Consider the following 48,101-nt stretch of genomic DNA (forward strand, 5'->3'; position numbering starts at 1 on the left):
GCGCGTCGTGCGTCTCGAGCGCAACTACCGCTCCACCGCTCCCGTGCTCGCCGTCGCGAACGACCTCATGCGGGGTCGGGCCGGTGCCCTCGAGCTGAAGGCCGCGAGCGACGACGAGACGCCGACCCCGACGGTCCGCGCCTTCGACGACGACGAAGACGAGGCCGCCGCCGTGGCCCGCTCGATCCGCGACTCGCTCTCGCGCGGCGTCGATCCGCACGACATCGCCGTGCTGTACCGCTCGCACGCCCAGTCGGCGGCGCTGCTCTCTGCTCTGGCGAAGGTGGGCGTCGCCGCGTCGGTGCTGGGCGGGCGCAAGTTCTTCGACCTGCCCGAGGTGCGTCAGGCGCTCATGGCTCTGCGGGCGGCGTCCGTGGCGCCGCTCGAGACGGGCTTCCTTCCGACGGTGCGCGATGTGCTGCGCAGCGTCGGGCTCACCGACGACCCGCCCGAGGCGGGCGGTGCCCTGCGCGAGGCGTGGGAGGCGCGGGCGGCTCTGCTGCGGCTGGCCGAGGAGGCCCCCGCGGGCACGGATCTGCGCGCTTTCACCGACGACCTGCAGGCGCGCGCCCGCGATCAGCACGAGCCGACCACCCGCACGGTGACGCTGGCGACGCTGCACGCGGCGAAGGGTCTGGAGTGGGATCACGTGTACCTCGTGGGAGTCAGCGAAGGGCTCCTGCCGATCTCGTACGCGAAGACGTTCGAGGCGGTCGACGAGGAGCGACGCCTCGCGTACGTGGGCGTCACGCGGGCCGCGCGAACGTTGTCGGTGAGCTGGGCGCGGGGCCGAGGTCGGGGTGAGCGGTCTCCGTCGCGATTCCTTCGGGAGATCGGCAGTGGCAGTCTGCGCTCGGCTGATGCAGCGTCCAGGCCCGCCGGAACGAGTCGCCGCGCAAGTGCAACGACCTCGTCGTCCGCCCGATCGGAGCGGTGAGCAAGAACCGCGCCGCCCGACCGGCCTCGGCGGCGAGGGCCACGTCGACCTCGGGTCGGGGTCTGCCGATCAGCTGGGCGGCCACCGTGGCCCAGTCCGGGTCGTGGCGGCGCTGATCGGCGTCGAGGCAGGCCAGGCATGCGGTTCGTCCCGGCGCCACGACGGGGCCGATGCGGGCGCCTGACCCGTCGAGGACGAGGGGCACGTGGGTCACGTCGTCGCGGACGAGCGGCCCCGCCCGTCGCGGGTCGACCCGGTGAGCGGCCAGCAGAACGACCTGCGTTCCGGGGGCGACGTCTTCGGTCGCCGGTCCTGCCCAGGGAACGACCCGCGTGCGGGCGGGCAATGCCGCCAGCACGGCGCGAGTCGCCCGCGCCGGCAGATCGTCGTCGACGTGAAGGGCGAGGGGTGGATGCCGCGTCCTCCGCGCCAACGCCGGCGCGACCGCCGCGAGGAAGGCGTCGGCCTCGCCGTCCCCGGCCCCGTGCACGCGGGCGAGGCCTCGCACAGCGGCCGAGTTCGTCCCCTCGGCCAGGGCCGCGACGACGACGTCGACCCACGAGCCGGTGAACGGCGAGACGGCCACCGCGGGGGCACCGAATTGGACGCTCCCGTCGGCGCGCCAGAGCGGGGGAGCGGCGGAATCGAGTCGGATCATCGCCCGATCATCGCGTCGCTCGAGATCCCGGATGCCGTTGTCCCCAGGGCGAAAACGGCGAAACGCCCGTGGGGAGGAACGTCGTCCTCCCCACGGGCGTCAGCTCGAAGCCGGCTCGGCGCTCACAACAGCGCCCGGCCCGCGTCACAACGGGTCCGCCGCGTACAACGGCCATCCGCGCCCCGGGCCCGCGTCACACCGGGCGCTGGTCTCCCGGAGCCGCTCCATCGTCATCGCCGCGGTCGCGTCCGGCGTCACCCGCCGCGTCGCCCGCGCTCCCGGCATCCGGTCTCCCGGCATCCGGGCCCGCAGTGCCGGGCGTCCCGGCATCCGGGCTCTCGCTCTCGGCGTCGCGTCGTCCGCCGTCGGCTTCCTCGGCGAGCAGCTGCGCGAGCGCGTCGTCCATCGCGTCGGAGGGGGCCGCTTCTCCGCGCGAGGCGGCCGTCAGGCGCGCGATGAGTGCCGCGGGGTCGTCGATGTCCTCCGACGACGGCATGAGGTCGGGGTAGTCCCACAGCCCGTCGCGACCGTCGACGCCGACCGCGTCGGTGACGGCGCGCCACATGGCCGCGGCCTCGCGCATGCGGCGGGGGCGCAGCTCGAGGCCGACCAGGGCGCCGAGCGCCTGCTCGGCGGGCCCGCCCACCGCGCGGCGGCGGCGCACGGCCTCGGCGATGCGTCCGGCCGAGGGCAGCCGCGAGGTGGCGTCCTCGGTGACGACGTCGACCCAGCCTTCGATCGTGGCGAGCAGGTTCTCGAGGCGCGTGAGCGCCGCGGTCTGCTCTTCGGAGCGCTCGGGCAGCAGCGCGCCGCTCTCGAGGGCGCCGCGCAGTTCTTCGGGCTGCGTCGGGTCGAAGCGCGAGGCGAGGTCTTCGAGGGCGGCGGTGTCGACGTGGATGCCGCGGGCGAAGTCGCGCACCTGCGAGATGACGTGCAGGCGCAGCCACCGGGCGTGACGGAACAGGCGCGCGTGAGCGAGTTCGCGGGTCGCGAGGTAGAGGGCCAGCTGATCCTCGGGGATCTCGAGGTCGCGACCGAAGTCGGCGAAGTTCTGAGGCAGGATCGCGGCGTCACCGTCGGGCATGACGGGGATGCCGACGTCTCCGCCACCGACGACCTCTGTCGACAGGCGGCCGACGACCTGGCCGAGTTGGGTGGCGAAGAGCGACCCGCCGACGGTGCGCATGAGGCGACCGGCTCCGGCGATCATCTCCTGCATGTCGTCGGGGGCCTGCTGTCCGAGGGCCGCGGTGAGCGCGTCGGCGATGCTGGTCGCGACGGGCTCGGCGAGCTCCTGCCAGACGGGCAGGGTCGCGCTCACCCAGGCGCCGCGGGTGACGGCGCGCGGGGGACGGGGGAGGTCGCTGATCGAGGTGGCCTCTCCCAGCCACAGCGCCGCGAGGGTGAACGCCTGGTCGATGTCGGTGCGCTGACCGGTGGTCACGCCCAGGCCGTCCTGGTTGGCGATGTGCAGGGCCTGGCGCTCGGCCAGGCTCCAGTCGACGCCGTCGTTGGTGCCGGCGAAGGCGCCCTGCAGCTGCGCCATGACCGCCTGCAGCATCGCGGGATCGATCTGCATGCCCGACAGCCGCGAGAGCTGTTCGGGGTCGATCCCGCTGACATCGCCTGACATGAGACGGCGCATGAGTTCTTGGAACTCGTCCTCGGGGCTCCGGTCGCCGCCGGGGTTGTCGTCTGCCACTTCAGCCGCCTTTCAGCCAGGTCTGGGGGAACGAGTCCTACGCTAGTCGCACGCTTCCCCGCATCTGTCGGCCCGGCCTCTCGCCGCTTACGCCGCGCGCGAACGACCCGGCAAAGGATTGAGACCGTGACCCTGTTCGATGAGAACGTCTCCGTCGTGCCCGCCCCTCGACAGCGGTGGAGGCGCGGCACCGTCGTCGGCGTCTGGTCGCTCACGATCGCCGTCATCGTGCTGTTCGTGATGACGTTCCTGCCCTCGGCGTACGTCATCCAGCAGCCCGGCCCCGTCTACAACACGCTCGGGACCACCGCGTCGGCCGACGGTCAGCAGGTGCCCCTGATCACCGTGCCCGACGAGAAGGACTCCACCAGTACCGGTCAGCTCGACCTGCTGACCGTCCAGGTGAGCGGCAACCGCGAGCACACTCCGTCGTGGATCGAGTTGGCCTCGGCCTGGTTCGACAGCTCGCGCGCCGTCGTCCCGATCGACCGCATCTTCCCCGCGGGGCAGAGCACCGAGCAGCGCAACACCGAGAACGCCGCCCTCATGACCGACTCGCAGCTCGAGGCGAGCGCCGCGGCCCTCCGGCAGCTCGGGTACGACGTCCCGCAGGAGATCGCCGTCGGCACGATCGACGACTCCGGGGCCGCGAAGGGCCTGCTGCAGCAGAACGACGTCATCACCTCCGTCGACGGGGCGGCGGTTTCGAACATCGACGACGTTCGCGCCGCCGTGCAGAAGGCCGCCGGAGCCCCGGTCACCGTCGGGTACGAGCGCGATGGCACGGCATCCACCGTCCAGGTCACGCCCCGGCAGACCGATGTGAACGGTCAGACGCAGTACCTGTTGGGCGTCGGACTGATGATGACGTTCGACCTCCCCGTCGACGTGAAGATCCAGCTGAACGATGTGGGCGGCCCGAGCGCCGGCATGATGTTCGCGCTCGGCATCATCGACAAGATGTCGACCGGCGACCTGACCGGTGGCCAGCACATCGCCGGCACCGGCACGATCGACGCCGACGGCAATGTGGGCCCGATCGGCGGCATCCGTCAGAAGCTCTACGGAGCTCGGGATGCCGGGGCCACCTGGTTCCTCGCCCCTGAGGCGAACTGCAACGAGGTCGTGGGGCACGTGCCCGACGGCATCCGGGTGTTCTCGACGTCGACGCTGAAGCAGTCGCTCGCCGTGCTCGAGACCATCCGCGACGGGGGCGATCTCGACGCCCTGCCGACGTGTACTTCGTGATCGTCCTTTCACGGCGAACCCCAGGCGGGGCGCGCCTAGGATGGACGGGTGACCACGACCTCGGCGCCGAATCAGGCCACGCCTCCTAACCGCTCTCGACGGATCATCTCGATCACTCTGGCGGTGATCGCAGCGCTCGTCGTGGCGTTCTTCGTCTTCGCGAACTTGTACTCCGACTGGCTGTGGTTCTCGCAGCTGGGCTTCACCACCGTGCTGACCACCCAGTGGATCGGCCGCAGCGTGATGTTCGTCGTCGGTTTCGTCGCGATGGCGTTGCCCGTGTGGGGCGTCATCCAGCTCGCCTACCGGCTGCGGCCGGTGTACGCGCGTCTGAGCTCGCAGCTCGACCGCTATCAAGAGGTCGTCGAGCCGCTCCGCCGCCTGGCGATGTGGGGCATCCCGATCTTCTTCGGCTTCTTCGCGGGCTTCGCCGCTTCCGCCCAGTGGGAGACCACGTGGCTGTGGTTCAACGGCGTCTCCACCTCCACCACCGACCCCCAGTTCGGTCTCGACACCGGTTTCTACCTGTTCGGGATGCCGTTCTACGCCGCCGCCCTCGGCTTCGCGTCCGCGGTGGTGCTGGTGTGCCTCCTGCTCACGGGCGTGGTCTCGTACCTGTACGGCTCGGTGCGCGTCGGCCAGCGCGAGCTGCGCATCTCGAAGGCCGCGCGCATCCAGCTCGCGATCCTCGCCGGCCTCTACCTGCTGCTGCAGGGTGCGAGCCTCTGGCTCGACCGTTTCCGCACGCTCGTCGAGCCGTCGGAGCGCATCACCGGTCCTGGCTACGTCGGCACGAACGCCGTCATCCCCGGCCAGACGATCCTCGCGATCGCGGCCGTCATCGTGGCCCTCGCGTTCTTCGTCACGGCGTTCCTCGGTCGCTGGCGCTACCCGCTGATCGGTACCGCGCTGCTGGTCGTCTCGGCGATCGTCGTCGGCGCCGCCATCCCGTGGGCGGTGACCACGTTCCAGGTGCGTCCGAACGAGCTCGCTCTCGAGAGCCAGTACTACCAGCGCAACCTCGACGGGACGAAGGCCGCGTACGGTCTCGACAACATCGAGAAAGAGAACTTCCAGGCCACCACGACGGCCCAGGCGGGTCAGCTGCGCAACGACGCTGAGTCCACCGCGCAGCTGCGCATCATGGACCCCGCGATCATCGGCCCGACCGTGCGCCAGCTCGAGCAGTACCGCGCGTACTACCAGTTCAACACTCCGCTCGACGTCGACCGCTACACGATCAACGGCCAGACGCAGGACACCGTGGTGTCGCTGCGCGAGCTGAACATCGGTCAGCTCGGCGACGCGGCCTCGTGGCAGAACACGACCCTCGTCTACACGCACGGCTACGGCATGGTCGCGGCGGCCGGTAACGAGCGCACCGCCGACGGCGACCCGGTCTTCCTCGAGCAGGCCATCCCCGGCACCGGCTTCCTGACCGACCTCAACTACGAGCCGCGGGTCTACTTCGGCGAGCAGTCGCCCCCGTACTCGATCGTCGGCGGCCCCGAGGGCGGCGAGAATATCGAGCTCGACTACCCGCTCGGCGCCGACGGCGGCAACGAGACGCGCACGACCTTCGCCGGTAACGGCGGCCCCAGCGTCGGCAACGTCTTCAACCGCCTCATCTACGCGCTGAAGTTCCAGTCGGAGCAGATCCTGTTCTCGGACTACGTCAACTCCGACTCGCAGATCCTCTACGACCGCAACCCCAAGCAGCGCGTGCAGAAGCTCGCGCCGTACCTGACGCTCGACAGCGACCCGTACCCCACGGTCGTCGACGGGCGCATCAAGTGGGTCATCGACGGCTACACCACGAGCGCGAACTACCCGTACTCCTCGGGCGTCTCGCTCTCGCGGGCGATCGCCGACTCGAACAACCCGGCTCCGACCTACGCGTTGGATGACATCAACTACATCCGCAACTCGGTCAAGGCCACGGTCGACGCCTACGACGGTTCGGTGAGCCTGTACGCGTGGGACGACCAGGACCCGCTGCTCAAGGCGTGGCAGAACATCTACCCCACGACCGTCAAGCCGTGGACCGACATGTCGGCCGACCTCATGAGCCACGTGCGCTACCCGACCGACCTGATGAAGGTCCAGCGCTCGATGCTCGGCGTGTACCACGTCGACGACGCGCGTTCGTTCTTCCAGCAGGACAACCGCTGGACGACCCCGAACGACCCGCAGGACCCCGCGACCTTCCAGCCGCCGTACTACCTGACGATGAAGATGCCGAACCAGGACGACCCGTCGTACTCGATGTTCACGAGCTTCATCCCGGCGTCTCAGGGCGGGCAGGCGAGAAACGTGCTCACGGGCTATCTCGCCGTCGACTCCAATGCGGGTAATCAGCAGGGGACGAAACGCGACGACTACGGCAAGCTCCGAATGCTCGTGATCGATTCGTCGACCACGGTGCCCGGACCCGGCCAGGTGCAGAACACGTTCGACTCCGATACGAACGTCTCGTCGCAGATCAACATTTTGAAACAGGGGCAGTCGCAGGTGCTCAACGGCAACCTGCTGACCCTCCCGGTCGGTGGCGGTCTGTTGTACGTGCAGCCGGTGTTCGTGCAGTCGTCGGGTGATACGAAGCTCCCGCAGCTGAGACGCGTGCTGGTCGCCTTCGGCAACAAGATCGCGTTCGAGAACACGCTCAGCGAGGCGCTCGACACGTTGTTCGGCGGTGATTCCGGCGCGAATACGGGCGACGAGACCGTCACCCCGACCGACCAGAACAGCGGTTCGGGCGGATCCTCGGGCACCCCGGCTCCGACGGGCGACTACGCGGCTGCCCTGCAAGAGGCGCGCGACGCGCTCACGGCACGTCAGGCGGCGCTCACGAGCGGCGACCTCGCGGGCTTCGCGACGCAGGACGCCCGCCTCACCGCGGCCGTCCAGCGCCTGCTCGACCTCGAGTCGCAGGGCCAGGGCGGCACGGCCAGCACCACGCCGACCCCGGCTCCCTCGGCCACGCCCGCGGGCTGATCGATCCCTCGGCGCCGGCGTCCCGCTTCCCGCGGGGCGCCGGCGTCGTCGTTCCCGCCGCCGCCGCCTACGGCGCGTTCCCGCACCGCGCTCACGTGCGCGCCGCGCGCCCCCTGGATGCGCGAGACTGCATCGCGCTGATAAACCCGCGTCAGGCTGACGCCCTCTCGTCAGGAAGTTGCCGTCTCGCCGGCCCGAGCGCCCCCGCCGCGCTCGCGCGCCGCAGCGCCCCACGCCGCAACGCTCGCGCGCCGGAGCGCCGCACGCGCTCACGCGCTGAGGAACCACCACCAGATCAGCAACATCGTGGTGCCGAAGCCGGCGATCTGGTTCAGCCACAGGAAGCGGTTCCAGCCGGCGGTGGCGCGGTCGCTCTCGGCATCGGTGACGTTCCGGTACGGCCAGCACACGACGAGGTAGGGCACCACGAGCGCGGCGGCCAGGGGCCCGGGCCAGGCGGTGAACAGCATGGCCACCCCGGCGAGGGCGTAGGCGACGAGGGCGAAGCGCACGGTCCATCGGGCTCCGCGGGCGGTCGCGATCGACGAGATGTCGGCGGCGCGGTCGGCTTCGACGTCCTGCACTGCACCGAAGGCGTGCGAGGCGATGCCCCAGAGCGCGAACGCGATCAGCACGAACACGAGTTGCGGCGTCCACACGGCGCCCGCGAGTACGAGCCCGTACACGGCGGGCGAGAAGAAGTGGATGCTGCTCGTCATCGAGTCGGCGAACGGGCGCTCCTTGAGCCGCAGCGGCGGCGCGGAGTAGAACACGACGAAGAACAGGCTGAGCGCGAGCACGAGCCACGACAGCGGCGACCCGATGATGACGAGGTACACGACAAACGGCAGGCACGACAGCGCCGAGGCCCACAGTGTGATGGGGTGCATGCGCTTGGCGAGCACGGCGCCGTGTGTGCCGCCCTTGCGGGGGTTGCGCAGGTCGGACTCGTAGTCGAACACGTCGTTCACGCCGTACATCGCGAGGTTGTAGGGAACGAGGAAGAACAGGATGCCGATGATCAGCGTCGCATCGATCGTCCGCGTGGTCAGCAGGTAGGCGGCGGCGAACGGGAAGGCGGTGTTGATCCAACTGACCGGTCGCGACGACACGAAGAGCTCCCGCAGCACGCGGCCGGGGGTGAGGGCGGCGGGGGCGGTCATGCGGTGTCCTTCGAGGGCAGGGGAGCGAAGAGGGTGAACAGCGCCGGCACGAGGAACGCCGCGCACAGGGGGTAGGCGAAGTCTTCGAGGGGGGCGAGCCCGAGTTTCAGGCCGCTGAGGTGCTCTTGAGGATACGAGAACAGGTCGACGGCGATCATGAGGTTGTCGAACACGAGCGTCAGGCCCACCAGCACGAGTGCCGTCAGAGCGGAGGATGCCATCCGCTGACGGAACCGCGGCCGCCGGAGCGTGGCGAGGGTGACGAGGAGGGTGACGACGACGAACGGCAGCACGATGAGCGGGTAGGTCACGCGGACCGCCTCTCGACCGCCGGGGTGTCCGTGCGGCGAGTCCGTGCGGCGGCGCGCCGCTCGAACACGGCGAACATCACGACCGCGAGGTAGCTCAGGAACAGCAGGAAGAAGAGCTCTTCGAGCGGCAGGTGCGGGGCGAGCATCACCCCGACGAACAGCGGGCTCTCACCCTTGACGAAAACGCCCGTGGCGATGCCGACGAGGTCCCACGCGAGGAAGAACACCGTCCCGCCCAGCACCGCCATCGTGGTGCGGAGAGGAGCGACCCGCAGCGCGAGCGAGTACTTCCCATCGATCAGCATCATGCCGATCAGCGAGAAGAGGATCGCGCCCAGGTAGATCCCCGGCACCTCAGACCGCCGCGCGCGCGGGTTCCGCCAGGGGACCGGCGGTGGTGTCGCCCGTCAGGCGCTTGACCACGAGCTCGGCCGAGATGAGGCACATGGGCAGGCCGATGCCCGGCAGCACCGAGGTGCCGGCGTAGTAGAGGTTGTCGACCTTGCGCGAGCGGTTCTTGGGGCGGAAGATCGCGCTCTGGTTGAGCGTGTGCGCGAGTCCGAGCGAGTTGCCGTGCCAGGCGTGCAGGTCTTCTTTGAAGTCCTCGGGCGCGATGGTCTTGCGCACGACGATCCGCTCGGCGAGATCCGGGATGCCGGTCCATTCGCCGATCTGCGCGATGACGCGATCCGCGGCCTTCTCGATGCGCTCGTCGCCGGCGCCCGAGACGCCTCCGCGGCCGCTGTCGGGGTCGGCGGGCACGGGGACGAGGACGAACAGGTTCTCGTGTCCCTCTGGCGCGACGGAGTCGTCTGAGGCGCTGGGGCGGCAGATGTAGATCGACGCGGGGTCGGGGATCTTCTTGTTCTCGCCGAAGATCGCGTCGAAGTTGGTGTGCCAGTCGTCGGTGAACAGCAGCGTGTGGTGGGTGAGCTGCGGCAGCTCGCCCGTGACGCCGAGCAGAAGCAGCAGGGCGCCGGGGCTCGGCACCTTGTCCTTCCACCACTTCTCGGGGTACTGGCGGTCCTTCTCTTCGAGCAGCTCGTTCTCGGTGTGGTGCAGGTCGGCGCCCGAGACCACGGCATCCGCTGCGAAGATCCGGCCGTCGGCGAGGCGCACGCCGCGCGCGGTGCCCGACTCGGTGATGATCGCCTCGACGGGTGCCGAGGTCTCGATCGTGACGCCGCGCTCGCGCGCGAGCTTCTCAATCGCGGTGATGATCTCGGTCATGCCGCCCTTGGGGTAGAGCACGCCGTCGCCCAGGTCGAGGTGGCTCATCAGGTGGTACAGGCTCGGCACCTCGAAGGGCGATCCGCCGAGGAACACCGCGGGGTAGGCGAGGATCTGCTGCAGCCGCGAGTTGGTGAAGTCGGTGGTGACGCGCTTCCACAGGGTGCGCGTGAGCAGGGGGATGAGGGTGGGCAGGCGCTTCACCAGCGCGGGGTCGCGCAGGCCCTTGGTCGACGAGTACGGGTCGTAGAGGAACTTCGACGTCGACAGCTCGTAGGCGTCTTTCGCGGAGTCGAGGTACGCGTCGATGTTGTCGCCCGAGCCGGGCTCGTGCTTCTCGAACAGCGCGCGAACGGCCTCGCGACCCGACACGATGTCGATCGGCTCGCCCTTTCCGGGAGGGCCGTAGACGCGGTACGCCGGGTCGAGGCGCACGAGGTCGAGCTGTTCGGCGGCGCTCGTGCCGAGCAGGCGGAAGAAGTGGTCGAACACCTCGGGCATGAGGTACCAGCTGGGGCCGGTGTCGAAGCGGAAGCCGTCTTTCTCCCACGAGCCCGCGCGGCCACCGAGGGCGTCACGCGCCTCGAAGAGGTGGACGTCGTGTCCGCGGTCGGCGAGCAGTGCTGCGGTACCGAGACCGGCGATCCCGCCTCCGACGACGACGATGCGCTGGGCGCTCATGAGCGTGAACCTTTCGGGGGGCGGCCCAGTAGGGCGCGGGCGGCGAGGGTGGCTTTGACACCGTCGGGAACGCGGACGCGCGGGGCGCCGGCGGGGGAGGAGCGGAGGCGGCGAGAGAGTTCCGCGAACAGGTCATGCGCCGTGGTGACGGCGGCGCGGCAGTCGGGTGGCAGGTGGGGGATGACGGATGCCGCGGCGGCGAGGTCGGCGTCGATGCGATCGAGAACGGCCACTCGGCGTTCGTCGTCGGCCGCGCCGTCGAGGTAGTCGCGGCCGAGGCGGTCGGCGTCGTCGGCGAGGTCGCGGAGGAAGTTCACGTCTTGGAACGCCGCGCCCAAGCGCCGTGCGCCGTCGACGAGGTCGGCGGCGGGTCGGGCGGGTGCCGACATCCCGGCGTTGAGGAACACCTGCAGGCACATGAGCCCGACGACCTCGGCCGAGCCGTAGACGTAGGCGTCGTGCGAGAGGTCGTCGTGCTCGGCGGTGTCGAGGTCGGTGCGCATCGACGCGAAGAACGGGGCGATGAGTTCTTCGGTGATGCCGCACTCGCGCGCTGTCCGGGCGAACGCGTGGACGACGAGGTTGGCGCTGAAGCCGGTGGTGATGGCATCCCGAACCTCGTTCTCGAGGCCGTCGAGCACCGCGCGTTCCCGCTCGGGACTGAGCCCCGCGTCGTGGGCGGGTCCGTCGACGATCTCGTCGGCCACCCGCACGAGGGCGTAGATGTTGCGCACGTGCGGGCGCGGGCGGGGCCCGAGCAGGCGCGCGGCGATGCCGAACGAGGTGGAGTAGCGATTGATCACCGCGGCGGCGGCGTCGTCCGCGGTCTGGGAGTACAGCTCGAGGCCCGTGGGCGCATGACTCACGGAATGCGCTCCTGCACGGCTTTCACGAGGTCGCGCAGCATGTCTTGGCACGCGGCCGGCACCGTCGAGGAGTCGACGATGATGAGGGCCTCTTCGAGCGTGTCGAGGATGAGGCATTCGAGTTCGGCGCGGGCGCCCGACTCGGAGAGGGCCTCTTGGGCGGCGCGCACCGCAATCGGACCGGTGTGGGCCTGGGCGAGCGCTTCGCTGACCTCGGGCCACTTCGGTGTCTTGCGGGCGAGCGAGATGAGGTGCGTCTTCTTCGCCTCGCGCAGGTCGCAGCCCTCTTCTTTGCCCGATACCGCCGACGAACCGAAGGCGCCGATGAGGTCGTCGACCAGCTGGTACGCGAGTCCCAGACGCTGGCCGAACCGCTCGAGCGCGTAGATCGAGGGGCTCGGGGCTCCCGCGATGAGGGCTCCGGCCTGCAGCGGTGCCGAGAACGAGTACGCGGCGGTCTTGTCGCGCGTGGTGCGCAGCACCGCCTCGGAGTCGACCTCGCCCGACGAGACGGCGTGCTCCACGTCCGAGAGCTCGCCCATCGCCGAGATGAGAACGGCGTCGTCGAGCATCTCGAGCAGCGGCTGGCGCATGCGGTCGGGGAGTTGTGCGAGGGCGATCATGCGTCCGGCCTCGTGCAGCAGCAGGTCACCGGCGAGGATCGCGGCCGCGTCTCCGAGCAGGGCCGAGCCGTCGGCATCCGCCCCCTTCATCAGACCCCGCTGGCGGAACTCTCCGCCGATGTTGGGCACGCCGCGGCGTTCGGTGTCGTGATCGATCACGTCGTCGTGGATGACGAACGCCGTGTGCAGCAGTTCGAAGGCCGCGGCGACCTGGTACACGCCGATGCGGTGTTCGTCGTCGCCGTAGAGCGTCTCGAAGGCCGAGACGACGAGCAGGGGACGGAAGCGCTTTCCGCCTTCGGTTGCCCGACGGATGGCGGATGCCAGGTACCGGGCGCCGTCGCCCAAGGTGGTGGCGCGCCGCTGAAGGCGCGAGAGCGCCCCGTCGATCTCGCGGTCGATGCCCTGACGGGCGACGGGGGTGGATTCGAGACTGATCATGAGGCGCGCCTCACGGTGTGAGGCGTCTGGAAGAGGTGCAGTTGCTGCGCCTGCAGGACGAGCCAGGGGCTGAACGCCCACGGCGTCGACTCGAGAGACGCGGCGAGTTCGAGCGGGTCGACCCAGCGGTACTCGGCGACCTCGTCGGGGTTGGGCTCGGGGTCGACGTCGGCGCGGGCGATGTACACGGGGCAGATCTCGTGTTCGACGATGCCGCTGGCGTCGACGGCGCGGTAGCGGAAGTTCGGGAGGGCCAGCTCGAGGTCGCGGATGACCAGGCCGACCTCGTGCTCGGCGCGGCGGTGCACCGCCGCGAGCGAGGCTTCGGAGGGGCCGGGGTGGCCGCAGAACGAGTTCGTCCAGACGCCGGGCCACGTCTTCTTGTGAAGGGCGCGGCGCGTGACGAGCACTTCGTCCGCGGAGTTGACCACGTGGCACGAGAACGCCAGGTGCAGAGGTGTCTCGGTGTCGTGCACGGTAGCCTTGGGCGCCGTGCCGATCTCGTTGCCGAAGTCGTCCAGGAGGACGACATATTCGGTCTCGCTCATCGTGCCTCCCGTTTGCTAGTTTAGCTAGCGATGTAGGCTTGACTATACCGACGCCGAAAGGGGGTGTCCACCGTGACGAAAGCCGTGTCGGCCTCTGGTACAAGGCCCGCCGTGACCCACACTTTACGCGCCGTCCAGACCCTCAGCGACGCCCTCGACCGCATGCACTCGGGCATGAAGGGCGAGATGGACATGAACGCCAGTGACCTCGCGACGCTGCGCATGCTCACCATCCGCGAGTACCGCGGTCAGATGGTCAGCCCGCACGATGTGGCGAGCCACCTGCGCATCTCGACCGCGTCGACCACCAAGCTCATCGACCGCCTCGTCGCCTCTGGCCATCTCGAGCGTCTGCCGCACCCCTCGGACGGGCGGGCCCGCGTGGTCGTGCTGACCGACAAGTCGCGCCGCGAGTTCTTCCAGCACTTCGGCGTGCACCTGGGCGCCATGCGCGATGTCGCCGAACGCTTCGACGACGGCGAACTCGACACCATCGTGGCGTTCATGGACTCGCTCACCGAGTCCATCACCACCGAAGACTGACCGGCGAAGCAGTAAGGCCCCCGGGGCGTCACCCCCGCGCGACTCGCACGCCCACGTCGTCGAACGCATCCCGCTGACGCCCGCCCCGCCGCGCGGTCGCCCGCACCTGCGCAGGGGCGTCCGACCATCCGCCGCCGCGGAACACGCGCGCGTCGCTCTCGCCCTCGGGGTCGTACAGGTTGGCGCACCATTCCCACACGTTGCCGAGAGTGTCGAAGAGTCCGTGGAGGTTCGGCATCCGTCCTCCGACGTCCGCCGGGGCGGTCAGGCCGTCGGCGGCCGTCCAGGCCACCTCGCGAACCGGTCCGTAGGCCGATGACGTCGAACCCGCGCGGCACGCGTACTCCCACTCGTCTTCGGTGGGCAGGCGAAAGCCGTCCGAGTCGGGGTCGCCCGTCACGACCTCTCCGTCGAACGAGTAGACGGGGTCGAGGCCTTCCCATTCGCTCAGCGCGTTGCAGAGACGAATCGCGCGGAGCCAACTCAGCTGCGTCGCGGGGCGTCGCGGATGGCGGGACGGGATGCCGAGCAGTTCCGCGATCTGTTCTTCGGTGATGGCGTAGACGCCGATCTCGAAGCTGTCGACGACGATCTCGCGTCGTTCGGCGCCCCGCAGATCCCCGCGCCGTACGCGGCCGGCGGGGATGCGCGCCATCTCGACGTCGGTCACGCGAGTTCCACCATCCAGAGGTCGCTGTCGCCGGTGATGAACAGGCGCATCTCGTCGGCGTCGAAGGTGCAGTTGCTGACGACGTGGGGGGTCGGGATGACGCCCAGGCGCGCGCCGGTCCCGTCGACGATGACGACGCCCGCTTCGCTCGAGATCCAGAGCCAGTCGCGGCTGTCGACGACGAACCCGTCGGGGATGCCGGCATCCACCGTCGCGAAAGTGCGCGGGGCGCCGAGGCTCTCGCCATTCCAGCTGCACGCGACGACGCGGGGGAGCCGTTCGGCGTTGGACTCGGCGACGTAGAGAGTGCTTTCGTCGCGGCTGAAGGCCAGTCCGTTGGGCTGGTCGAGGTCGATCATGCGCTGCAGGCCGTCGCCGTCGCGCCAGCGGTAGACGCTCTGGTGGGGGAGTGCGGGGTCGGCGGGGTATCCCTCGCGCGGATCCGAAATGCCGTACGTGGGGTCGGTGAACCAGATCCAGCCGTCGGATGCCACGACCAGGTCGTTCGGGGAGTTCAGTGGCTCGCCCTCGAAGGCGTCGACGAGCAGCTCGGTGCCGTTCTCGTCGGTGCGGCTGATGCCGCGGCGCCCGTGTTCGGCCTGGACGAGGCGGCCGTCGGCATCCATCGCGTTTCCGTTGGCGAAGTTCGAGCGGTCGCGCACCGTGACGATCGAGCCGTCGTCGCGCCACGCGAGGGTGCGCCGGCCGATCACGTCGCTGAACACGAGGGAGCGCTCTTCGGGCCACCAGACCGGTCCCTCGGCCCAGGTGGCGTCGGCGTAAAGAGACAGCAGCCGCGAGGTGGGCGGCAGGACGGCGCTGAGGCGTTCGTCCCACACGCGGGGAGGGGCGACGTCGACCGTCTCGGGGGAGCGGGCGCTCTGCAGGATCTGACCGTCGAGGGGAATGCGGGGCATGGTCCCAGTCAAACGTGCGGGGGCCGCCGGGTGGGGCGGCTTGACGCGCTCAACCGAACGGGTGGGCGGTGGGCGCGGCCGGCGACGTGGCGAACTGGATGAGCACCTGCAGGCACGGCTCGTCGCCGACGGTGCCCGAGAGGTGTCCGGCCGTGCCGTCGACCTCGGTGGTGTCGGTGTCTTGCCCGAAGTGGATGTCGCCGGGTCCCATCTCGACGCGCGAGCCGTCTTGCGTCTCGAGGAACCAGCGCCCCCGCAGCGGGATCACCCACTGCGGATGAGGGGAGGGATGCCACTGCCCCACCCACCCGACCGGCAACGCCGCGAAGAGCACGGCCGACACCTCGCCGGGGAACGGCCGCATCCACTGCGGGTCGGCTCCGCCGCCGACGCTCTGCATCCCGAATCCCCGTAGGACGGATTCGTCGAGCCGGCTCTTGCCGTCGAGTCCGGTCCACATGTGGACGAACGGCAGCGTCGGCGGGGTGTCGGCGTCACGCCCGTCGTTGTCGCGGGGAGCGGTGGTGGTCGTGTCCATGGCTCGAGTCAACCGCGCCGAGCCCGGGGGAGCGCAGGGTTGACGGAGGGGGAGGGATGCCGGTGCCGGTGCCGGTGCCGGCGCAGGCGCTTACGAACAAAGAAGGGGCGCCGCCGACCGAAGTCGACGGCGCCCCTTCAGGAACGAGTGGTGCGTCAGGCCTTGCCCTCGGCGCGATTGCGACGAACCGTGGTGGCCACGGCGATCGTGCCACCGGCGAGCGCGAGAGCGCCGCCGCCGACCCACAGACCGAGCATCGAGTTGGCGTCGAAGCCGGTCGCGGGGAGGCCGGTGTTGCCGCCCGCGTTGTTCGAGCCGCCAGCGGTGCCGCCCGTGGGCGTGGCTGAAAGCGTGTAGGTTCCACGGGCGTCAGCGGGGAGCGTGACAACCGCGGTCGCGTTGCCGGAGGCGTCGGCGACCTTCGTGATCGACTTGGAGCTGACGGGCAGGTTCGCCGTGGCGAGGCCGGCCTGGTTGGCGTTGTAGCCGACGAGGACGAAGTTCACGGTGGCGCCGGGAGCCACGTTGAACGTGACCGGGCCGTTGTTGGTGATCGTCACGGTCTGCGTGCCGGGAGCGGTGGGGACGTACGCCTGAGCCACGGCGGGGGCTGCGAAGAGCAGCGCGCCGGCGAGGGCCGCGGTGACGCCAGCCTTCTTGAGGTTGAGCTTCATGAGTGCCTGCTTTCGAATCCGGGCTACCGGGAGGTGGTGGTCCGCGTCCGTGCTATCCCGATGGAGCTGCAAGGGGAAGGACAACAATGAAGCGGTGGGTGGTGCTAGACCCTTTCTGAGTATTGCCTAGGTTTTCCCTGGATTGCAAATTGTCAAGGTTTCGACTACGTAAATTTACGCTGACGCGCAGTCGGCGGCGCATTTACGCAGTCGCATGTTCACTGCAAGGTTGCGATTCCGGTGGCTTCGCAGGTTGCTTTGACCGTCGGGTCGATTCCCGCGTCGGCCGTCGGGGTCACGAATGCCTCCGCTTTTGACGCCGTCGTCGTTGCGCGCACGGTCACGGTCAGGTCGGCCGACGACTGGGGAAGAAGTTGGAACCCAAAGGTCAGCACCTGACGCCCCTCGAAAGTCCCGGTCGAGGGACCCGTCCCGGTCGCGGTCTCGGCCGACACAAGTTCGAACCCCTCGGGGAGGTAGACGTTGTTGACGACGGTCGCCGTTCCCGGCGCCGTACCGAATGCGCCGTTGGCTGTGACGTATCGCGGAAGTGACGTCTCGGAGTCGGTGGGCGCGGTGTTCGTCAGGGTCATCCGCAGGGTTAACTGACGCGGACCGTTCCGCCCGTCGGGGGCGCATTGGTCCCACGCCAGACTCACGTCAGGCTTGACGTAGTAGCTCATCTTCGAACCGCCGCCGTCGTTGAGATACACCCCGAACCGGGCCGTGTCGTCGTCCGTTTGCGGCAACTCACCGGCAACCGACGACCCCTCCAGAATGGCTTGTTCGTCGGGATCGGCGCTCCACATCAGCACTCGTCGCTGGTCGGCCGCAGTCGCGATATTTGTCAGCAAGCTCACCGTCGACCCGCGTCCCTCGAGGAAGGCGTTGAAAACAGCTCCGGTCGAGGCAGCGAAGAATGCATCCTGCGCTGACGGATCGGGGTATCGCTGATAGACGTCGCTGAGCAGCGTTTTGACGGCGTTCTCGGCAGACAGCGTCGAGCCGTCGGGCAGTGCTACCGGTCCGGTTGCGCGCAGAAGGTAGGACAGCACCACCGGATCCAGGGCGATGACGCCGTCCACGGACACACCCGTTCGCTGCCTGTACATTTCTCGGGCGAGCGGGCCATCGAAGGTGAAATCGGGAACCTGCGTCAGGTTCTGGAAGAAGCGTGCAGGTCTGGTCTCGTAGATGTTCTGCACGTCGGCGGGTAGGTCGACGACCGGACTCTTGATGCCGCTCGACAGCGAGGTGCCGGATTCGGTGTTTGCGAGGCTGATCGCACCCTGGTTGGTCTTGAGGAGAATTGCCGTGCCGGCGATGCCGCCCAAGGATCTCCACTCTGCGTTGTTCTGCACGAGGACCAGATAGCTGCGTTCACCGTTTTGGCCAAGAACGTCGGGAAGTAGGCGTGTCGCTCGCGAAAGCGCGTCGAGGCTTGCGGCTGCCTGTTCGAACACTGCGCCCGACTTATCGACAGCGCGCTCCAGGACTCCTATAAGAGGCGTCCGGTTTACGGCGTCCACCCCATCAGCGGCCGCGGCGGCGGCCACCGCAGCTGATTGAGCGGGCTGCGCGAGGGCGGACAGTCCGGTCGTGTCGATACGACCGTTGACTGGCTTCAACGCATCGAAGGACGTGTCTTGAGCAGCAGTCACCAGGGGCAAGAGAGCGTTGCCCAACAGGGCATTTCCGGCCGCGGCCACAGTTCCAAATGCGTGCAGTTGGGGACCAATCCACGGTGAGCTCTCCGCGAGCTTCCACACCGGGTCCGAAGTGAGGTCGTGCGCGGCTGCGGCGTCGGTTGCGAGTCGAGCTACGGTAGCGCCCGCCGCCCCCGGGTCGGACGCGAGCGCCGCAGAGGCCTCGCTGAGGCCCGCTTCGATTCGCGACAGGTGCTGATAGGCCATCCACCCACGCACGCCAATCCAGGCCGCGGCGATGACGAGGAGGACGAGAAATGCGCCGACGACCCAGGCCGCAACGCGACCAGCCTTGAGCATGGCTGGTGGGAGCGGGGATGAGCTCACGCTGATACCTTTCGTCCTTGCGATCGCAACTGAGCCCGACTGCGTGCGATCTAGCTGGCCACGTATGGTCGTGGCCGGCTTACGCTTCGCGCTGAGCTTCCCGTGAGGTGCGTCTTGGGGAGAAGCCGAGTTCATCCAGCGACACCTCAGCAGCGACTGGTGCGTCTTCGGCGCTCTTTGCTTTTTTGCGCGCGAAACGAGTCGCCTTGACCGGCACTTCCCGGTACCCGTATCCGTACCCGTAGCCGTAGCCCGAGTAGTACGAGTCGGGCCCGCGCGTCGGCACCATCGACATGATGAACCCGGCGAGCTTCGCTCCCACGGTATTGAGTGCCTCGGTTGCTCCGGTCAGCTGGTGCTTAGTGGTCTTTCCCGCCGCCACCACCATGAGCGCCCCGCTAGTCGCGCGGGCAAGAATTGCAGCGTCGGTGACCGGTAGCAATGGTGGAGCGTCGCACAGGACGACGTCGAAGTCACGCTCGAGCATCTCAAGGAGGACGGTCATCTGCTGCGAGCCCAGTAGCTCGCTCGGGTTGGGCGGGATTTTCCCCGCGGGCAGCACGTAGAGGCTACGACCGCCCCAGGGCAACATGACCTCGTTGACCTTTGCCCTCCCAATGAGGACGTCGGTAAGACCGGCGCCACCCTCTACGCCGAGGTATTCAGCGACTTTTGGCTTTCTCAGATCCGTGTCGAGGAGCGCAACTCGCTTTCCCGCGTCTGCCAGCGCGATAGCGAGGTTGATGGTGGTCGTGGACTTACCCTCACTTGGTATCGAGCTAGTCACGACGAAGCTCGAGCGACCACCCATGTCCAAGAACTGCAGGTTGGTGCGAAGCGCGCGGAACGACTCCGCTCGGGGACTGAGAGGGTCAGCGTGAACGATGAGCGGGCGCTCCTTCGCCTTCGCATCGAACGCGATTGCACCAATGGCGGGTGCGCCCGTGATCTGCGCCGCGTCCCGGGGGGCCCGAACGCGGTTGTCGAGACTCGTCCGCAGAACGGCTACGCCTACGCCGAGAGCTAGACCCGCAATCAGTCCGAGACTGAGATTGAGAAGCACGTTGGGGCTACTCGGCTGCGCGGCGGGCTGTGCCTCGCTGACCCGAGTGAGGCGTACGGGGCTGGATCCACCGTCCACGGCGGGTTCAAGCTGCGGGACGACGGTGGACAGGCTCTCCGCAATCGCATTCGCGACTTCGGCAGCACGGTCCGCAGACGCGTCACTTACAGTCAAAGTGATGAGCGTCGAGTTTAGCGCCGCGCTTGCCTTCACGCTTTTCGCTAGTGTTTCCGCAGTTGTCGGCAGGCCCAGCGAAGAAATGACCGGCTCTAGGATCGCCGGCGTAGCGACGAGACCGAGATACGTGTTGATCCGTGCTTGAGTGAAGGTCGACCCCTGCTGTAGCTCTGCAGTTGTTGTCCCGCCTTGCGTCGAGACAAACACAGTGCTCGAGGATTCGTAGACGGGCGTCCGCGTCAGGGTGAATGCGGTCGCTCCACCCAGTCCGAGCACTGTAAGCAGCAGGATGACAAGCCAGCTTTTGCGGAGGATGCGGATGTAGTCGCTGAGCTCCATGGTGCCTCTCGAAAGACGCGTCGGCCTCATTCGAGACCGCGCTGGGGGAACTTCCACAGTCTGACACATGGATTGTTTCGGGCCGGTTAGGAGACGGTGTTGCGCCAACCTGAAGTCGCTCACTTCGACATTTTGCGATGGCAAAAACGCCCGACGCGCCAACCTGTTTCAAGTTGCTAGTGCTAGGCGAACTAGCCTCTCGACTGAGGGCAACGCGCGCGCCACCTGTACACCGGACATTGCGTACGTGCGCCGGGATCGTCCGTAAGGATCGACAACGTCGTCGTCGTCAGGCGAGTCGGGCGGGGGAGCGATTCCTCGCCGGCTGGCAACGTGAGCAAGCATCCGCATAAGAGCGGCCTGGGGGTTTTCTAGGCCCTCAGGCTTTCCTGGCATCACGAGCTCATCACTGTCGGTGAGTGCCACCAGGCGATCCAACTCCCGCAGCGTGAAGGTTGTGCGCGAAAGCGAGGGGTCCAGTTGCACGATCGCACGCCTGTGGTTTCGAGCCATAGCAATGACGAAATCAGCAGAACGGAGTTGCGTCGTGTCCAAGAATCTGGACACGTGGGTCGAGGCCGCTTCCGGCGACGCCCCCAGTTCGACCGCGATCTTCTGCGCTTCGGAAGTCATTGGCAGTCCGGGTCGTGATCTCGTGCCGGAACTCGAGATCTGTACGTCGAGCTCAGACAGCCGCTGCGCGAGTACTAGCGCGGCGAGCGGGGACCGGCACACGTTGCCGGTGCACACGGTCAAAATTTTGAGCACAGAGGAGATCCTCGATCCGCTCGCCTGGGGCAGGAGCATTGTGGGCGGCTAGGTTGGCGACGTGCACGATGAGCGTAATGCCAGCAGCCAGGGTGACTCTTGGGAACTTCCAGGTGCTGAACGCGTTGAGAATAGTCAGCGAGCGCCCGCGGGCGCACGTCGGCGACGGCGGAAGGATTGGCGGATGGGCGGACGCGCCATCAACCGATGGGACCTCCGCGTTTTAGTTGTTGCATTGACGGGCCTGGGAATGGGTATCGTCGGGGGTACCTTGGCGGCCCACGTATCCGCGCCGCACCCATCGACAATCTCAACAGCCGTCCTCTGGTTGGGTCTCGTCGCTGCCGTTCTGTACGCATTTCTGCGATCACGGCCAGCGAACCTTCTGACGCTCAAGCCGCAGGACTTTCTCTGGGGAGTTGGCCTCGGCGTCGCGCTGCGTCTCGTTCAAGGAATTGCGAGCGGCGCCAACTCAACGTCGTTTCCGTCCGCAGAAACCAGTCTCGGGTTCGGCGCTTCAACGCTGATGGCGGGTGCCCTTGGCCCTGTCGTGGAGGAATTATTCTTTCGGGGCGTGGTACTCGTCGTCGTATACCAATTGCTCAGAAGATCCATCGGAGCGGCCTCTGCGGGGGCATCCGCAGCGTTGTTCTCGACCGCGACATTCGTCTTGACCCATGCGGCGTTCCAGACCATCACTCTTGTTGACGGGCTCGGGCTCTTCTTACTTTCGATGACCTGCTCCGGTATTGTCCTTCTGACTGGCCGGCTGTGGGGAGCAGTCCTCGCACACGTCGTTTACAACGCCGTCTTTCTTGCTGTCGGATTTCTGGGCTCCTTCCTCGCCTGATGGGGGTAGGCGTGCAGGGTCTCGCCGCTCCGATGCTGGTACTCTTCAGCGCGAACACCTACACGACGTGCGAGACGGCTCCAGTCGACCGCCGAACCCCGACTGAAATGGTGGTATGGCTCTGATGAGGTTCGAAACGGACTCTGTGGGCGGCATTGTTTTCGTGCGAGCTGACGTCGAGCAGGTCAGTCGTTGGCTCACGCATGATCTCGCATTTGGCGGAGTTGGAATCAATCTACGTTTGGCGAACGCTTACAACATCGCGCTGGCAAGCAAGTCGAGCGCATATGCCGCAATCTTGGCAGATGACCGAGGCATCAACTTGCCAGATGGATCTCCCGTGGCATGGGCCTTACGCATCCGGAGGAAGCGCCCCTCGGCGGAACAGGTGCGGGGGCCGTCTCTTTTCCGAGCGTCGCTCGAGAGTACCCGAAGCGGAGACCTTGGCCATTTCTTTCTAGGCAGCACGGAGCAGGTGCTTCATTCGCTGACTCAGAATGTCCGTAACCAGTACCGGGGAGTGAAGATTGCAGGCGCGTACTCGCCGCCTTTCGCTGAAGTTGACGATCAGTACGTGAATCTATGCGCGCAAATTGTACGAGAAGCGGATCCTGACATCCTTTGGCTTGGCTTGGGCACTCCAAAACAAGACATTCTGGGGACGCGACTCGCGCACGTCCTCGACATTCCGATTGTGAATGTCGGCGCAGCGTTCGATTTTGTCGCGGGGAGCGTTGTCGAAGCCCCAGCCTGGCTGCGGGGAACGGGACTGGAATGGATGTATAGGCTCATGAAAGAGCCCCGACGTCTTTGGAAGCGCTACGTATTCGGGAATATGCGCTTCATCTGGGCCACAATGATTCGATGGCGAGATTGAAACGTGCGCGTTACATTAATTAGCCAACTGCCGCCACCGCGCCATGGATCTACCATCATGACCGAGCACCTATTTCGCTCTCTGAAGGAGATGGGTCATGATGTGGAAGTTGTTGAGAGGCGCTTCAGCAAATCTGTCAGCGAAGTGGGCCGCTTTTCCCTTCGCAAGATGGGTTCAGCGGTGTGGATGCCTGTACGTCTGCTGAGCGCCGTGACGGTGCGGCGTCCTGACGTTGTGATTTTCTTCGTCACAAACAGGACATTCTCCTTCCTAGTGGATGTCCTCCTCACAGGCGTGCTCAGACTGACGAAGACGCCTCGGATTCTTTACGTGCATACGTCTGGCTGGCAACACCTGAGCGAGCAGGGCAAATTGCTGAGATCACTTGCGCGATTCACGTTCGACGGCGCTCGGGCCGTCGTGACGCTCGGCCCCCGGTTGGGAGCTGACCTGCGGGGCGTGGCTGGGGACACGCCCGTTCGTTTTGTTGCAAACACAACTAGAACGCCGGCCCGTCGTCGAATCAGCGACGTACTCAACGAACCGCTTACGGTTCGCTACATTTCCAATCTCATCCCTGCCAAGGGGGTGATCGACTTCATTCATCTGGCGGAAATTCTGATCAGCGAGGGCTTTCCAATCCGATTTGAGATCTACGGGGCAGCGGCTGACGCGGCGTTCCATAGCGAGGTTGAAGCTCGCGTCTCTGCTTTAGGTTCGGAGCAGTTGACCCTCCGAGGGCATGTCTCCAACGAGCGGCACATGGCGCGCATCCTGGAAAGCACAGACGTACTGGTTTTCCCCAGCGTGTATGAATTTGAAGCTCAACCACTCACCATCGTCGAAGCAATGGCCAACGGTGTGGTCGTCGCGGCGTACGACGTTGGCGGGGTTGCAGACGTTGCATCGAAGGAGCACGCTTTCGTTGCTTCTCCGGCGGCTGTACATGAACTAGCTGGGTTCGTTCGCAGAATGCATGAGGATCGAAGTGAGTTGAGTCGACTCTCACTCGCGGCACAGGCGCATTTCGATCAACATCTGAGTCCTGCGCGTTTTAATCAGGAGTGGGCATCTGTCCTCGAGGAGGGGAACTGTCTTGAATCAGAAAGATCGGTTTGAGGAGTTCTCCCTGTTCTCCACCCTCCGCGCGGATTACTCGGCCAACCGAGGGGACCTCAAGGCTCAGCTTGTTTTGACGACTTTCCGCCTCGCACATCTCCTGCGTATGTCAAGCCGGGCGCCTCGCTTACTCGCTTATGGGGCTACAGCGATTCACCGATTCTGCGCTGAAGTAGTGTTGGGAATAGAGATTCGCCCGAGGACAAAAATTGGGCCGGGTCTTACGATCTTCCATGGTTATGGGACCGTTATTCACGACGCGTCGCGTATCGGCTCCAACGTGGTGCTGCGGCACAACGTTACGATAGGGCAGGCAATTCCTGGAGGCCCTTGCCCGATCGTCGAGGATAATGTCGTTTTTGGGGTTGGCGCGACGGTGCTTGGGGGAGTCCGTATCGGAGCTGGAGCGATGATCGGTGCGCACGCGCTCGTTACATCCGACGTTCCCGCCGGGGGCGTGGCGCGCGCGCCACGATCTCGGATTTACCCGAGTCGAAATTCATCGCACGAGGGCCCAGGCTTCGAGTAGTACCGAGCCGAAGAGTGTCAGGCAGATTGACAGGATGAGAGCTTTTCTCGGCGCTGCCCTGGGGCAGATCGCAACTGACGCTAGTAGCATCGCTATTTCTCGGCCCAGCACTAACCAAGCAGCTATTTGCAGATCCCACACAGCGCCGATGGCCACGGCAGGTGCGAACGCGAGGCCCACGAGCTTTATGTAGGTCAGCGCTTTTCCGTAGCCAAATTGAACGAGGACAGGGCTGACTGACCAGGCATAGACAGTTATTATCATGCTTAGTAGGATCGGGCCTGCGGCGGCAATGGATCGGCCCCACAGGTCGGTGTTGAGGAACATTGGCAAAATTAACTGGACCGCGAGGATCAGCAGAGTGACCAGCACGGCGGTTGCCGCCAGGGCCCGTATTAATAGTTTGTCTAGTACTGCTCTAGCATCCTCAAGGCTGGCTTCGTCGACGACCGCGGAGCGGGCCACATTTGCTGTTGCCATTGACACAGCGTCGCCAGGGTTCCTGCCGATGGCGAGGGCCAGGGAGTACGACCCCAAGGCGCTCGTGCCGGCGAACCCTCCCAGGAGAAGGCGATCTGCTTGGCCTTGCACCCACCCCAGCGCAGCCTGCGCTGAGAGGTGAGCAAACGCCCCACCTAAGCGTTCTCCCTCGGTCAGGCCGGCTGCGCGTTTGTTCAATCCTGTCAGGCTCACCCTTCGGCGAACGAGAATTGTGAAGATCGCCTCTGTGAGGAATAGCTGTAACGCCGGACCGAGTAGAGACGCCGTAGCGAGCATGAGCGGGACCGAGGCTACCAGTGAGGTCGCGGCGGCAATCGACTGGATGAGAGCGAGCGAGCGCCACTGTCCAGACACCTGCATCAGCGCAGTTGCTCTTACAGACCGCACATTGACTAGCGGTACAAAAACAATAGGACTCGCTGAGGCGATCAGGTCCCAGCGGCCGGAAAGCGCTCCGACGGTGACCGCCACCAGCGACAAAACGATTAGCCCGGATGGCCCGGCTATGCGCCCATAGCGTCTTATGAGGTCCAACCCGGTCGACGACCGCCACGCTAAAACTGCTACTTGCCTGGCTGCCCCGTCTGCCACAGAGAGGTAGAGCGTTACGCCGAGGGTCAACCACGTGTAAATGCCGACAATGTCAGGCGAAGTTGCGTAAGCTAGAAGAATAGCAACGAGGGCGCTTGAGGCGCGGGGGAGTACACGTTCCACCAGAGCCCAAAGCAAGTTTCGGATTCTATCTCCTGCGTCGCGGGCCGTCTGTCAAGTTCCCACACATTCTAGCACTCCAGTCCTGGGTCCCCCCACCCTCGTGAGAGGCAGTCGATGTCAAATCACTATGTGAACCATATGAGCTCGGTGGCGAGCGCAGCTTTCGACCGGCTGCTGCACGGAGTGAAGTCGGTGTCGTACGTGGACTTTCCTGACCACGCGAACGTGGGCGACAGCGCGATAGCGGTCGGTCTGCTCGAATATCTTCGTGTACGAGGCATAGCAGTAGAGAGCGTGCAGACAATAGGGACGCACGACCCCGCGCGCCTGAAGCTAGGCGACGCTGTGTTGGCTCACGGCGGCGGTAACCTCGGGGGCCTTTACCCTGATGTGTCCGCTCACCGGCATGAGGTCTTCACGCAGACCCCAAAGGACAGACTCCTTATCCAAGCGCCGCAAACTGCTCACTTTTCATCGGCTGCTGACCTCGAATCCTTCGTGCGCAATGTTCGGTCGAGAGAGAACTATCGCATCGGTGCACGTGACCGAGCAACGAGTCGGCAGCTCGCTGATTACGGTATCGCTTCCGTGCTGGCTCCTGATTCGGTGCATTTCTTAGGTGGTATCGAGGCGCCTCCAGCGACCCAATCATTCGTCGTCCTTGCTCGGACCGACGGGGAAGTCGGATCAGACAGCTCTCCCTTTGAAGCGACTATGGACTGGTTGAAGGAACCGTGCGGCGACGACCTGCGGCGAAAAGTCCGCAATCGGGCTCGTCACCTTCCGCGCGGGAGCGCGATCATGAACAAGTCTGCTGGCGGCTGGCGCCGATTGGCCGAGGGACGCGTGCGCAGAGGAGTCGATCTGATCGCCGTCGGCGAGACCATCATCACGGACCGCTTGCACGCGATGCTTTTGGGGCTGCAGATCGGACGCTCGGTTGTCGCTGTCGACAATTCCTACGGGAAAGTCCACGGCTACATCGATTCCTGGCTTGAGGGGTCGGGGGCGGCGGTAGCTAAGGCGCGGAGTTTTGCTGAAGCGCGCGCGATGGTTACTTAGTTGATCCGCGCAGAATTTGCGACCAGCGCGCGGCCGCAGTTGACCGACTGCGATCTCGGTGGGCGAACTCCGCTGCGCGCAAGCTCATGGCGCGCACTTCTGACCGATCTCGCGCAAGCCTCTGCAGCGCCGACAGGATGCACGCTGTATTTGCGGTCACGACCACGCCGCCCCGCGATGCTCGGACATCGCGAGCTGCTTGTCCAGACGCGTCACCTATGTAGAGCACGGCCCGGCCGGCGCCCATGGCTGAGTAGGTCTTGGACGGAACGCAGGTACCTGTGGCCGAAGATGCCAGGCTTACAACGTGGACGTCGGCGGCGGCGTACTGCTGGTTTAGTTCATCCTCTGGAACCAGACCCGTCACGACGACGTTGGTCAGTCCATTCGCTTGCGCAAATGCGGCGGCCGCGTCAATCTCGCTACCTCGGCCCACAATTCGAAGTTCTACAAGCGCCTGCAACTGCGCGACGGCTTGGAGCAGGTCACCCAAAGGATGAATCTCGCGGGCGGATCCGCTGTATAGAAGTCGCAGAGGGCCGTCGGCTCGAATATGACCGTCGTCAAGAGGTCCTTGGGTCGTCCAGATTGGAACTGTGAGTACGTCCGTGACGTCATGCTGATCGAGCAACCGCCGCATGCAGTTGCCGATAGTCACCACGACGCTTGCATCTCGCAGGCTCTTCAACTCCCACCGCGCCCGGACGGAACGCGGTTCATCAGCTTCAGGGGGGTGCACTCCGCCACGTAGACGGTACAGGTCCATCACCCACGAGATGTCGCGAACGCGATTACCTGTTATACGTTTGATTGCCTGAGGGACCAGACCGATTGCTGAAGGCACGTCCACGGTGACGACGGTGACTGGTTTTGGTGCCACGAGGATGGTGGCGGCCAATTGAGCATAGAACGCAATTTGGTTTGCGATTCGGGTCAGACGGGCAAAACGCCCGGCCTCGAGTCGGAGCTGCTCCTTCCTCAGGGCGACAACGCGGGATTTGAGGCCTTCGGATTCGAGTCCGTCGCGCAGGTCGGTGATGTAACGCGAAACGGCATCGCGCCCGTCTTCCGCGTACGGGTAGGCGAATAAGACTGTCCGAGGAATCAGCTCTGCGCTCTTCACAGGATGACGCCCTCGCGTCGGGCTAGGAGACGAATCGACAGTCGGTCTAGCGTGGACAGCTTCTGCATATGCTCACGGAGCAGGGGTGCTATAACCACGGCTTTCTTGGCAGGGGTACCAGACGCGGAGACGGAAGCGTGAACCGTCGAAACTACGGACGCCGGGAGTATCTTCCTCAGAAGCTGACCGTACGATTCTTGCCACTCGGGTTCAGCAGCGGCACGGTCGGCCCAGCCGGCCGCGGCCGTGACTTGGGTTGCATGCTGGCGTAGGGCAACTGCGGGTGACCAATCGCGTGCCAGCCGACGCCCCGACCCTGCCATTCTCATCCAGAGGTCGTAGTCCTCTGCCATGCACGAACGGTATCCCGACACCTCTGCCACTGCTCGTCTGCGGGCAAACATCGTTGAGTGCGCGAACGGGTTTCCCAACAGGAGGGCGAAGATTGAACCTTCGGGGCTCAATGGCGCTAGCGGTGTGACTCGAAGGCGTGAGCCGCTACCAAAGAGGACTGTCGACGCGAAGATGGCGTCGCGCCCACCTATGGTTCTTTTCTGGCGGATGAATCGGATTGGGGAAGAAATGTCGTCCGCATCCATCCTCGCAATGAACTCCGCCTCAGATGATGAGAGCAGTTCGTTCAGAGCGGTGGCCACGCCCAGCGATTTAGAGCTTGTAGTGAGCCGAATCCTCTTGTCCCGCACACTCCTGACCGCTTTCGCAGTCCCATCGCGGCTTGCATCGTCCAGTACAAGAATCTCAGAGTCGTCTGGCATGCTCCGAAGGGTGCTACGAAGCGCAGTGACAATCGTCGATTCCGCGTCCCTCGCTGGCATAAGAACGCTCAGCTGCACGTTCATCCCCGTTCTGCGACGACATTGACGCCGCGCAGCGAGCCTAGCGTCTGAGCGTGAACGTTGTGTTAAGACGGCAGTTCTGCAGGGGCAGCTCTTGGCGCCGTGAGACCATGACCTGTGGAGCGCGGGCCCATTGGTTCGCAAGTCCATTTGACCCCGTTGCCGTTCGATTCGCGGCCGCGTAGGGTCTCGAAACCTTTATCTGGATCGACGAGGGGCATATCAGTTGTCTAAGCGCGCACTTATCACCGGCATTACGGGTCAAGACGGGTCGTACCTCGCTGAGCTGCTGCTCTCGAAGGGGTACGAGGTTCACGGACTCATCCGTCGAGCATCGACCTTCAACACTCACCGCATCGACCACCTCTACGTCGACTCTCACGACCCGGAGGCGAAGCTCTTCCTTCACTACGGAGACCTGTCCGACGGTGCGCGTCTGGTGACACTCATGTCTGAGATCAACCCGGACGAGGTCTATAACCTGGCAGCGCAGTCGCACGTGCGTGTCTCGTTCGACGAGCCCGAGCACACGGCTGACACCACCGGAACCGGAACCATCCGCCTCCTCGAGGCCGTTCGCCTCTCCGGTATCCAGACGAAGTTCTACCAAGCATCGACGTCGGAGCTGTACGGCGCGACACCGCCGCCGCAGAACGAGGAGACCCCGTTCTACCCGCGTTCGCCGTACGCGGCCGCCAAGCTTTACAGCTACTGGATCACGAAGAACTACCGCGAGGCGTACGACATGTTCGCGGTCAACGGCATCCTTTTCAACCACGAGTCGCCGCGTCGCGGTGAGACGTTCGTGACGCGCAAGATCACGCGCGCGGTCGCCCGCATCAAGGCCGGCGTGCAGAAGGACCTCTACCTCGGCAACCTCGACTCCATCCGCGACTGGGGATACGCGGCGGAGTACGTCGAAGGTATGTGGCGCATGCTCCAGGCCGACACACCCGAAGACTTCGTGCTCGCCACCGGCGTGGGGTACACGATCAAGGACTTCCTCGAGGTCTCGTTCGGCCACGTCGGCCTCGATTGGGCAGAGTTCGTGAAGTTCGACGAGCGCTACCTGCGTCCGACCGAGGTCGACGCCCTCATCGGCGATCCGACGAAGGCAGCCGACAAGCTCGGCTGGGTGCCCTCGGTGCACGGAGACGAACTGGCGAAGCTCATGGTCGACGCCGACGTCACGCTCCTCGAGCGCGGCTCCGAATGGATCGACACGGTGTCGCTCCCGACCTGGAGCAACCGCGACATGCTCGGAGCGCGCGCGTGAGCACTGCCGTCGACGGAGTCCAGTACACCCCGGGCGAGCTCGACCGAGACGCGACCTTCTACGTTGCGGGTCATCGCGGGCTTGTTGGGTCGGCGATCGTGCGCAAGCTCGAGGCCTCGGGATTCGAGAACGTCGTGGGCAAGCCCTCGGCAGAACTCGACCTGAAGGACCGTGACGCGGTCTTCGCCTACATGGGGGAGACGAAGCCGAAGTACGTCGTGCTGGCTGCGGCAAAGGTGGGCGGCATCCTGGCGAACTCCACCTATCCCGTGGACTTCTTGAGCGACAACATGCGCATTCAGGTCAACGTGCTCGATGCCGCCCTCGCCAACGACGTGGAGCGAGTGCTGTTCCTCGGCTCGTCCTGCATCTACCCGAAGTTCGCCGAGCAGCCCATCCGCGAGGACTCGCTGCTGACGGGGCACCTCGAGCCGACGAACGACGCCTACGCAATCGCGAAGATCGCCGGCATCTTGCAGACCCAGGCTGTGCGCCGCCAGTACGGCTTGCCGTGGATCAGCGCGATGCCGACCAACCTGTATGGTCCCAATGACAACTTTTCGCCGAAGGGGTCGCACGTGCTGCCGGCGCTCATCCGCCGCTACGACGAGGCCGCGCACTCGGGCGCCGCGAGCGTCACGAACTGGGGGACCGGCACGCCCCGCCGTGAGTTCCTGCACGCGGACGACATGGCGGATGCCTGCCTGCATCTCATGGAGCACTACGACGGCCCGGACCAGGTCAACGTCGGCACCGGCAGCGACGTGACGATCCGGGAGATCGCCGAAACGATCGCGCGCGTCACCGGGTACACCGGCGAAACCGAATGGGACACGTCCAAGCCCGACGGGACCCCGCAGAAGTTGCTTGACGTGTCCAAGCTCGCTGAGGCGGGGTGGACGGCATCCATCTCGCTCGAAGAAGGCATGGAGCGCACCGTCGCGTGGTACCGCGACCACGTCGACACCATTCGCGAATAGATGTTCCGACATGTTGTGTTGTTCCGGGTCCGTGACGATGTCACGGACCCGGAACTGTCTGCGGCGATCGACGAGTTGCGCGCGGTCGGAAAGGCGCCGGGCGTCACCGCGTGGACCATCGAGATGTCGCTCGATACTCGCAAGGGGCGGATCATCATCGAAGATGGCAGCTTCGTGGACCGGTCCGCATTCGAGACGTGGCGGGCCGGTGACGCGCACAAGCGGGTTGCTGAGCGTATGGCGGGACTTGCCGACTGGTGGGTGGGGGACTGGGAGACGGACGCCCGGTAACGGGGTCTGCGCTGGCGGCGGCGATTGGCTCCTGCGGCTTAGAGCTCGGGCGCGCGGCGTCACCCCGCGAGGGTGCGTGCGTTGCAGGGGTCACCGACTCGTGACGTTCTGCGTATACCGGGAAGTCGACACGCCGCACAATGTCCCCCAATTGGGGGACGGGTGCGCCTCTATCCTGTTTCCAGGTCGTCCAAGTCGTTTATCCGCGTCTCAGAGATGAGGGCTCATGCGAAACGAAAACATGCAGTTCGAGACAGGTCGTGCGATCTGGACGAATGTTGTTGCCATTGTGCTCGTCTGGACGGCCGTCGTCGCCCTCGCCCTGGCGGGGTTGACCGTGCTCAGTATCCAGGGAGACACGGGGGCGTTGATGCTCGTCGCGGCTCTCGTCATCGCCGCCCCGGCGGCGGCGATGAGCCAGCAGAGAAATTCGCTCTGAAGGTTGGGCTCGATCCTTGCCGTGGCACCGAGTTGCGACACCGTCCGCCCATAGAGCGGACGCAGCAGAAGCGGGTCGGTGATGATCCCTAACCACGGGGACGCCATCACGGCGGTCGTGTCGTGGCCGCACGAACTGGCGGCACGCGATTACCTTGTCCGCAGCCAGTAGGTCGGGCGCCACCAGTAGAATGCGTCGATATGTTGCGGCCAATCGCGCCATGGTCGCTCCCACTGGCGTTCGACTCTGTCGCGTCGTGGATCAAGCGGGCGGAACCCGGGCTCGCGAAGGGTGCCGTTGCCGGGAGGCCGTACCAACTGTCTGACCCGTCGTTCCGAGGCTCGAAAAGTGGCGAAATTGCGCTGTGCCTGCTTGAGAGAGACGTGATTTGCCCCGCCGGAAGGATCTCGGGGCCATCGGAGGGCTGTTTTCTCGTCCTCCCAGAAGCAAATACTGCAGATCTCGTAGCTGTCGTTGCGCTGGGAGAGAGTGACGTATCCACAGCAGACGCAGGGGAAGAGGCGTCCGTGCGACGATCGCCGATCGCCATCCACTCGGCTCAGGTGGTCTCGGAGAGCGACGCGCACTATCGGATGCCGCCAGCTGCGACGAGCATCGTCCTCCACGGCGGGAAGTCCCGTCACAGGTCACGAGAATGCTCGACGCCGGCGCAAGCTTGGATCCAGGCGGTGAACGAGGGCGACTCGGGCTCGGTCGTACGCGTCTCGTGGAGGCGTATGACGACGTATCCTCCCAGTGTTCCTGAGCTGTCTTTCTGGAAACACAGCAGGTCACCAGCGCCGTTGTTTGAAAAGGCGACGAGGTCGTCGGGCAGGCCGTAATCGGCCCGCTCGTCGAGGGTCATTTCGACGAATGACTTTTCGTGAGGAAAGCCTTCTCCGAGGCCCCACACGGCGGTGGCAGCGAATACTGCCCATCCGACCTGACTGAGGAAGAGGCGGTAGTCGGCTGGGAGGCCTCCGACTACAGCTTCCACCGCGACGATTTCCGCCTCGTCGACTCCGTCACCCGTCCATGAGTTGGGCGTGCTGCGAATGAGGGAGCCGAGGTCCGGGCCCTTAGTCATTGGCGCTGACCACGCTCATGTCAGAAGCGCCCCGAGGCCAAATTTCCAAGCGGTCGATGGGGACCGGTGCGGTGTGCATGATGGGTTTGAGCAGGTCCCACATCGCTTTCCAATCGCTGCCGAAGAAGCAGACGCCGTATTCCCCGGCGCCGATGTCGTTACCGTCGAGAAACCCCAGCCCCGAGGCGTCGCTTGCCTCGATCGCTAGTTCTTCGATAGGCCACATGGCGTCGATGTCACTTAGCGTTCCGAACGCATCATCGAGCGCGAAGACGACCACCAGCATGTCGTCACCCTGCCGGGTCTCGTTAGCCGATTCCTCAGCGGAACCGTCGGGGTAGGGTCCGTCCACCGTTGCGTTCGGTGATTCTCCGGCGATCCCGCTCACCGGGGCGCTCTGGGGAGCGGGCTGGGCGTGTTCAGTGTTGTCACGTTCGTCATTATGTCGACGCTGGTAAACGGCAACATGAACAGTTTTCATCGACGGTCCGCTGCATCCACCATGAGTTCCGGGCCTGGTCTCGTCGCGGTTGTTCGATGGTGGTCGTGAAGACTGCTGCGAGAGCTCACGCCTTGCGCACGACCAAAGCGGCGCGCCAATCTGGCTCGACATCGATCGGTACCGCGAGATGCCGAAGGCACCGGGACAACGTGTCCGCGTTGAAGCGGTCGCTTTTGCGTAGCTGGGAGTAATCTGCCGACTCTTCGAAGGTGAACGGTTCGCCGGAGTTCCAGAACCGCCATCGGCCGCCGTCGTTCGTCGAATACAGAACTCTGCTGGTGACCCCAGATTCCGCGCCACTCGGTGAATTCACCTCGAGCGTGCGCGCCGGCCAGACGCGTCCTCGCGCGATGTGGACGGCGCGAATGCCCCGGACGCGAAGGTCGCGTGCTGCTCGTTCAGGAAGAACACCCACGTCTGTTCCTAATGGACCGTTAGTAAACAACGCCGTCCATGTTCCCGTCACGGGAACGAACGCGCGTTGCGAGAGGACGGGTTGTGGAGCGAGATCCGCATAGCCGGAGGCGGCGTCCGGCCAGCGTGAGTGAGACGCCACCCATCGGGACGCGGTGGAGTCGACGAACCATTCCGCCAGTGTTGATGCGGGTGCCTCGAAGAACCCGACAGTCTCGGTGGTTGTTCCCGCAACATCGGATGGGAGGGTCATCGCGCTCCAGGAATCGCCTTGATGCTCGTCGCCCGAGCTCACGCACTCCGGGCGACAGCGCTCGGCATGTGGCTCGAGCCTATGGTCGGACTCCCGCACGAGAAAAGGCAGAAGGCCCCGGATCTTGCGATCCGGGGCCTTCTTTTTGTTGCGGGGGCAGGATTTGAACCTACGACCTCTGGGTTATGAGCCCAGCGAGCTACCGAGCTGCTCCACCCCGCGGCACAAGAGAAAACATTACCCACAGATGAACGAAGCCGCAAATCCTGGCACCCCGCCCGGGAGTGTCGCGAGAGAATGGCCAGGTGAGCAGCAATATCGACGATCTCGACGACGGGCGCCCCGAAACGCCCGCGCAGCGTGCCGACCGCAACTGGAACGAGATTCTGCAGGAACTTCGGGTGCTGCAGACCGGTACGCAGATCCTCACCGGCTTCTTGTTGGCGCTGGCGTTCCAAGCGTCTTTCGCCGAGCTCGACTCGGCCCAGCGAGTGTTCTACCTGGTGCTGATCTGTCTCGCGGCGCTCAGCGCGGTTGTGGCCTTGGCGCCCGTGGCGCTTCATCGAGCGGTGTTTCACCTGCAGGTGAAGCCGGCGCTCGTGCGGGTCGGGCATAACGCCCTTCGAGGAGCGCTCGCGTTGGTGTCCCTGCTGCTGGTGGGCGTCGTGGCGTTCGTGTTCGACGTCGTCGTGGGGTTCGGTGGTGCTGCGGCGTCCGGGGTCGTGCTCGGGGCGATCATCCTCGTACTGTGGATCGTGGTGCCGGTGTACGTCCGGCGCAGGGGGAGGCAGAGCGCGCGATGAGTCACGACACCGTCGGCATCGCCGTCGCGCAGTTCGCCCCGTCGGCATCTCGCGAGGGAAATCTGGTCGACGTCTCCGACGCCGCTCGCACGGCTGCGTCTCGAGGTGCGCGGGTCGTCGTGTTCCCCGAGTACTCCAGCTATTTCGTCGACCCCTTCGATTCATCGCTCGCCGAGAACGCCGAAGACCTCGACGGCCCCTTCGTGCAGGCCCTCACCGCCTTGGCCTCCGAGCTCGACATCGTCGTGGTCGCGGGACTGGTCGAGCGCGCAGATGACGGTCGTCGCGTGCGCAATGCTGTCGTGGCGGTGGGTGCTGATGGCATTGGGGCCGTATATCGGAAGCTCCACCTGTATGACGCCTTCGGTCAGCGTGAGTCCGACTGGGTCGAGCCGGGCGAGATCGCACCTCCTCAGACGTTCGAGGTCGACGGGCTGCGATTCGGTCTCATGACCTGTTACGACCTCCGGTTTCCCGAGGTTGGCCGCACGCTCGCCGACGCGGCCGTCGATGTCGCGCTGGTGCCGGCCGAATGGGTGCGCGGTCCGCTCAAGGAGCATCACTGGAAGACGCTGCTCACCGCTCGCGCGATCGAGAACACGTTCTTCGTGGCCGCCGCCGACCACCCGCCGCCCCTCGGCGTCGGGCACTCGATGATCGTCGACCCGCAGGGCGTGACGCTCGCTCAGGTGGGGACGGCGACCGACGTGGCCGTGGCGCATGTCGACCCGGCCGCGATCGCTCGCGTGCGGCGCGTGAACCCGGCGTTGGAGCTGCGTCGGTACCGGGTCACGCCGCGCTAACAACGCGAAAGTTGGCCGCATTGACGCCAGCCTGCCCCGCCTGAGTTGTGCCGAAGTGGGGGAGAGGTCGCGCACGGCGGCACCGCACGGTACGTTCGGAGCCCTTTCGTCAATGCTCAAGCTCCGGGGTTACACTACGGATCAAACGGCCCCACCGCGGTTCGAACTTGGAAACTCCAACTGCTGGCAGGCGCTCGTTGCATCCCACGGTAGTGACAAGGGCCTGCGTTTCGGCGGTGCACAACAGATGAAGCCTGACGCCGACTCAGGGATCACCGATCTTTCGCGCCGGCCGCTGGAGTTCGCCGCCACTGTGATCGGAACCCGACGGGGTCGTAGACGAACGAGACTCCGCGGAGTCGGCCTACCCGAGTCGGATCGACGGTTTTGCGCTTTGGTGGATGCGGAGCAGTGTGGCCATGAACTGCTACAGGGCCCTCCCATGCCCCGCACGACCCGATGTTTCTTTCAATCCGATGATCTGAACGCAACTCAGGCGGGTGAACGCTTGGCGCGGCGATAAGGAGCCGGCGGCCCGCCTTGGGTGTTTCGTCGCTTGTGCTGAGATGGGGTTGAGACTGCGTACTAGGGTTTCCCCTGTGATCCAGCGGACGACCAGTACGCGGCCCCGGCTGCTCACCGCGACCATCGTCGTCGCTTTCGCCCTCGCCACATCTCGCTGGGGGACCAACATTGGAATTAGCCCCTTCTTCATTTCCGACGGCTTGATTGCGCTCGCGGTTGCCCACCTCGCCGCGGGGCGTTTCACGAGAGGCTCGGCTGAGAGGCGCCCCGGTCCGTTCGCCACAACGCCTCTCTTCCTCGCCTTCCTCGCGTACGTCGTCATTCGAGCGGTACTTTCCATCGGGCAGGCGCCAACGATTGACCTCCTCCGCGACGCCATCCCGTTCCTTTACGGTGGCCTCGCTCTCGTCTCTGGGTACGCGCTCATGCGCTCGGACGCCACTACCCAGCAGGCGACAGCGCGGGTGTTGCGATGGGCGCTCACATTTCACCTGGTGTGGGTGACCGCGGTCTCCGCAACCGGTTTGCAGCGAGGCTTCGCCATTCTGGGGCCCATCGGAAACGCGCCCGTCTTTCAAATTCGCCCCGACATCGACGTTGCCCTTGTAAGCATCGCGGCAGCGCTGAGCCTACGCCAGGTGCTTCTGCGTCGCCGCGTGTTTTGGAACTTGCTAGCGATTGCGTGCGGTCTCGCTGTCGTATTCGTGACCACGAATACCCGCGCTGGCCAGATCAGCCTCGTCGTTTCCCTCGCTGTCTCTTACGCGCTCACATTCGCGGCATCGCACCGGTCGAGGGGGCGGCAATTGTTTATGGTGATGGCGGTTCCGGCTTTGCTCGCAGCTGCGCTCCTGATCCTTCCGACGACAACGGCGGGTCAGCGCATCATAGTGACCCTCTTTCCGGCCGCGTCCAGCGGTGCCGAAGCGGAGCTCAACGCGCAGGGCACGCAGCGCGCACGAGAGCTGACGTGGCAGCAGGTCATCGAGTGGACGAACGCGGAGCCGGGGAGGGCCGTCTTTGGCAGCGGGTTCGGGAACAACTTCCTTGAGCAGTCCGGGACGCTTGCCTATCTTGAAGGAACAACCTACGAGAACGTGCGTAGCCCGCACAATTGGCTCGTGGGCACCTACGCGCGCCTTGGCATCATTGGCACTGTGCTCGCCGCCAGCTGGCTCGTCAGCCTTGGCTTCTACATATATCGGCGCCGTCAGCGGATAGGCGAGAGCGACCTGTTCGCCGCGGCGTCCCTGATTGTTATCGCGATCACGCCTGTCGCGCTTCTTGGTGTCGTGCTCGAAGCGCCATTTGGGGCGATCCCGTTTTTTTGGGCGGCCGGCATAGTGATGGCGTCGCGGCGGGATGCTTCCGGCGGTCAGGTCGAGAACAGCACCTACTTGGCGCTGCCCACATCGGTGAATCCGATCAGCCCCTAAGCGCCGACGAGGAACGTCAGCTGCCGGACGTCGACTACGGTAGATGCACACATTCCTGGCCTGAATGGCTACTGCCCGGCCATAGAATCAGCGGCTCGACCGGGCACCTTTGCTTTTTGTGCACCATTCGCAAATGATCGACGTGCGGCCACGGTGGTAGCTAGCCCTTGGCGGCTTATCTCATAGCGTTTCGCTATATGGCCCACTTATCGCTTTTGTAGGGTGTTGCAATGGTCGATCCAACGGCAGCAGCACGAAGCACGGCAGCGGCTCTGATCCGCGCGCACATCATGCAGATCGACTCCGTGAACGCCGGGGCCGATCCTGCGGAGGGCTGGGGAACGGTTACACATCTCTGCTCGGCGCTGCTCGATTGCTCCGGATTGCGGCCAGAGGTCGCAACTCTGATGCTGTCGCAGGTAGCAGCATCAACGATCGGCCGTCTCGCACACGAGATGGGTATCGATCCTGTCAAAGTGATGCAGACCGTCCTCGTCGAGAGCGAACTGGGTGAGAACGGGGACCGAGGCGTTGTCTAGGAGCGTGATCATCGTGCTCAGATGACGCGGGCGAGAGATGAAGCTGAGGTCGTCGGTCTGCGATTCGTCGCGCGACTCATCTGAGGGTCAGTCGACGCGTCTACATTCGAAGCCACCCTTGATTGTTGGGTCCGCGTGTGCGGTCGGAGGGGTCGTGCCGTCGCTGCGACAGCTGAAGATCGAGCGAGTTCAGCTTCGCCCCATCCCCCCCAACCGCCCCGCCGCATCCTGCAGCACCTCCACGCGCTTGCACGCGGCGAAGCGCACCAGGGTGGCGTAGTCGCCGCGGTGCTCCGGTGTGACGAAGGCGGTGAGGGGAATGCCGACCACTCCGGCGCGGGCGGGCAGCTCGCGGCAGAACGCGTCGGCGTCCGTGGCGCCGAGTGGGGCGGCATCCACAACCGTGAAATACGAGCCCGCGGGGGAGGAGACGTCGAACCCCGCCGCGCGGAGCCCCGTGCCCAGCAGGGCAGCCTTGGCGGCGATCTCCGACGCGACCGAGGCGAAGAAGGCATCGGGCAGGCGCAGGCCGACGGCGATCGCCGGTTGGAAGGGTGAGCCGCCCACGTAGGTCAGGTACTGCTTGACCGCGAGCACGGCCGACACGAGGTCGGCGGGGCCGGTGACCCAGCCGGTCTTCCACCCGGTTAGCGAGAACGTCTTGCCGCCCGACGAGATCGACAGGGTCCGCTCGGCCGCCCCGGGGAGGGTCGCGATCGGCACATGCGGCCCGTCGAACACGAGGTGCTCGTACACCTCGTCGGTGACGATGATCGCGTCGTGCCGGTGGGCGAGGCGCACGACCTCGTCGAGCACCTCGCGAGAGAACACCGTGCCCGTCGGGTTGTGCGGGTCGTTCACGAGGATCACGCGCGTGCGGTCGGTGACGGCGGATGCCAGGCGCTCGAGGTCGGGCTGGAAGTCGGGCCACCGCAGGGGCACCGGCACGAGCGTGGCACCCGAGAGGGCCACGCAGGCGGCGTACGAGTCGTAGTAGGGCTCGAAGACCACGACCTCGTCGTCGGGGGAGTCCACCAGGGCGAGCAGGGTCGCGGCGAGCGCCTCCGTCGCCCCGACCGTGATGAGCACCTCGCGCTGCGGGTCGAGTTCGATCCCGTAGAAGCGCTGCTGGTGCTCGGCGACGGCGGCCAGCAGGTCGGGAAAGCCGCGCCCCGGCGCGTACTGGTTGACGCCCGACGAGATGGCCGCGCGGGCGGCATCCAGCACCGCTTCGGGCCCGTCCTCGTCGGGAAATCCCTGCCCCAGGTTGAGAGCCCCGGTCGCGGTGGCGAGGGCACTCATCTCGGCGAAGATCGTGGGGACCGACGAGCCGTCGGGAGCGAGCAGGCCCGCGCCGCGGGCGGTGCGCTGCCAAGCGCCGGGGATGTGTCGCATGGATCCAGGATGCCGCACGGCGCGCCGGCGCAAGCGGGAATGCCTCGCGGTCGCTTACTGCTAGACCCATAGAGAGGGCCCACGCCCGTCATAGGTGGTCCACAGGATTGGTGGTCATCGTAGAAGCACCTGGAACAAGGAGCATCCCATGAGCGACAACACGGACAACCGCCCCGCGGGCGACCACAACAGCCACCTCGACAACTCCGCCGCGAACGGCGCCGTTCCCGCGTCGCCGCAGCCCGAGTCCACCACCCCCGCTGCGCCGCGCTACGACGTGCCGCCGGTGCCCACGCGTTCGCCGGCCTCGGCCGCCGCCGCCTGGCCCCCGCCCGCCGCCGGCACCGCACCGCAGCACCCCGGTTATGCCTCGGCCCCCTCGGGTGCGTCGACGCCGACCGGTCAGGCCTTCGGCCCCGCCGCCACCGACGCGCACCCCACCCTCGCAATGCCGTCGTCGACGTCGACCGCCCCCCGCAAGAAGAGCTCGGTGCCGCGCGTCGCGGCCCTGCTCGTCGCGGCCGCCCTCGTCGGCGGTGGCGCGGGCCTCGGCGGCACCTACGCCGGCCTCAACCTCTGGGGCGGCTCGAACACCTCGGCGGCGTCAGGCCCCTCGGCCATCACGGTCAACAACCCCGACAGCGTCAACAACACCTCGGCGGTCGCCGCGAAGGTCGTCCCCAGCGTCGTCACCATCAGCGCGACGGCCGGGCAGTCGGGCGGCACCGGTTCGGGCGTGATCCTCAGCCAGGACGGCTACGTGCTCACCAACACGCACGTGGTCACCCTCGACGGTCAGAGCGGCAGCGCCAAGATCTCGGTCACCACCTCGGACGGCAAGGTCTACTCGGCCAAGGTCGTCGGTACCGACCCCACCTACGACCTCGCGGTCATCAAGCTCGACAACGCTTCGGGCCTGACCCCCATCGAGTGGGCCGACTCGTCGAAGCTCAACGTCGGCGACAACGCCATCGCCATCGGCGCCCCGCTCGACCTGCCGAACACCGTCACGACCGGTATCGTCAGCGCGCTGAACCGTTCGATCCAGGTCGCCTCGTCGGCCGCCCCGAGCGACGGCACCGACCAGCAGCAGCAGGAGCCGGGTCAGGAGAGCCCGTTCCGCTTCGACTTCGGTCAGGGCCAGGAGCAGCAGTCCGCCAACCAGACGATCAAGATCGCCGTCATCCAGACCGACGCCGCCATCAACCCCGGCAACTCCGGCGGAGCGCTCGTCAACAACGAGGGCAAGCTGATCGGCATCAACGTCGCCATCGCGAGCGCCGGCGGATCGTCGTCGGGCGGACAGTCCGGCAACATCGGCGTCGGCTTCTCGATCCCCTCCGACATCGCCAAGCGCATCTCGCAGGAGATCATCGACAACGGCTCCGCCACGCACGGCCTCCTGGGTGCCTCGGTTCAGGATGCCGCCTCCATCCAGGGAGCGACCACGACCGGTGCCTACATCGCCGACGTCTCCAGCGGAGGGGCGGCGCAGGCTGCCGGACTCCAGAAGGGCGACGTGATCACCAAGGTCAACGGCATCCCGGTGACGAACTCCATCGACCTCACCGCCCAGGTGCGCGCGCTCGCCGCGGGCAGCAAGGCCGAGATCACCTACAACCGCTCCGGCCAGGAGAAGACCGCCGAGGTCACCCTGGGCTCGATGCCCACGAGCTGATCCGCTCCGAGCGACGAAAACGCCACCCCGCCAGACAGTGCGGGGTGGCGTTCTCGTGAGGGAGTGAGCCGTCAGCGTAAGGGCGCCAGGCGCCCGATGGCGGCGAGGGGGATGCCCACCCAGTCCGGGCGATTTCGCGTTTCGTAGATCGCTTCGTACACGGCCTTGTCGAGTTCGAACGCCTCGAGCAGGGGATCGTCGTCGGTGCGGGGGCGACGCGTCGTGTCGGCGTATCCGTCGAGGAAGGCCTGCTGCGCGGCGATGACCCACGCGCGCACGGCCTCGCCGTCGTCGTCGGCCACGGCACCCGAGACGTAGTCGAACGAGCGGAGCATGCCGGCCACATCGCGGACCGCGACATCGGGCTGGAGGCGCTCGTTGATCGGACGAAGGGGCTCGCCCTCGAAGTCGAGGAGCACCCATCCGTTCGAGGGCGTGTCGAGCACCTGACCGAGGTGCAGATCGCCGTGAATTCGCTGCAGAGCAGGCCATTTCGCGGCTAGAGCGCGGGCGTAGACGTCGCGGATCTGCTCCTCGTAGGGCTGCAGAGCGGGCACTTCCCCGAGCGCGATCGTCAGTCGTCTCTCCCACGCGCCGGTGATCGCGGAGCGGTCGGCCTCGCTCGGATCGAGGGTCGAGAACTGCTCGGCGAGCGCCACATGCATGCCGGCGACGCTCGCTCCGAGGGCGTACGCGCGGTCGGCGAAGTCCTCTCCGGCGGCCGCGGCGTCGAGCGCGACGCGCCACGCGTCTTCGACTCCCTCGAAGAATTCCTGAGCGAAAGCGAGCGATCCGCTGACCGGAACACCCTCGGGCGTCATCCAGATTCCGCGGACTTCGCCGATCGCTCCGGGCACGAAAGCGGCCCCTCCGGCGGCTAGAGCGGACTGCAGCTCGACGTCAGGATTAATCCCCGGATTCACCTGCCGGAACAACTTGCAAATGACGGGTACACCCGGCTCTTCACCCTCGGGCCGGTAGATGATCGACGTGTTCGACTGCTCGCCGCTCAGCACGCGCGCGGTCATCTGCGGAGCCAACGCCCGCCCGCCCGTCGCCCCGAGCGGAATACCCCGGAACCCGTCCTCGTCCGAACCCACCTCGCCGCCGACCGTCACCAACGCGTACAGCGCATCGGTGAAGGCGGGGTCGGTCGTGGCATCCGTCCACACGAGCCCGTCGTCGGCGGCGCCGATCAGACTCCCGGGAGGAACGGACCCCTCCGGCCGGCGCGCAACCGGCACCTGGTACACGATCGCCGGTTGCACGGCTTCGTCGCGCACCAGCAGCAGTCGCGCATCGGCGGCATCGAGCGGCCAGTCGGCCACGAGAGTCAGCCGCGGATCGCGGCCCTTCGTGCCGTACCAGCGCTGACGCGGCATCCAGACAGCGAGGAGATCGAGGAGGTCGCCCATGTCGCGAGGCTAACGCGCGGGTCTTCGCATCGCGAAGGTCTTGCGCGCGCCCCCGTGTCGATGAGAAAGGGTGAGCCTCAGGATGCCGACGTGCGGTCGTCGTCGCCCGCGTCGAGCTCCGATTTCTCTGGGCGGTTCTTGCGCCCCGGGAGGGCCTTGCGGGCCAGCGAACCCGTACGGCGACCGGCCCCGGCGATGGCGCCGCCGACGCGGCGGACACCGCCCACCGCGGCGCGTTCGAGCCGCTCGCTGCCGGGCGTGGGCTCGAGGTCGGCCGGGAGCGCGAGCGGGGGAGTGCCGAACGCGCGACGGGCGTTGACGAGCACACGACGGCCGAGGATGTGGTTGCCCGCACCCCCGACGACGGCTCCGACGCCGAACGGCAGCGCCTTGCCGATCCACGACGCACCGCCCCGCGTGGCGAACTGCCGCACGAACGTCGTCTTGAGGCGGTCGACGAGCGGCCCGACCATGGCGCGGGGGAGCGTTTTGGTCACCATCTCTCCCCAGTAGCTCGAGCGCGAGACGCCGCGACCGGCGGCCTGCGAAGCCAGCTGCGACACGAGGTCGATGCCCTCTTTGCCGAGCATGAGCGCGAGAACCAGAGCGCGGGCGCGGTCGGGGTCTTCGACGACGACCCCGTGCACCTCGGCGACCGACTGCGCATACAAGGCCGTCGCCTCGAGGAAGCCCACGGTCTCGACCCCGCTCAACGCGAGCGTCACGCCCGTGCCGATGCCGGGCACCACGGCCGTGGCGCCGACTGCAGCTCCACCCGTGGTGACGGCCGCGAGATAGCGGCGCTCGAGGATTCTCAGGATCTCGTCGACGGTGGCATCCGGATGCCGCAACCGCACGCTGCGCAGATGCGCGAGCACCACGGGTCGCTGCACCGAGAGCACGCGATCGAGCAGACGGATCGTTCGCGGGTGCTCCTCGGACCCCACCGGCGGGAGGCCCCCTTTCCAGGGGGCGTCGTCGGGCAGGGTGTGGATGCGGTGCACCTTCTCAGCCATGCCTCCATCCTCACCCCGGTGGCGATTCGGCCGGGGGCGGTTGACGGCGGGGTGAAGCGGCTCCCGAAGCGCCAAGCGGCGTGAGGGGTCAAGAAGTGTCGCCCCGTGGGGACGCGAAGCGACACAATTCGACCTCTCGTGCGGAGCGGCGCGGAAAGCCGACCGGATGCCGCCATCCGACGTCATCCGTTCAGATGAAATGTTTCGCACTGGTCGCCGGGCTTTTCGTTATCTGTGAGTGTGTGCGGCGCGCGACCAGGCGTCGGTCGGTGTCGGAGGGGGTTGGTAGTTTGGTGCGATGACAGCGTCGCTGCCGGTGCCCCCCGAAAAGTCCTCTTCAGATACCGAGGGCGCGTCGGCGAGCGCCGAAGCCTCGATGTCGCCCCCGCCCAAGCCCCGCGCTCCGCGGACGACGACCCCGCGTGCGCCCCGGCGCCCCGCTGCGGCGACGGCGTCGGACCACGCCGAGTCCGAGTCGGCCACGGCGCCCAAGCCGCCGGCGAAGCCGCGTGCCCCGCGCACGACGGCCGCGCGCGCCGCGTCGGGCACGTCTGCGACCGCCCGCACGGCCGCCGCGAAGAAGCCCGCGACTCCGCGAAAGCCTGCTGCCCCGCGCACCACGGCCGCGTCGAAGGCCGCGGGTGCGAAGCCCGCCGCTGGAGCGAAGCCCGCCGCTGGAGCGAAGCCCGCCGCCGGAGCGAAGCCGGCGGTTCCCAAGAAGCCGGCCGCCCCGCGCCAGACGGCGGCGGCGAAGGCAGCCGCGGCGAAGGCCGCAGCTCTCGAGGCTGCCCAGGACGAGGCGACGACGAGGGCGACCGATGCGGTCGCGCCGAGTGTCGGCATCCCTCCGCTGCTCCCCGACGACATCGTGGTGCCCCCGCGCCCGCCGCTGCCGGGTGCTGAGCCCTCGGGCGAGGCCGCGCCGGCTGAGGTGGTGGTCGAGGAGCCCGCTGGTGACTCTGCTGCTGCGCCGGAGGCGGCGGTCGGGGAGCCCGCTGGTGACTCTGCGGCTGCGCCGGAGGTGGCGGTCGGGGAGCCTGCGCCTGAGCTGGCTTCGGCCGGGGCGGCTGACGCTGACCTGGAACCGGCGGATGCGGAGCCTGTGGCTGATCCCACGCCCGCCGATGTCGCCGTCGAAGAGCCCGTGGTCGAGGCCACTGACGCGTCGGTGTCCGAGTCTGGGCCCGTCGACGTTTCGGAGCTCGAGCCCGCTGAGGCGTCTCCGTCGGTGTCTGCGTCCGCCTTGGCGCTCGCCGCCGAGCCGGTCGCCGAGATCGTCACCGAGAAGCCGCTCGAGGACGACGCCCGAGCCGAGGTCTCGGGCGACGCGTCGAGCGCCGTCGCCGAGTCCGCCGGCACCTCCGACATCGACGACGCGGCCGAGCCCCACGACCCGACCCCCGCCGACGTGCGCGTGGACGAGGTCGCGGCGGGGTCGGACGAGTCTGTGCTTCTCGCCGACGGTGTCGCCCCCGACAGAGCGGAGGCATCGGTCGAAGCTGAAGAGACGCCCGAGCCCGAGACCGCCGTGTTCGCTGCCGTCTCGGCTGAGCCGAGCGACGACGAGGCGAACGATGACGCCGCCCACAACGGCGACGACCTCGAGCCCGCAATCGTGGCTGCGCCCGCGGTCGATGGGGCCACGGCATCCGCTGACGAGACCGCCGTCCCTGCTCTCGCGCTCCGGACGATTACGAAGAGCTTCGGCGAGCTGCGGGCGGTCGACGCGATCGACCTGACCGTTCCCGCCGGTGCGTTCTACGGTCTGGTCGGCCCCAACGGTGCCGGCAAGACCACGACCCTGTCGATCATCGCGGGACTGCTGCGACCCGATCGCGGCACCGTCACGATCAACGGCGTCGACGCGGGCAAGCGCTCGCGCGAGGCGAAGAAGCTCATCGGCGTCCTGCCCGACCGGCTGCGCACCTTCGACCGGCTCACGGGCCGCCAGCTGCTGTCGTACTACGGCGCTCTGCGCGGGCTCCCCGCCCCGCTCGTCGAGAGCCGCACGGCCGACCTCGCCCGCGCGTTCGACCTCGTCGAGGCGCTGTCGCGTCCCGTGTCGGACTACTCCGCCGGTATGACCAAGAAGGTCATGCTCGCCGGCGCGATGATCCACTCGCCGCGCCTGCTCGTGCTCGACGAGCCGTTCGAAGCCGTCGACCCCGTCTCAAGCGCCGTCATCCTCGACATCCTCGGCACGTACGTCGAGCACGGCGGCACGGTCATCCTCTCGAGCCACGGCATGGAGCTCGTCGAACGCGTCTGCTCGCGGGTCGCGGTGATCGTCTCGGGTCAGGTGCTCGCCGAGGGCACCGTCGACGAGGTGCGCGGCGAAGGAACGCTCGAGGAGCGCTTCCGCGAGCTCTCCGGTGGGCTCGGCGACGTGGAGGGCCTCGAGTGGTTGCACACGTTCTCCGCCTGAGGCTCGCCATGATGCTGGGCGCCCTGCGGGGCGACCGGCGCGAAGTCATCCGGCGTGCCATCGGCGTGGTCATTCTGATCGCCGCCACCGTCGTGGCCGCGATGAGCGCGGCCGGTCTCGCGGATGCCAGCAACCTCACCACGGCCGTCGTCACGGTGCTCGCGGGCTCGGCGGTGACGCTCGGCTTCGCGGTCGGTCCGCCCGTCACCGCGTCGATCGACCCCCTCGACCCCCGGCGCTTCGCCGTCGTCGGCCCCGAACCCCGCCCCTTGGCCGGAGCGCTGCTGCTGGCCGGCTTCCTCAGCGTCCCCGTGCTCGTGGTCCTCACCCTCGGGGTGAGCCTCGCGGTCGCGTGGGGCGCTCACGGAGCATCGGCCTGGGCGAGCGTGGCATCCGTGGTCCTTGGGCTCACGACATGCGTGCTCTTCGCGCGGGTGAGCATGGCGCTCGGCGCTCTCGTCCAGCGCCCCCGGCAGTCGCGCGAGCTCATCGGGGTGTACCTGGTCGCCGTGCTCGTCGTCGTCGTGCCCGTGGGTGTCTTCCTCGGTTCGCTCGAGTGGCGCGGCGCCGTGCCCTCGCAACTCGCGTCGGCCGCCGAGGTTCTCGCGTGGACGCCGATCGGCGCCGCGTGGGGCATCGCCCTCGCGCCCTCGGCCGGAGCCGCCGTGGGCAGCTTCGTCGTGGCCCTGGCCACCGTGCTCGTTCTCGCCCTGGCGTGGTTCGCGCTCGTCAACACCCTGCTCACCACGACCCGCCGCCCCATCGCCGTGCGCGAGCGCGGCGGTCTCGGATGGTTCGCGATCCTGCCCGGAACGCCCGGGGGAGCGGTCGCCGCCCGCAGCCTCTCGTACTGGCTGCGCGACCGTCGCTACATCGTCAACGTCATCATCGTGCCGATCGCCGCCGTCGTCTCGACGGTGCCGTTGCTGGTCGCCGGGGTGCCGTTCGAACTCGCCGTCCTCTTGCCGGTGCCGATCATGGCGCTGTTCTTCGGCTGGCTGCCGCACAACGACCTCGCCTACGACTCCACTGCGCTGTGGATGCACATCGCCAGCGGCATGCGCGGGGCTCCCGACCGCATCGGACGACTCGTTCCGGTGCTGCTCATCGGCATCCCGATCCTCGCCATCACCCTGCCGCTCGCCACCGTCGCCCACGGGCGCTGGGCCATCTTCCCCGCCATGGTCGGCGTCTGCGCGGCGCTGTTCCTGGCCGGGCTCGGACTGTCGAGCATCTCGTCAGTCGTTGCTCCCTACGCGGTGTCGCGGCCGGGTGACAGCCCGTTCCAGCAGCCGCAGCGCACGGGCTCGGGTGGCGTCGTCGCCCAGGGTCTCGTGATGGCCGGAGCGATCGCGGCGGCCTCGCCCGCGGCGTGGCTCACGTGGCAGGCGATCAACGGTCAAGAGATCGATTCGATGCTCGCTCTCTGGGTCGGCGTCGGCGCCGGAGCAGTCGTGCTCGTCATCGGTGTCACCGTCGGTGCGGCGCTGTTCGAACGTCGCGGAACCCGGCTCATGGAGTTCGCCGAAGCGACCTGACCTCGCCTCGCACCGACCGCTCGGGGCGTACCGCGGCTACACTGGCTCTCCATGAGCACGCCTCTCGACAGTCCTGACAGCGGGGGTCTCGCGACCCTGGATCGTGAGCTCGAAGAGCTCATCCGCGAAGAGAACATCGAGCCCGGTGATCACGAGCGCTTCTCGCATTACGTGAAGAAGGACAAGATCCTCGAGTCCGCCCTGAGCGGCAAGCCGGTGCGTGCGCTGTGCGGCAAGAAGTGGACGCCGGGGCGCGACCCCGAGAAGTTCCCCGTCTGCCCGCAGTGCAAAGAGATCTACGAGTCCCTCATCAACTGAGGGTTTCTCACCCCGCGTGAGGGGTCAGAAAGTGTCGCCGGCGCTGACGCACAGCGACACTTCCTGACCCCTCACGCGCGTTTCGGACCTGGTGCGCGAGGCACCTTGCTTCACTTGCCGCAGTTTGTCGCTGCGCGGCCCGCCCGGTGGCCATTCGCGGCAACCCAACCCGGTGAGGGTGGCGGACTCGCGCGCGCGCCATGGCCGCGCCC

At 66.7% G+C, this 48,101-nt stretch carries 48 protein-coding genes and 1 tRNA gene (1 of these 49 only partly in view); 21 read left to right on the forward strand and 28 right to left on the reverse strand.

Features of this window, described 5'->3' with window-relative positions; genetic code table 11:
• Positions 1-937, forward strand: partial view of an ATP-dependent helicase gene (locus tag ASE56_RS12960; protein ID WP_056230501.1) — the 3' portion only. 815 nt of this gene lie to the left of the window's left edge; 937 of the gene's 1,752 nt are visible here — the last part of the coding sequence; the start codon falls outside the window, past its left edge; it ends in the stop codon at positions 935-937.
• An 851-nt stretch (positions 938-1,788) separates the two neighbouring features.
• Here the strand turns inward: ASE56_RS12960 and ASE56_RS12965 are convergent.
• Positions 1,789-3,240: a zinc-dependent metalloprotease gene (locus ASE56_RS12965; protein WP_082450795.1), complete on the reverse strand. Its 1,452-nt coding sequence runs from the start codon at positions 3,238-3,240 to the stop codon at positions 1,789-1,791.
• A gap of 183 nt (positions 3,241-3,423) precedes the next feature.
• Here ASE56_RS12965 and ASE56_RS12970 point away from each other — a divergent pair, with 183 nt between their 5' ends.
• The gene (locus ASE56_RS12970) at positions 3,424-4,545 is read left to right on the forward strand and encodes a PDZ domain-containing protein (RefSeq protein WP_056230505.1); all 1,122 of its coding nucleotides are present in this window, start codon (positions 3,424-3,426) and stop codon (positions 4,543-4,545) included.
• 48 nt (positions 4,546-4,593) lie between these two features.
• Entirely contained in the window at positions 4,594-7,539 is a 2,946-nt protein-coding gene (locus tag ASE56_RS12975) for a UPF0182 family protein (protein WP_056230507.1), read from the forward strand.
• Between the two features lie 269 nt (positions 7,540-7,808).
• On the opposite strand, the gene ASE56_RS12980 is transcribed toward ASE56_RS12975, so the two are convergent.
• The 7 genes from ASE56_RS12980 to idi are packed head-to-tail and all read right to left on the reverse strand — an operon-like array spanning position 7,809 to position 13,402.
• Entirely contained in the window at positions 7,809-8,702 is an 894-nt protein-coding gene (locus tag ASE56_RS12980) for a prenyltransferase (RefSeq protein ID WP_056230509.1), read from the reverse strand.
• Positions 8,699-9,013 (reverse strand): lycopene cyclase domain-containing protein, encoded by a 315-nt coding sequence (locus tag ASE56_RS12985; protein WP_056230511.1) that lies wholly within the window; start codon positions 9,011-9,013, stop codon positions 8,699-8,701. Before ASE56_RS12985 ends, ASE56_RS12980 begins: the two co-directional genes overlap by 4 nt.
• Entirely contained in the window at positions 9,010-9,366 is a 357-nt protein-coding gene (locus ASE56_RS12990; RefSeq protein ID WP_056230513.1) for a lycopene cyclase domain-containing protein, read from the reverse strand. The genes ASE56_RS12985 and ASE56_RS12990 overlap by 4 nt, the downstream gene beginning before the upstream one ends.
• Before the next feature lies 1 nt (position 9,367).
• On the reverse strand, positions 9,368-10,924 hold the full coding sequence (crtI, locus tag ASE56_RS12995) for a phytoene desaturase family protein (protein ID WP_056230515.1): 1,557 nt from the start codon (positions 10,922-10,924) through the stop codon (positions 9,368-9,370).
• Positions 10,921-11,790 (reverse strand): squalene/phytoene synthase family protein, encoded by an 870-nt coding sequence (locus ASE56_RS13000; protein ID WP_056230517.1) that lies wholly within the window; start codon positions 11,788-11,790, stop codon positions 10,921-10,923. The genes crtI and ASE56_RS13000 overlap by 4 nt, the downstream gene beginning before the upstream one ends.
• Positions 11,787-12,854 (reverse strand): polyprenyl synthetase family protein, encoded by a 1,068-nt coding sequence (locus ASE56_RS13005; RefSeq protein ID WP_056230519.1) that lies wholly within the window; start codon positions 12,852-12,854, stop codon positions 11,787-11,789. Before ASE56_RS13005 ends, ASE56_RS13000 begins: the two co-directional genes overlap by 4 nt.
• The gene (gene idi, locus ASE56_RS13010) at positions 12,851-13,402 is read right to left on the reverse strand and encodes an isopentenyl-diphosphate Delta-isomerase (RefSeq protein ID WP_056230522.1); all 552 of its coding nucleotides are present in this window, start codon (positions 13,400-13,402) and stop codon (positions 12,851-12,853) included. Before idi ends, ASE56_RS13005 begins: the two co-directional genes overlap by 4 nt.
• Positions 13,403-13,513: 111 nt before the next feature.
• Between idi and ASE56_RS13015 the strand changes: the two genes are divergently transcribed.
• Positions 13,514-13,945 (forward strand): MarR family transcriptional regulator, encoded by a 432-nt coding sequence (locus tag ASE56_RS13015; protein WP_326493367.1) that lies wholly within the window; start codon positions 13,514-13,516, stop codon positions 13,943-13,945.
• Positions 13,946-13,973: 28 nt separating this feature from the next.
• Here the strand turns inward: ASE56_RS13015 and ASE56_RS13020 are convergent, their stop codons facing one another.
• The 7 genes from ASE56_RS13020 to ASE56_RS16640 form a co-directional block, all read right to left on the reverse strand.
• On the reverse strand, positions 13,974-14,615 hold the full coding sequence (locus tag ASE56_RS13020; RefSeq protein ID WP_056230524.1) for an SUMF1/EgtB/PvdO family nonheme iron enzyme: 642 nt from the start codon (positions 14,613-14,615) through the stop codon (positions 13,974-13,976).
• Positions 14,612-15,532, reverse strand: coding sequence for an SMP-30/gluconolactonase/LRE family protein (locus tag ASE56_RS13025; RefSeq protein WP_056230527.1), 921 nt, complete (start codon positions 15,530-15,532; stop codon positions 14,612-14,614). The genes ASE56_RS13020 and ASE56_RS13025 overlap by 4 nt, the downstream gene beginning before the upstream one ends.
• A 49-nt stretch (positions 15,533-15,581) precedes the next feature.
• On the reverse strand, positions 15,582-16,070 hold the full coding sequence (locus ASE56_RS13030; protein ID WP_056230529.1) for a hypothetical protein: 489 nt from the start codon (positions 16,068-16,070) through the stop codon (positions 15,582-15,584).
• Positions 16,071-16,225: 155 nt separating this feature from the next.
• Positions 16,226-16,744: an LPXTG cell wall anchor domain-containing protein gene (locus tag ASE56_RS13035; protein ID WP_056230531.1), complete on the reverse strand. Its 519-nt coding sequence runs from the start codon at positions 16,742-16,744 to the stop codon at positions 16,226-16,228.
• Positions 16,745-16,962: 218 nt separating this feature from the next.
• A complete protein-coding gene (locus ASE56_RS13040; RefSeq protein ID WP_056230532.1) occupies positions 16,963-18,777 on the reverse strand; it encodes a DUF4012 domain-containing protein in 1,815 nt (604 codons plus the stop codon).
• 79 nt (positions 18,778-18,856) lie between these two features.
• Positions 18,857-20,356: a polysaccharide biosynthesis tyrosine autokinase gene (locus tag ASE56_RS13045; RefSeq protein WP_056230534.1), complete on the reverse strand. Its 1,500-nt coding sequence runs from the start codon at positions 20,354-20,356 to the stop codon at positions 18,857-18,859.
• 168 nt (positions 20,357-20,524) lie between these two features.
• The gene (locus tag ASE56_RS16640) at positions 20,525-21,163 is read right to left on the reverse strand and encodes a hypothetical protein (protein ID WP_082450625.1); all 639 of its coding nucleotides are present in this window, start codon (positions 21,161-21,163) and stop codon (positions 20,525-20,527) included.
• 145 nt (positions 21,164-21,308) lie between these two features.
• Here ASE56_RS16640 and ASE56_RS13055 point away from each other — a divergent pair, with 145 nt between their 5' ends.
• From ASE56_RS13055 to ASE56_RS18055, 4 genes are all read left to right on the forward strand, one after another.
• The gene (locus ASE56_RS13055) at positions 21,309-21,974 is read left to right on the forward strand and encodes a CPBP family intramembrane glutamic endopeptidase (RefSeq protein ID WP_056230539.1); all 666 of its coding nucleotides are present in this window, start codon (positions 21,309-21,311) and stop codon (positions 21,972-21,974) included.
• Positions 21,975-22,098: 124 nt separating this feature from the next.
• Entirely contained in the window at positions 22,099-22,851 is a 753-nt protein-coding gene (locus ASE56_RS16645; RefSeq protein WP_162234514.1) for a WecB/TagA/CpsF family glycosyltransferase, read from the forward strand.
• 57 nt (positions 22,852-22,908) lie between these two features.
• A complete protein-coding gene (locus tag ASE56_RS16650; RefSeq protein WP_082450631.1) occupies positions 22,909-23,970 on the forward strand; it encodes a glycosyltransferase family 4 protein in 1,062 nt (353 codons plus the stop codon).
• Positions 23,971-24,076: 106 nt separating this feature from the next.
• Positions 24,077-24,499, forward strand: coding sequence for a serine acetyltransferase (locus tag ASE56_RS18055; RefSeq protein WP_082450634.1), 423 nt, complete (start codon positions 24,077-24,079; stop codon positions 24,497-24,499).
• Here ASE56_RS18055 and ASE56_RS17040 read toward each other — a convergent pair.
• Entirely contained in the window at positions 24,470-25,729 is a 1,260-nt protein-coding gene (locus tag ASE56_RS17040; protein WP_156371717.1) for an oligosaccharide flippase family protein, read from the reverse strand. The genes ASE56_RS18055 and ASE56_RS17040 overlap by 30 nt on opposite strands.
• A gap of 123 nt (positions 25,730-25,852) precedes the next feature.
• Between ASE56_RS17040 and ASE56_RS16660 the strand changes: the two genes are divergently transcribed.
• Positions 25,853-26,776 (forward strand): polysaccharide pyruvyl transferase family protein, encoded by a 924-nt coding sequence (locus ASE56_RS16660; RefSeq protein ID WP_235557020.1) that lies wholly within the window; start codon positions 25,853-25,855, stop codon positions 26,774-26,776.
• Here ASE56_RS16660 and ASE56_RS17045 read toward each other — a convergent pair.
• Together ASE56_RS17045 and ASE56_RS16665 are read right to left on the reverse strand one after the other, a co-directional pair.
• Positions 26,769-27,899, reverse strand: a complete 1,131-nt coding sequence (locus ASE56_RS17045) for a glycosyltransferase (protein WP_156371718.1) — start codon at positions 27,897-27,899, stop codon at positions 26,769-26,771. The two genes, ASE56_RS16660 and ASE56_RS17045, sit on opposite strands and share 8 nt — an antisense overlap.
• Positions 27,896-28,906, reverse strand: coding sequence for a glycosyltransferase (locus tag ASE56_RS16665; protein ID WP_082450640.1), 1,011 nt, complete (start codon positions 28,904-28,906; stop codon positions 27,896-27,898). Before ASE56_RS16665 ends, ASE56_RS17045 begins: the two co-directional genes overlap by 4 nt.
• A 76-nt stretch (positions 28,907-28,982) precedes the next feature.
• Here ASE56_RS16665 and gmd point away from each other — a divergent pair, with 76 nt between their 5' ends.
• The 4 genes from gmd to ASE56_RS13080 all read left to right on the forward strand — a co-directional run bounded on the left by gmd (position 28,983) and on the right by ASE56_RS13080 (position 31,742).
• The gene (gmd, locus tag ASE56_RS13065; protein ID WP_056230542.1) at positions 28,983-30,032 is read left to right on the forward strand and encodes a GDP-mannose 4,6-dehydratase; all 1,050 of its coding nucleotides are present in this window, start codon (positions 28,983-28,985) and stop codon (positions 30,030-30,032) included.
• Positions 30,029-31,012 carry a GDP-L-fucose synthase gene (locus ASE56_RS13070; protein ID WP_056230544.1) on the forward strand — a complete coding sequence of 328 codons (984 nt, stop codon included), beginning with the start codon at positions 30,029-30,031 and terminating at the stop codon, positions 31,010-31,012. The genes gmd and ASE56_RS13070 overlap by 4 nt, the downstream gene beginning before the upstream one ends.
• Complete coding sequence (locus ASE56_RS13075) at positions 31,013-31,303, forward strand: Dabb family protein (RefSeq protein ID WP_056230546.1); 291 nt, start codon at positions 31,013-31,015, stop codon at positions 31,301-31,303.
• 226 nt (positions 31,304-31,529) lie between these two features.
• Complete coding sequence (locus ASE56_RS13080) at positions 31,530-31,742, forward strand: hypothetical protein (RefSeq protein ID WP_156371719.1); 213 nt, start codon at positions 31,530-31,532, stop codon at positions 31,740-31,742.
• Positions 31,743-31,891: 149 nt separating this feature from the next.
• Here the strand turns inward: ASE56_RS13080 and ASE56_RS18060 are convergent, their stop codons facing one another.
• The 5 genes from ASE56_RS18060 to ASE56_RS13095 all read right to left on the reverse strand — a co-directional run bounded on the left by ASE56_RS18060 (position 31,892) and on the right by ASE56_RS13095 (position 34,220).
• The gene (locus ASE56_RS18060; protein WP_082450645.1) at positions 31,892-32,386 is read right to left on the reverse strand and encodes a CPCC family cysteine-rich protein; all 495 of its coding nucleotides are present in this window, start codon (positions 32,384-32,386) and stop codon (positions 31,892-31,894) included.
• Positions 32,383-32,829: an SMI1/KNR4 family protein gene (locus ASE56_RS16675; RefSeq protein WP_082450648.1), complete on the reverse strand. Its 447-nt coding sequence runs from the start codon at positions 32,827-32,829 to the stop codon at positions 32,383-32,385. Before ASE56_RS16675 ends, ASE56_RS18060 begins: the two co-directional genes overlap by 4 nt.
• Positions 32,822-33,217, reverse strand: coding sequence for a hypothetical protein (locus ASE56_RS13090; RefSeq protein WP_162234516.1), 396 nt, complete (start codon positions 33,215-33,217; stop codon positions 32,822-32,824). The genes ASE56_RS16675 and ASE56_RS13090 overlap by 8 nt, the downstream gene beginning before the upstream one ends.
• Before the next feature lie 178 nt (positions 33,218-33,395).
• Positions 33,396-34,040, reverse strand: coding sequence for a hypothetical protein (locus ASE56_RS17050; protein ID WP_156371721.1), 645 nt, complete (start codon positions 34,038-34,040; stop codon positions 33,396-33,398).
• A 106-nt stretch (positions 34,041-34,146) separates the two neighbouring features.
• Positions 34,147-34,220 (reverse strand) — tRNA-Met (locus ASE56_RS13095).
• An 83-nt stretch (positions 34,221-34,303) separates the two neighbouring features.
• On the opposite strand from ASE56_RS13095, the gene ASE56_RS13100 reads away from it, so the two are divergent.
• The 4 genes from ASE56_RS13100 (at position 34,304) to ASE56_RS17055 (ending at position 38,104) form a co-directional block, all read left to right on the forward strand.
• Positions 34,304-34,801: a DUF6328 family protein gene (locus tag ASE56_RS13100; protein WP_156371722.1), complete on the forward strand. Its 498-nt coding sequence runs from the start codon at positions 34,304-34,306 to the stop codon at positions 34,799-34,801.
• The gene (locus tag ASE56_RS13105) at positions 34,798-35,604 is read left to right on the forward strand and encodes a carbon-nitrogen hydrolase family protein (protein WP_056230554.1); all 807 of its coding nucleotides are present in this window, start codon (positions 34,798-34,800) and stop codon (positions 35,602-35,604) included. The genes ASE56_RS13100 and ASE56_RS13105 overlap by 4 nt, the downstream gene beginning before the upstream one ends.
• A gap of 599 nt (positions 35,605-36,203) precedes the next feature.
• A complete protein-coding gene (locus ASE56_RS13110; RefSeq protein WP_056230556.1) occupies positions 36,204-37,565 on the forward strand; it encodes an O-antigen ligase in 1,362 nt (453 codons plus the stop codon).
• A 230-nt stretch (positions 37,566-37,795) separates the two neighbouring features.
• Complete coding sequence (locus tag ASE56_RS17055) at positions 37,796-38,104, forward strand: hypothetical protein (protein ID WP_156371724.1); 309 nt, start codon at positions 37,796-37,798, stop codon at positions 38,102-38,104.
• A gap of 189 nt (positions 38,105-38,293) precedes the next feature.
• Here ASE56_RS17055 and ASE56_RS13115 read toward each other — a convergent pair whose 3' ends face one another.
• On the reverse strand, positions 38,294-39,499 hold the full coding sequence (locus tag ASE56_RS13115; RefSeq protein WP_056230558.1) for an aminotransferase class I/II-fold pyridoxal phosphate-dependent enzyme: 1,206 nt from the start codon (positions 39,497-39,499) through the stop codon (positions 38,294-38,296).
• Between the two features lie 148 nt (positions 39,500-39,647).
• Here ASE56_RS13115 and ASE56_RS13120 point away from each other — a divergent pair, with 148 nt between their 5' ends.
• A complete protein-coding gene (locus ASE56_RS13120; protein WP_056230560.1) occupies positions 39,648-41,177 on the forward strand; it encodes a S1C family serine protease in 1,530 nt (509 codons plus the stop codon).
• A 71-nt stretch (positions 41,178-41,248) separates the two neighbouring features.
• Here the strand turns inward: ASE56_RS13120 and ASE56_RS13125 are convergent, their stop codons facing one another.
• The 3 genes from ASE56_RS13125 to ASE56_RS17770 form a co-directional block, all read right to left on the reverse strand.
• Positions 41,249-42,592, reverse strand: coding sequence for a phosphotransferase (locus tag ASE56_RS13125; protein ID WP_056230562.1), 1,344 nt, complete (start codon positions 42,590-42,592; stop codon positions 41,249-41,251).
• A 77-nt stretch (positions 42,593-42,669) separates the two neighbouring features.
• Complete coding sequence (locus tag ASE56_RS13130; RefSeq protein WP_056230563.1) at positions 42,670-43,608, reverse strand: hypothetical protein; 939 nt, start codon at positions 43,606-43,608, stop codon at positions 42,670-42,672.
• Positions 43,609-43,836: 228 nt separating this feature from the next.
• Positions 43,837-44,451, reverse strand: coding sequence for a hypothetical protein (locus ASE56_RS17770; RefSeq protein WP_056230566.1), 615 nt, complete (start codon positions 44,449-44,451; stop codon positions 43,837-43,839).
• Between the two features lie 259 nt (positions 44,452-44,710).
• On the opposite strand from ASE56_RS17770, the gene ASE56_RS17775 reads away from it, so the two are divergent.
• The 3 genes from ASE56_RS17775 to ASE56_RS13150 are packed head-to-tail and all read left to right on the forward strand — an operon-like array spanning position 44,711 to position 47,889.
• Positions 44,711-46,033: an ABC transporter ATP-binding protein gene (locus tag ASE56_RS17775; RefSeq protein ID WP_235557005.1), complete on the forward strand. Its 1,323-nt coding sequence runs from the start codon at positions 44,711-44,713 to the stop codon at positions 46,031-46,033.
• An 8-nt stretch (positions 46,034-46,041) separates the two neighbouring features.
• A complete protein-coding gene (locus ASE56_RS13145) occupies positions 46,042-47,571 on the forward strand; it encodes a hypothetical protein (protein WP_327037369.1) in 1,530 nt (509 codons plus the stop codon).
• A 51-nt stretch (positions 47,572-47,622) separates the two neighbouring features.
• Complete coding sequence (locus ASE56_RS13150; protein ID WP_056230575.1) at positions 47,623-47,889, forward strand: DUF3039 domain-containing protein; 267 nt, start codon at positions 47,623-47,625, stop codon at positions 47,887-47,889.
• Between the two features lie 24 nt (positions 47,890-47,913).
• On the opposite strand, the gene ASE56_RS17780 is transcribed toward ASE56_RS13150, so the two are convergent.
• A partial coding sequence (locus ASE56_RS17780) for a hypothetical protein (RefSeq protein ID WP_235557006.1) occupies positions 47,914-48,101 on the reverse strand: 188 nt, incomplete at its 5' end.

Source organism: Microbacterium sp. Leaf203 (genome assembly GCF_001421275.1).
GTDB classification, from domain to species: Bacteria; Actinomycetota; Actinomycetes; order Actinomycetales; family Microbacteriaceae; genus Microbacterium; species Microbacterium testaceum_A.

Coding starts and splice junctions, on each gene's coding strand:
- ASE56_RS16665 (WP_082450640.1), bottom strand. CDS start 28,906: ATGGACTTGCGAACCAATGGGCCCGCGCTCCACAGGTCATGGTCTCAC.
- ASE56_RS13025 (WP_056230527.1), bottom strand. CDS start 15,532: ATGCCCCGCATTCCCCTCGACGGTCAGATCCTGCAGAGCGCCCGCTCC.
- ASE56_RS13120 (WP_056230560.1), top strand. CDS start 39,648: ATGAGCGACAACACGGACAACCGCCCCGCGGGCGACCACAACAGCCAC.
- ASE56_RS13105 (WP_056230554.1), top strand. CDS start 34,798: ATGAGTCACGACACCGTCGGCATCGCCGTCGCGCAGTTCGCCCCGTCG.
- ASE56_RS13075 (WP_056230546.1), top strand. CDS start 31,013: ATGTTCCGACATGTTGTGTTGTTCCGGGTCCGTGACGATGTCACGGAC.
- ASE56_RS13030 (WP_056230529.1), bottom strand. CDS start 16,070: ATGGACACGACCACCACCGCTCCCCGCGACAACGACGGGCGTGACGCC.
- ASE56_RS17055 (WP_156371724.1), top strand. CDS start 37,796: ATGGTCGATCCAACGGCAGCAGCACGAAGCACGGCAGCGGCTCTGATC.
- ASE56_RS13045 (WP_056230534.1), bottom strand. CDS start 20,356: ATGGAGCTCAGCGACTACATCCGCATCCTCCGCAAAAGCTGGCTTGTC.
- ASE56_RS16640 (WP_082450625.1), bottom strand. CDS start 21,163: ATGCTCCTGCCCCAGGCGAGCGGATCGAGGATCTCCTCTGTGCTCAAA.
- ASE56_RS12965 (WP_082450795.1), bottom strand. CDS start 3,240: ATGCGCCGTCTCATGTCAGGCGATGTCAGCGGGATCGACCCCGAACAG.
- ASE56_RS13115 (WP_056230558.1), bottom strand. CDS start 39,499: ATGCGACACATCCCCGGCGCTTGGCAGCGCACCGCCCGCGGCGCGGGC.
- ASE56_RS16650 (WP_082450631.1), top strand. CDS start 22,909: ATGACCGAGCACCTATTTCGCTCTCTGAAGGAGATGGGTCATGATGTG.
- ASE56_RS17770 (WP_056230566.1), bottom strand. CDS start 44,451: ATGCCGACACTCGGCGCGACCGCATCGGTCGCCCTCGTCGTCGCCTCG.
- ASE56_RS13080 (WP_156371719.1), top strand. CDS start 31,530: ATGCGAAACGAAAACATGCAGTTCGAGACAGGTCGTGCGATCTGGACG.
- crtI (WP_056230515.1), bottom strand. CDS start 10,924: ATGAGCGCCCAGCGCATCGTCGTCGTCGGAGGCGGGATCGCCGGTCTC.
- ASE56_RS13145 (WP_327037369.1), top strand. CDS start 46,042: ATGATGCTGGGCGCCCTGCGGGGCGACCGGCGCGAAGTCATCCGGCGT.
- ASE56_RS13125 (WP_056230562.1), bottom strand. CDS start 42,592: ATGGGCGACCTCCTCGATCTCCTCGCTGTCTGGATGCCGCGTCAGCGC.
- ASE56_RS16645 (WP_162234514.1), top strand. CDS start 22,099: ATGAGGTTCGAAACGGACTCTGTGGGCGGCATTGTTTTCGTGCGAGCT.
- ASE56_RS16660 (WP_235557020.1), top strand. CDS start 25,853: ATGAGCTCGGTGGCGAGCGCAGCTTTCGACCGGCTGCTGCACGGAGTG.
- ASE56_RS13055 (WP_056230539.1), top strand. CDS start 21,309: ATGGGCGGACGCGCCATCAACCGATGGGACCTCCGCGTTTTAGTTGTT.
- ASE56_RS13150 (WP_056230575.1), top strand. CDS start 47,623: ATGAGCACGCCTCTCGACAGTCCTGACAGCGGGGGTCTCGCGACCCTG.
- ASE56_RS13130 (WP_056230563.1), bottom strand. CDS start 43,608: ATGGCTGAGAAGGTGCACCGCATCCACACCCTGCCCGACGACGCCCCC.
- ASE56_RS16675 (WP_082450648.1), bottom strand. CDS start 32,829: ATGACTAAGGGCCCGGACCTCGGCTCCCTCATTCGCAGCACGCCCAAC.
- ASE56_RS12980 (WP_056230509.1), bottom strand. CDS start 8,702: ATGACCGCCCCCGCCGCCCTCACCCCCGGCCGCGTGCTGCGGGAGCTC.
- idi (WP_056230522.1), bottom strand. CDS start 13,402: ATGAGCGAGACCGAATATGTCGTCCTCCTGGACGACTTCGGCAACGAG.
- ASE56_RS13005 (WP_056230519.1), bottom strand. CDS start 12,854: ATGATCAGTCTCGAATCCACCCCCGTCGCCCGTCAGGGCATCGACCGC.
- ASE56_RS13035 (WP_056230531.1), bottom strand. CDS start 16,744: ATGAAGCTCAACCTCAAGAAGGCTGGCGTCACCGCGGCCCTCGCCGGC.
- ASE56_RS18055 (WP_082450634.1), top strand. CDS start 24,077: ATGTCAAGCCGGGCGCCTCGCTTACTCGCTTATGGGGCTACAGCGATT.